Origin of the sequence: Corynebacterium sp. BF-R-2 (assembly GCF_024586525.1) — a bacterium.
In the GTDB taxonomy this organism is placed as follows: domain Bacteria; phylum Actinomycetota; class Actinomycetes; order Mycobacteriales; family Mycobacteriaceae; genus Corynebacterium; species Corynebacterium singulare.
Genome location: NZ_JAMFTP010000011.1, coordinates 57,672 through 114,534, shown reverse-complemented (window position 1 = coordinate 114,534; position 56,863 = coordinate 57,672). Strand labels below are relative to the sequence as shown.

Sequence of the window (56,863 nt, the reverse complement as noted above, 5' to 3'; positions counted from 1 at the left end):
GAGTCGATGCCGACATCAAGGGTCAGACCGAGCAGTGGAACAAGACCATCGGCAACGCGGTTGCCGACGCCCCTCAAGCCAGCATGATCTGGTCCCTCGGTGACCAGGTTGAGGGCTGGGGCGCGACGATCGCGCAGTACGACGGCTACTTCTCCTCACCGGAGATTCGAAACATTCCCACCAACGCACTGCCGGGCAATCACGAGACGTACCCGTCAGACCTGGCAATGAAGCACTACGATGAGCACTTCATCAACCCGAATCAGGAGCCAGACCTGCGGGATTTCTACTTTGAGCGCAACAACGTTCTCTTCCTTGGGCTCGACACCAACGCCAGCAGTGACGCGGACATTGAGCGCCATGCGGAGTTCATGCGTAAGACCATTGAAAACCGCGGAGCTTTCAATGACTGGATCATCGTGGGCATGCACCACGCCTTCTTCTCTCAAGGCACCCACTACACCGATGGCGATGTAACCAAGCTCCGTGAAAAGCTCGCTCCGGTCATGTCCGAACTGGACGTCGATGCCGTACTCAGCGGCCACGATCACATCTACACCCGTACCCATCTCATGAACGGCCTTGAGCCGGTGAAGGCTCCTGCGAAGCGTGGCGACGTCCTCGCCCCCAATGACGGTGAGGTCCTCTACATCACCACCACCTCGGCGGGCGGCGGCAAGTTCTATGACTTCCAGGGTGAGGACGGGAAGAAGTACCCCAATGCCCGCATGGAAAACATGGACCCTGCTCTGCCGCACGAGTCCACGGCGATCTGGCGCCAGGACTACGACGAGGACTACATGGTCGTCGATGTGACCGGTGATGAGCTCACCTTCCGCACCTACAACGCCAACAACCCGAACTTGGTGGACAAGGTCACGCTGAAGAACAACGACCACGCCATTGCGGACCCGCGCGAAGAGAAGCCGACGACCCCGGCACCGGCGACCACAACTGAGGTCGTCACCACGGAGGTACCGACCACCGTGACCACCACGGAAACCAAAGAGGTCCCCACCACGGTGACCACCACGCTCCCAGCGGAGAAGACCACCAAGACAGTGACCTCGATGGTGCCCACCACTGAGGAAAAGACCATCACCACCAAGGTGCCGACGACCATTACCACTACCAAAACTGCCGAGCCCTCCGAGCCTTCGGATCCCTCCAAGCCAGCCAAGCCAGGTGAGCCAGCCAAGCCGGATGAGAACTGTGACGAGGGCTCTGCGGGGGCGTCGGCAAGCTCGGCAGGCTCCTCCGATGGGTCCTCGGATGATTCGTGCTCGTCCTCTCGCGGCGGCATGATTGGCTTCCTGTTGGGGGCCATCAGCGCGCTGATTGTCGCCGGCGGTGTGGCGGCGCTGGACCCGAACAGCCCGGTCCGCAACAACATTCAGAGCATGCTCGACTCGCTTTACCGGATGTATACCCGGTTGTTCTAAGGCCCCCTAAAACACGCAAACGGAAACGGAATGCACGGGGGTTAATCCCCCTGTATTCCCCGTTCCCAAGCGCAGATCGCCTCCTGTGTGTAATTTAACTCACATGCACACAAAGTCACGTTTCATACCAAAACCATTGCTCACGGCGATTCTTTTCCTCGCAGCAGTCGCTCTCTCCGTCGTAAGCGTTCTCTTTCCCCTCACCGCCACCGCCGAAGATTCACGCTCAACCTCCACTAGTAGCTCCGTGCCGAGCTCCCCACTGCTTCTAGTGACATGGCCCCGACCATGGTGGTCTTCGATTCCTCCGGTTCCATGATCACCAACGATGCCGGCGGCCAGACCCGCATCGACGCCGCCAAAGATGCCGCCCGCACCTTCATCACCGAAGCCGGGGACGACGCCCCTCTGGGACTTGTCACCTACGGTGGGAACACCGGCGAGGCTCCTGAAGATGAAGCTGCCGGTTGCCAGGACATCACCGTGGTAACGCCACCCGAGGCCGGCAATTCTGAGAAGATGATTGGCCACATGGATGGCCTCCAACCGCGCGGCTTTACGCCCATCGGTGAATCTCTGCGCAAGGCCGCGGCTGAGCTTCCAAAGGAAGGCCAGCGCAGCATCATCTTGGTCTCGGATGGCGTTGCGACATGTACCCCGCCACCGGTCTGCGATGTGGCGAAGGAACTCAAGGAACAGGGTATCGACCTGGTCATCAACACCGTCGGCTTCAACGTTGAGCCCGAGGCTCAGCAGGAACTGCAGTGCATTGCCGACGCCACCGGCGGCACCTATGCCGACGCCTCCGACGCCGATAGCTTGGCCAAGGAGCTTAGCCGCGCAGCACCGCGCACCTTCAACGCCTACGAGTCAGACTTAGAGGAGATCGAAGGCGGCGAAACCGAAGGTTCCCCGGCCACGGTAGACCGTGACGTAGAGGCCTTCTCCACCACTCTTCTTCCGACGGAGGGCAAAGGGCACTCAGCTGAATCCACTACCTTCTTCACTACCCCATTGCTGAAGGCGAGCGCGTGGTGATTGGGCCTGACCCCTTTTTGGTGGACACCTTTCATTCCAGCCCAGTCGGGCTGGGAAGAAAGGTAATCTACCACCATGTCCAGGTACTCCGAACAGTTCAAACGCGATGCTGTGGCCCTCTATGAAAACAATGAGGACCTCTCGCTGAACGCAGCATCAGCAGAGCTCGGTATCAACCGTGCCTCGCTGCATTCTTGGGTCACCAAGTACGGCACCGGAAAGCGTGCCCGCATTAGAGCCGTGCATGATAAAGCCCAAGCGGCGACTGATTCTGAGCGAATCCGCCAGCTGGAAAAAGAAAACGCGAAGCTGCGCGAAGAACGCGATATTCTACGTAAAGCTGCTAAATATTTTGCCGAAGAGACACGCTGGTGATCCGCTTCCAGTTTGTCTATGACCACCGAACCGAATACTCGGTCAAGCGGATGTGCCACGTTTTAAAGCTCAATCGCTCCTCGTTCTATAAATGGGTCCAAACCCGTGAAAAGCGCAGGTTAAAGATGTGTTCCGATGCCCTTATTGGTGCGAGAATTACAACCATCTTCGATGATGAGCACGGGCTTTATGGTGCTAAACGCATCGCTGCAAGCCTCAACGACGATACGGACTTTCCTCCGATCAACCACAAGAAGGTCGCACGCATCATGAAATCCATGGGACTTAAAGGCTTTACCAAGCGCCGCCGATGTGTCACTACCAGGCGCAAGCCTGGCCACCGTGTCATGCCGGACTTAGTAGGCCGTACATTCACAGCCAACGAGCCGAACCGCGTTTATCTTGGCGAATTTACCTACCCGCCCTGTAAGGGTGGCAAGAACATGTATTTGGCCACAGTCATTGACACGTATTCACGGAAACTTGCAGGTTATGCGATCGCAGACCACATGCGAGTGTCACTGGTCGTCGATGCACTAGCCCACGCGCACGGTGTGCGTGGCAGTCTTGACGGGGCTGTATTCCATTCCGATCACGGCAGTATGTACACCTCACAAGCCTTTAGGGACCACTGCACCCAGCTTGGTGTTCGCCAATCCATGGGAGCGGTGGGAACGAGTGCTGATAATGCCCTGGCAGAATCATTTAACGCCACCTTAAAGCGTGAAGTCCTGCGTGATCGGAAAGTCTTTGACAATCCCATCGTCTGCCGCCAAGAAGTCTTTCGATGGTGCATGCGCTACAACACGCGCAGACGGCATTCCTGGTGCAACCTTCTAGCCCCCGATGACTTCGAAGCACTCACATCAGCTACACTGACCCAAGCAGCATAGCTAACCCCCGACGTGTCCACTGTCCGGGGGTCAGGCCCGTCTCCACCTCGTACGCCTCAATCCCATCATCACGCGCAGCGAGCTCGTGGAGGCCACCGGACTGTCCCAGCCCACCATCACCCGCGCCACCGCCGCTCTCCTCAAGGCCGGCCTCATCCAAGAGCGCACGGACCTCACCCGCTCCCAAGGTCGCGGCCGCCCCACGGTTCCGCTCGAGGCCTCCGATAACGGCTGGCTCCTTTCCGGCATCGCGGTCGGCACCACCTCGACGTATATCGGCCTCTACGACACCCGCGGCCGCATTATCCGCGAAGACAACGTTCCCACCCCGGTCTCGAAGCTCAGCCCCGATGACTTCGTCGAGCACGTCATCGCTGGCGTCAACCGGCTCACCACCGGTGTCGACCGCACACTCGTTTCCGTCGGCGTGACCACCTCCGGCTCCGTCGACGAAGAAGGCAAGGTCCACGCGGCCAACCTCGGCTGGGACGGCATGGATATCGCAGGACGCCTCGACTTCCAGTTCGGCGTCCCCGTCACTGTCACCCCGGCCGTGCCCGCCATCCTCGCTTCGGAGACGCAGGCCGCTCCTCTCGGCGACGAAGCCCGCACGCTCGTCCTCTTCGCGGATGACTCGATTGGCGCCGCCCTGTCCGATGAGGACGGCGTTGCCTCCATCGAGCTCCCACAGTTCGACGGCGCCGACCCACGCGACACCCTCGTCAACGCCGCGCTTGCGCCCCGTCTCGCTGAGGCTGCCGATGCCCCCTCGGTCCTTGCCCAGCGCGCCTCCGACCTCGGCCGCCTTACGGCCCAGCTTATCGATGCCCACCGCCCCGACACCGTGGTCATCGCCGGCTCCGCCTTCTACGACGTGCCCACCGCGCCGAAGCTCTTTGCCTCGGCCGCACGCGGCGAGCTCGACCCCGATCTCGCGTCCGCGACGGAGCTGCGCATGATCCCCAACCACAAGGAGATCGTCCGCTCCATCGCCCGCGCCGTCGCGCTCGACCCGCTCCTGCGCACGCCGCTTGAGCTGAACACCGCGAAGGTGCGCGCCGCCTAGGCCAGCCCGCACTCCGCACGCAGTTCGGCAAGGTTGCCGTCGTAGAGATACCCGCGCAGCCCTGCCGCCCGTGCTGCGTCGACGTTGCCCTGGGTGTCATCAATAAAGAGTGTGTCTTTCGCACTCGCACCCAACGCGTCCATCGCCACGTCGAAGGCCCGCTTGTCGGGCTTGACCACGCCAATCTCGCCACTGAGCACCACGGCGGTGAATTCCTTGAGTCACGAGTCGTTGCGCTCGCGCACCATACGACCGAGTCCCACCGGAATATTGGACAGCACGCCCACCGCATTGCCCGCGCCAAGCAACTCCTGGGCGACCCCACGACGTCGAGGTCCGGCGCCGTACACGGCTCGAAGTCCTGAGCGACGGCCTCAGAGATATCGAAGTCCGGAAGGCCTAGGCGCACCTGCATCTGGCGCCACCAGCGTTCGTCGCTCACCACGCCCGCGTCATAGGCCGGGCGCAATTCGTTATACGCCGTCCAAAAAGCGGCCGGATCCTCGGCACCGACGAGACGTAGCAGCGCCTCCTTCGGCTCCGGTGGGCGATGACGGAGCAAGACTCCGTAGAAATCGAAAAGATACGTCGACATACATCCAGACTACGGAAAGCCGCGCAGACTCGTCCCAAAACGACAGAGTTCTAGAAACGGAACAAGCGTCCGGGCAGCCCCGTGGGCACGAGCAGCACCGCCACGGCACCCAGCGCCGCGCCTCCTGCATACAGCGGCACAATGGCGTCCGGAATGATGCCGAGCGGCGTGAAGATCACCAAGCCCACGGCGGCAAGCACGAGCGCGCCGCCGACTGACGCAATGGACTTCTGCGGCAGGCTCACCGCGATGAGCGCAGCAAAAAGAAAGAGACCCGCCCCCGCGAAGGGCCCCAGCATGAGTGCCGCACCAAGCAGAAAAGTGCCGAGCGCAACGTGCGTACTGCTCAACGCCATGCCGACGCCCAAGGCGACGGCGAGCGCGAGGAGCACGACCACGGTCCAGGTTTTCTGCTTCATAGACATATAAAACGCAGTCTCCCACCAACCATGGGGTTGGTGGGAGATATTAGGACAATCTTGATGGGTTTGTTACCGCATGGTCACTGTCCCTTGACCTTTGTGTATTAGCTAGGCCTTGATGGCCACGCGTGACTACTTTGCGCGGGAGCCCAGAGTGGCGTCGATGCGCAGGAGGCCGGAGCCATCGTTGCCCACGAGCTTGATCTGGTCAATAATCTCGGTGACGGTGTCCTCTTCCTCAATCTGCTCGTCGAGGAACCAGTTCACGATCTGGCGGGACTCAAGGTCCTTCACCTCATCAGCGGTACGAGCGATCTCGCGGATCTGCTCGGAGACCTTCTGCTCGTGTGCGTAGGCAGCCTCGAAAGCGTCGAGCGGGGTCGCGGCCTTCACAGACGGAACCGGGACATCGGTGAGCTCCACGCGGTAACCGCGTGCGAGGAGGTGGTTGGCAAACTTCTGAGCGTGCTCGCGCTCCTCCGCAGCCTGAGCGTAGAACCAGTCACGCATGCCCGGGAAGGAAAGATCATCCATCTCGTAGGCCAGCTGGGTGTAGATGAGGGCGGCGCCGTGCTCGTTAATAACCTGTGCGTTCAGCAGGCTCTGCAGCTTCTCGTTCATTGAATATCCTTGCCTTTCGGTACCTGTTCAATAGGTAAATTTCTGTCTTTTCCGACGGCTATCCAACGGGTTTCCGGCGGTATAGTCTCCCATAATACAGATATTCAAAAATGCCGCTAGCTAGGTTAGGGTTCCCAAACATGCAGGCCAAAGACAATTTTGGTCACGGTAACCTAAGTTACCGCAACCTGATCAACGCCCGAATCCACACAAACGGAAGCAATCGAACTAGAGTCGGATGCCCGCCCGCTTGAGCGCATCAAGCACCAAAGGCATCCCTGCCACCGCGGTACCCACGAGCGCCACAACGCCCGCAATCACCCCCACGAGGATGCCGATACCCTCGCTCGACGGTTCCTCCGAGCTCAGCGTTCCCAACTGCGCGGAAGCCCGGGCAAGTCCCGTCGACTTATGCCCCTCGACTACCCCGGCATCCTTGCCATCAGCGAAGTCCAGCACGAGATCAACGTCGCCGCCCTCAAGTATCTGACCTTCCTTATAGCGCAGTAGCGAGCCCTCCAGGCCTGCACCCGCGGTGGCCTGGCGATCCTGCGCGCTCACATCGGTCCCAACCGCGATGGGGGCATCGAGGGTGAACGTGACCAGCACGTCATCATCGCCATCCCTGTCGACCTGCGCGCCCTTATCGCCCGGATCCCCGGACAAAACGTAGTCTCCAACGAGCTCGACCTTCGTGCCTTGCACCTGCAGCTTGAGATCTGAGTAGGTGAGATCGAGGCCGGCCGAGCCGCCCGCGCCCAGGCCTTTGTAGGCCACGATATGCGCCGAACCGTCAAGGACGATGGTGCCGTTGCCGTCCGCATCTAACGTCGTCTCAGCGACGTTGACCGGAAAGAGCAGCTGATTGTCCTTATACGTCGCCCCATCCGTGGTCGTCCAACGGCCAGCTGCCATTGGGCCAGCAAGATGCTCCATAAATGAGGTCTTGATGGGCCAGGCGAATGTACCCGCCGTCAGGTCCTGCGTTGCAGCAGTAGCCGGAACAGCCATTGCAGAGACGATAAGAGCAGATGCGAGAGAAGCAGAAGAGATTTTCTTCACGCGACAGACCTCCAGGTCACTTTAGAAATACAGATAAAACAAGAAGGGGGAAGAGAGGAAATAGTGAACCCGGCGCTACGCTGCGCCCGGATACAGCTTCGCTAGCTCGGCGAAGACTGCCGAGTTACACGCGAAGGCGGCCTGTGCCTCGGCGATGAGAGCGGCACGCTGGGCATCAGAAAGCGCGAGCTCGTCGAGCGCCTTGCGGTACGCGCTGCGGTAGGGCGGAATCTTGCCAATCGCCGCGAAGTTATAGAAATTGAGCGCATCCGGGTCGATACCGTAGAGAGCCCCCAGGCGCGCGGCAATAACCTGCCCACCCGAGATATCGCCAAGGTAGCGCACGTAGTGGTGAGCAACGACCCGGGGCTCCGATCCCGGCGTATCGAGCGATTCCAGGCGCGCGACGTAGCGTGCGGTGGCGGGAAGGATACGCACCTCGTCGCGCCACTGCGGGCCGTACATTTCCGCGAGGTCGAGTTCCAGCGCATCGCGGCGTTCCAACCGGGGGTCGGCCACCGCTCCGGCGATGCGAGTATCCGCTACCGTGCGGACCGCGCGCTCAAGCGCCTCATAGATAAACCACAACTGCCCAGTAAAGGTGGCGAGTGCCTCTGCGCTGAGCTCACCCGCCATCAAGCGGGTCATAAAATCTGAGCCCTCTGCGCTGGCGTGCGCTCGCGCGGTTTCCTCACGCAGCATCTGCGAAAGCGGCGTCGTGGTCATGGCAACGGTCATGGCCAAATTCCTCCTGATTAAGTAACGCTTGCCTAACCTTAATGTGGATAGTCTAAACAAGGCAAGCCTTACATATCAAGACCTATGCCATACTTCATGCCCACAGTGACGCATATTCGACCGAAAGTATGACTAATCGTCGCACCCCCATGCTCAGCGCACATCTCTCCCCCAGGTTTTAGTCCCCCAAATTGCCCGAGAGCCGGTCGAGGCGCTGCTGACTGACCGGATCAAGACCCCGAATATCCACGGTCACGCCGCGCTGCGCGTATTTCTCACGCACCGCATCCAGCGTCGCCACAGTCGAGGCATCCCATACCTGCGCAGCCGACATGTCGATATCGACCTCAGAGACTCCCAGCGTGTAGTCAAAGGAATAGACAAGGTCGTTGGACGAAGCAAAGAAAAGCTGGCCGGTGACGCGGTACGCGGCGCGGGTGGCATCGGAAGCAACGAGCTCGACCTGGGTGAGGTGCGCGACGCGACGCGCGAACGCAATCATGGCCGTGAGCACGCCGGCGATGACGCCGACCGCCAGGTTGTGAGTAACCAATGTCCCCACAACCGTCACGAGCATGACCAGCGTTTCCGACAGCGGCATGCGGTGGATGGTGCGCACCGAGTGCCAATCCACCGTGTCCGCGGCGACGAGGATCATGACGGCGACAAGCGCAGTCATGGGAATCGCACCCACGGTATCGCCCAACACAAGGATGAGAATGAGGAGGAAGATGCCAGCGAGCAGGCTCGACAGGCGCGTGCGAGCACCAGAAGCTTTGACGCCAATCATCGTCTGGCCAATCATCGCACACACGCCCATGCCGCCGATGCTCGCCGCAAGGACGTTGCCAATACCCTGACCGAGGGACTCGCGCGTTTTATCCGAGTGGCTGTCCGTAATGTCGTCGACAAGTTTGGCTGTGAGCAGCGACTCCATGAGGCCGACGAGGGCCACGCCTACCGCGTACGGGCCGATGAGCGTGAGCGTGTCGAGCGTGAGCGGCACGTCAGGGAAAACGAAGCCCGGCAGGCTCGTGGGTAGCTCGCCTTGGTCCGCGACGTCCGGAATGTCCCAGCGGAAGACGACGACGAGCACTGTGATGACGAGGATCGTGATGAGCGGGGCGGGGACGACCTCCGTGAGCCTCGGCCACAGAAGCATGATGACCACACCGAGCGCCACGAGGGGATAGACAATCCACGGGACGTGCATGAGGTGCGGCAGCTGCGCGGTAAACATCATGATGCCCAACGCGTTGACGAAGCCAGTCATAACGGAGCGCGGGATAAAACGCATGAGCTTGGCGACCCCGAGGAAAGCGAGAACGATCTGCAGGACTCCCGCCAGCAGCACCGCCGCGAGGACGTACTGCAGACCGTGGGAGGCAGACAAGGGAGCAATGACCAACGCGACCGAGCCGGCCGCGGCGGAGATCATGGCAGGACGACCACCAGTAAAGGAGATGGAGATTGCCATGATGACGGACGCGAAGAGTCCAACGCGTGGATCCAGCCCCGCCAGGATCGAAAAGCTTAAGACCTCGGGGATAAGCGCGAGGGCGACGGCGAGGCCGCCGAAGACTTCCATGCGCAGGCGCGCGGGGGAAGAAAAGACGTAGCGAAAGCTCGCGAGCACGCCGGTAGGCGCAGGAATTTGGGCTCGTCCCCCAACTACCACTTCCAGAGATAAACGAAGGCCCGTCAGCTGCGCGCTGACGGGCCTTCTCCCCATGACTAATCTTTCGGCACTTACCGTGAGAAGGAAGTGGAGCGCGACCTTCCTAGTAAGCAACCGCCCGTGATTAGGCAAGGCTTAGTTTATAAACCTTTAGTTGGATGGTCAAGGGGGAACGAGAACTTTCTCCCGCGATCCCGCGAAATATCACCGTTACCACTAATAATTCCGAAAAATTAATGTATCGCGGCACGAAATAGGATGAGAGTTATGGCAACAGATTCGTTCAAAGAACCGCTCAAAGAACTCGAAACCCTCATCTCCGAGGGACTCGGGCGGTTCTGGCGTTCAGACCCGACTCCCCCTTCCGTCAGCTACGACGCCACCGAAGGCCTGCCGGAGACACCGGCGGCGGAACAAGTTTCAGACTCTCCGCGCCACGGCATTACCACCCCTGCGCCCGCTAACGCCTTGCGCGAGGAAGTGGCCGACGAAATCGCCGAGCTATTGCGTGCCGAGCGCCGCAGCTTCTTCGACCTCGACTTTCGCCATCCACGCGGGTCCGCAGGCGACGACCACGAGGCAGAGACCGCGGCACGCCTGGCATCGCTACCGCTCGGCGCACGCCTGAAGCCACGCGGCGTTTTCGAAGACGACTGGGCAGCGCGCCCGGATGAAGACCACCCATGGCCCATCATTCTCATCCACGGGACGACGGATACGAAAGGCGTATGGCAGCTGCTCGGCTCCGAGCTGCGCGAGGACGGCTGGACCGTGTTCGCACCGGACTATGGCGCCCGCGCCACCGGCCCCATCGCCGCCTCCGCCGATCAGGTCGGCGCGTATATCGACGCGGTCCAAGCCGTCACCGGCGCGGAACAGGTCGTGCTCATCGGACACTCTCAAGTCGGTATCGTCGCCCGCTACTGGATGCATAACCACGATGCGGTGGACCGCGTGCGCCACATCATCTGCCTGTCGGCGCCCAACCACGGCACCACCCAAGGTGGAATCGTCAGCTCGTTGATTTCCAGCCGCCGCCAAGAACACGTCATGCGCTCCATCATCGACGCTTACTTCGGCCCAGCCGGCATGGAACAAATCGTGGGCAGCGCGACGCTGGAGGAGCTCAACCGCAACGGTGACCTGGCCCCCGGTGTGAGCTACACGTGCGTGGCCACTAAGCAAGACTCCATCGTCGTGCCGCCGGAAACCTGTTTCTTGGATCCCGGCGACACTCCCGACGGAACGGTGCGCAATGTCTATGTGCAAGACGTCGACAAACGCGCCGTCGTCTCACACATGGATATGCCCATGGACAAGCGCGTGCGCGCCATCGTGCGCACGGTGCTCAAACAGCTCTCCCCCACCCTGGACAATCCTCACGACGCCCAAAGCCACGCCCTTGCCAACGCGGGTCACGCCGACTCGGAATAGACCCGTGCAGGTTCGCTAACGCAGGCGCGCCAGCAGGGGATTAAGAACGCCGGACTGCACGATGGCGCCGCCGATGACCGCAAACATGCCGCCCAGAGCGGTCAGCGCCAACACGATATTCCACACGTTGGAAAAAGAAGAGCCTTCTTCGCCCTTGTTATCCGTGCCGCCTTGGTTCTGATCCCGCCCCTTTTCCGGCTTCTTCTCTGGGTCCTTCTCAGGAGTCTTTCCTTGGTCTCCTGCCTGGTCCTTGCCCTGCTCGTCGCGGCCCGGCTCGTCCTGCTCCCCTGGGGTGGTCTCGGTGCCCTCATCGGCAGGACCCACACACTCGGACGCGGTCTTCAAGGTCACCTGTGCATCATCAAGTTCCGGCTTGTAGCTCTCGTTGTACATGCCCATGAAGATCACGTCGATACCCTCGATGTGCTGGATCTTCGACTCGCGATCGTAGTAGGTACCCGCCTTCGGCTTGTACGTCACGTCGGTCGCATTCAGCGTGAGCATATCGCCGTCCTTCGACCATGCGGCATTGCCCTCAGCGAAGGTATCCGTGCCCGACTTCTTGTTTTCTTCCGTGCGGTCCTCCGGGGTGTATTCCGTCATGCCCTTGCCCGGCACGTAGTAGCCCTCGTAGGACGTGCCCGCCTTTGCCTGCCCTGCCTCCGTGAGGACATAAGGCGAGAGCATCTTGGTGTACAGCGCACCGTGGTGGCCCTCAAACTCCAGCGTCGAATCCTTGGTTCGAATATCGGCTTTCGTGACGGTGCCGTCTTCGCCCAGGCTCACCGAGGACGCAGAAGGATCCACCTCGAAGTGGAACTGAAAGTCTGCTCCGCCTTTGTTACCCTCGTCCTGCGTTACCGCGCCGGACGTGGTCCACCCACCCCTCGCGATGGGGCCGGTGATGTAGTTGCGGAAAGATTCCTTGATGCCCCAATTCACAGTTCCGGAGACAATGCGGGTCTCCAGGGTCTGGCCAGGGGCGCAGGTGGGGGCATCGGCAGCAAAGGCTGCCGGAACGGTCAGCGCCGAGGCGGTCAGCGCCAGCGCGAGAGAAGAAGAGACAATACGCATGAGTTAAGACTCCTTAAGTAGATCGACAAAAGACTGCTCGGGATCGGCGACCTGACATCGCGCGGGATGGACTGAGATGTGGCCGTCTGCCTTGCTCACCTGGATGGGCCAGCGATAGACCTGCGACAAAATCTCGTCGGTGTAGACCTCGCGCACCGGGCCGGCGGCGGCAACTGCCCCGTCTGCTAGGCACACGATGTGATCGCAATAGGCCGCAGCGGCGCCCAAATCGTGGAGTACCACCAGCACCGCCACTCCAGCCTGCGCCGCGATCGAGCGCACCAATCCCAAGACTTGTTCTTGGTGGCGGATGTCCAGCGCCGCAGTCGGCTCATCGAGAAGAATCACCGGGGTCTGCTGCGCCAGTACACGGGCCAACGCCACACGCGCACGCTCCCCGCCAGAGAGCGTGGCAATATCGCGGCCGGCCAAGTGCGTCGCATCCACCGCCGCAAGCGCTGCGTCGATGATCGCGGCGTCCTCGGCCTGCCTGGCGGTGCCCTCCCAAGGGCGCCGGCCCATGGCCACTACATCACGCACGAGAAACTGGAAGGACACAGTAACGTCCTGCAGCATCACCGCACGCGCACGGGCCAACGCCCCTGGGGAGGACACCGCCGGATCCTGCCCCACGAGGGAAACGGAACCGGTGTAATCAATATCGCCGGCGATGGCCGCCAGCAGCGTGGACTTGCCCGCACCATTCGGGCCGATGAGGCCGGTGACCTCCCCTGGGCGGGCGACAAAGGAGACATCGGAAAGCAGGTTCCGCTCGCCGATCGAAACGGAAAGATTCGCAACGTTAATCATCAATGCATTCCCTTCTTCATCATCCGGCGCAACAGCACGAAGAAGGTGGGGCCACCCACGAGCGCGGTAAAGATACCGATGGGAAGGTCGGCGAAAGGAATGAGCGTGCGCGCAGCGACGTCGGCAAAGCCAATGAGTACGGCGCCCGCCACCGCAGAGGCCGGCAGCAAGACCCTGTTTTCTGGGCCGATGATCGTACGCAGCAGGTGCGGCACGATAAGGCCGACGAACCCAATAAGTCCGGCGAAAGCAACTGCGCCGGCGGTAAGGATCGCCGAGGCAGCGATGGCGATAATGCGCAGTCGCTTGACGTCGACGCCAGTGTGTTCCGCGGCGCGCTCGCCCAGCGCGAGCACATCTAGCTGGCGGCCAAGACGCAGCGCAATGGCCATCCCGAGGAGGGCGATGGGGAGGCCCACCCACACGTGTTTCCACTGGGAACCGTTGAGCGAACCCATTTGCCAAAAGATGATTTGCTCGCGGTTCGCGGTAGGCGCCAGGTACATCATGAAGGAGATGATGGCGTTGCACACCGCGTTGATAGCAATGCCGGTCAGGATCAGATTGACCACCGCCACACGCCCTCGTGAGCGCGCCAACTGGTAGATCAGCGCGGTAACCAGCAGCGCCGTAGCAAACGCCGCGAGCGGCACCGTGAAGGTACCCAGGACGGAGATATTAAAGACGATTACCACGGCCGCGCCTACACCGGCACCGGAGGTCACGCCCACGATGGAGGGCTCAGCCAGCGGGTTGGCGAACACGGCCTGCATGAGCGTGCCCGCCACTCCCAAGCACGCGCCGACCAAGAAACCGAGCAGAATGCGCGGCAGGCGGATCTGCCACACGACGTTGGCCGTCAAGCCACCGCCAGGGCCCGCGGCCATAATCTGCACCAAGTCACCCAGCGCGACGTAGTACTGCCCCAGCGCAAGCGACAGGATGAAGGCGACACCAAGCAGCACCCCAAGCGATACGAATACACCAACCCGCAGGCGGGAGCGCCGAGCGAAAACCTCCGTGGGGGCCGCCGGTTTAAGCATTGTCTGGGTCATAGATTGCCTGCGCAAGTTTGAGAAGGGTCTGTCCGGTCAAGGGCCCGAAGGCGAGCGATTGCCCGTCTGGGATGGTCACGATCCGCTGCTTTTGGCCCGCGGTGGTTTGTGCAATGCCGGGGCGCTCGAGGAGGCCTTCGACGCCGCCGGTCGACTCCAGGCCGCCCGTCATCATGATGATGACCTCAGGGTTAATCTTTGCCAAAGATTCGGCGTTGGCAGGTTCGGCGTAAGAGAGGTGGTATTCGGTGCCGAGGTCTACGCCGCCCACACCCTCAATGAGGTCCTTGGCACCCGTGCCTTCTCCCATGATGAAGAAGATGCCGCCGTTGCCGCGCGCGTAGAGGAACGCCATGCGCATTGGCTCCTCCGGCACGATGTCTGCGATGGCCGCCTTATCTTTTTCGATTTCTTCGACGGAGCGGTTGGCCAGCGTTTCGCCTTCGTCTGGCAGACCCACGACCGCGGCCAGGTTTGTGATGTCCTCGGCCACCGAGTCAATGGTGCGTTTCGGCTCCATGACCACGGTGGTCACCCCTGCGGCGCGAATCTGGTCGATGGCGTCGCGTGGGCCGATCGAATGATCGACGATGACCAGCGTGGGCCGGAGTTCGAGCACGGCTTCCACGTTGATGTTGTGTCCGCCCTGGGTCACGACGGGGCGATCGGCGATAGCGTTTTCCGTCGACGACACCGTGCGACCCACGATATTGTCCGTAAGCCCTAGGCCCTCGAGGGTTTTCGTATACGTACCGTAGAGATCCAATGCCACGATTCGGGACACATCCGTAACGGAGACGTCGTAGCCGTCAGCATCCGTGAGCTCTACCGGCAGCGCGGGAGTAGGCGACTCCGCCACCGCGACGACATCCTCGAAGTCCGTCACATTCGACACACCCGTAAACGAGCGCGGGTCTTTGGCCGACTGCGCGTCTGGGAGGGCGTCGCGCAGCTGCGCGTCTTGGGATTCATAGGCGCCTTGGACGCCGCACCCTGTGAGGGCGAAGACACACGCCAACGCCACCAAAAGTCGTTTCATGCGAAACGTATCCTTTCTCAAGTCTTGGGTAACAAGGGGTGCGCTACGCCGGGTTGCGCAGGACGACGGAGCCCATGGAACCGCCGGCGATGGCGAGGCCTGCGATAAGCAGCAGGAGCCACGTGCTCGCCTCCGGCGAGGAGCCCGCGGCCGCGGCCTTCTTGATCTGGAAGTTGCCGCTGCCGTCTTCATAACCAGACGTGCTCGTGCCGGCCGCGGCCTGCGGGCCGTCTCCCGCAGAGCTTTCCGATGCCGCCCGCTTTGCCGCCGCAGCGCTCTGACCGCCGGAGGTCGTCGCCGCACCAGTGTGTGCCGTAGTTCCGCTCGCCCCGGCGCAGTCCCCGGATCCGCCAAGTTGTGCATGCAACGAAAGCGGATCAAGGGTCGTGCCCGGCTCATAGAAATTCGCGAACGCATCATTGCCCGCTGCGGTCAGCGTGACGGTGGCTTCGCCGTCGACGGCGGAGTCACTCACGTCGAGCAGGCTAAACGACACGTCTCCGAGCACCGTGCGTCCAAAGTCCTTGCGCTCGCCCTCCATGTTGGAGGAACGCACGTCGGCGATGAGTTGACCGCTCGTCCCGTTGAACCGGACTTCCAGGTTCGCGATATTGAGATCGAGGACTCCGTTGTGGCCGGTAAAATGCATAGCGCCGCCGTAGCGGATGGAACCTGACTGCGCCGCAGTATCCACATCTCCGCCGGTGCCCGTGAACTGGAAACGCGAGTTGTCGTACCCTACGCCGTCGAGCGTCCAGGCGCCCTTGGCGATGGAGCCGGTGATATACGACTGGAAGGACTTCTTGACACCCCACTCGGCGGTCGCAGCCTGCACGCCCGTGGCTACGCAGGTTTCTGACTGCCCATCACTAGCCGCGGACCCGGGGTCCTGTGGCCGCGCGGTTCTTGTGGTTCCAGTAGCACCAGTAGTGCCGGAAGTACCCGAAGTACTGCCCGAAGTACTACCCGAAGTGCTCGAAGTACTACCCGAAGCACCCGAAGGGCTCGCGGTGCCCGAAGTGTTGGCTCCCGACGCGCCTGAACCACTCGTGGTGCTAGTGGTAGTGCTGGTGGTCGTGCCCGTGGCGGCTTCCGTGCGAGAACGGAAGGATTCTAGCTGGTCTAGGAAGGACTCCGTGTTGCCCATGAAGGTGGTCAGGCCATTCATGGTGTCGTTCGTTTCCTTCAGAATCGCCATGGCTTCTGCATTGCGACCAGTAAACGTGCCCGAGATTGTCCCCAAGGACTTCGAACCGCTGCCTGAACCGCCAGAGGACCCGCCGCAGCTGCCATCCGTGGCCACGGTCCCTGACGAGGGGTCCATCGACTGTCCCGACTCATAGGCAATGAAGAGTTTGTGTCCTTCGTCGGTGAGCGTGACGTCGCCGGAAAGGTCGAGCGTGTGCGCGGACGCGTCGACGGGTTGATCTAGATCGATCCCCGCGATGACCACGTTATCGCCGGTAATCTGCGGGCCGCGTGCGGACTTATCCACCATGTCAGATTCATAAGAGACGTAATCCACCACGATCGCCGCCCGGTTGCCGGAGGCCTGAATCTGCCAGTCTGTCAGCGTCATATCCAACAGATCGTCGCCGCCGTAGTTGTGTCCAGTGAAGTGGATGACGCCGCCGAAGGGGACGGTGACGGTATCGCCGTTTACGGAAGCCTTGCCCGGAGTGAAGGTAAAAGCACCGTCTGCGCCGGTTTCGGAACCGGTAAAACCAATGCCGTCCGTTTCCCACTGGCCCTTGGCGACTTGGCCTTGGATATAGCTTCGGTAGGACTGCTTAATGCCCCAATTCCAGGAGCAAGTGCCGGCAGCCGAGGCGACAGGAGCGTTGAGCGCGACCGAAGGGAGTGCGATGAGAGTACTGGCAGCAAGAGTGCCCAATATTCGACGGAGAATCACGGAGAGAGTCCTCATGAAGTATTGATGCGATGAACAAAAAGAATCAGAAGTTAGGCTACACATACCTAAGCAGTTTTGTATAGGCTATACTAACCTAGATTAGGTAAGCAACCCCCAACAAAGGACACCCTCATTCGGTCATGACATCGTCGTCTACCAGCGCCTTCAAAAATCTGTATCCCGACGTAGACCCCACGCGTGGGCTACCTCTCAGCGTCTCCGAGCGCCTTGCGCTGTCTCTCGCGCTCGCGATTGCAGCTTATGGAGCCGTCACCGCAGACATGCTCGTTGCAGGCGCCGGCGTGGCCTTCACCCTCATCGCCTCGGTGCTGCAACAGCACAAGACCGCGCGTCGGATTCGCTCCGAAGCGCGCACTCGCTTCCCCGGCGAAGACTGGGCCGAATACCGCGCCACGCGGCGGCTCAACCTCGGCGTCCTAGTCCCCTTGTGGGTCTGCATCATCATCGCCTTGTGCGCGGCCGGATACTGGTTCGTGCCGCTCGAATATGCAACTCCCGCCGCCATCGTCATCGCGGTTCTCGTTGCCCTGCTCGCCTGGTTCATGCCAGGCATCAGCCCCCTGTGGCGAGGCAAGCAGACCGATCCCCCGGCACCAGAGAAAAACACCGACACCGCAGTCATGTACTTCGAGAAGCTTTAGGCCTGCCGTACCCCAGCCTTACACATCAAGCAGATCCAGTAGCTCATCAAAAGCCGGCGCTACCTGCGTGCGCCACAGCGTCGTCGCCTTCGGGTCGCCGCGTCCGGGGCCGCCGTTCACCACAGAGACCTCTTTGCCCTGCTTGAGCGCGTCGAGCATGAAGCGATAGCCACTCATCACGGCGAGCGACGAACCGGCGACAAGCAGCGAGCGCGAGTCCGCAAGCAGCGCACGCGCGGCGTCCCGCCGCTCCACCGGAACCGGCTCGCCGAAGTAGACGACGTCCGGCTTGAGCAGCTCCGAACCGCAGCGGACGCACGGCGCCATCACGAACTCGTCGACCGCCTGCTGCGACAGCGCGACGTCGCCGTCCGGGTTAACTTCATCCGCGCGCACGACCCAGCGCTCCAGATAGCCCGGATTCGCGGCTCGTTGTTGAAGTCTGCCCAGTGGAAGAAGTAGTCCGGGTTGAACTTGCCTGCGCCCGGGTTGGCGAAGTAGATCGTCTCTTCTGGGGTCATGGCGACGAAGATTTGCACCAGTGAGAAGATTCCCTGGTAGACGCCCTCGTGGGCGTACTTGGCTATCTGGTTCGCACCTTGGGAGACCGGCACGCCGGAGCGCTTCAGCTCGATGTGGAAGACCGGCATACCGTTAATGAGCAGCATCAAGTCGCCACGTCGGGTGGGCAGCAGCTCATTGGCGGTCTGGAAGCGCGGCTGGACGGCAATCTGGTAGCGCGACTGGCCACCGGCAATCTCTAGGCGATCGTAGATTTTCAGGCTAACCTCAGAGCCGAAGTTGGCGGCCTGCGGTGCATCTCGGGTAATGGTCACGGTGCTACCGTTGATGAACTCGTTGAGCGCCAGCGGCGTACGCAGGTTGTTGACCTGCTCGATGATTTGCGCCATCTCGCCCTCGGTGAGCGGCACGTCGCCAAGCAGGTTACGGCCCCGGTTGTTGGCGTAAAGAATGTTCGCCCAGTTGTCGATGAGCTGCTGCTCTGTCGGGAAGCGCAGCAACTCCTTGCTCCAGCCGTGGCGGGTTAGCAGGTCGATGAGTACCGCCTCGAACTCAGCCTCAGAACGAAATGGTGTGGTCATAGCTGCTCCTTAGATGAACATCCGTTGCAGCAGCGCCGCCTTGGCCTGCTTAAGGGACTCGATGTACTTGGCCTCGGTAGCAATGAGCGTGTCCAGCCGTGTGAACACTGCACCGATGGCCTGTTGTTCTTCAAGGGTGGGTGGAATGGTAGCCGCCGCCTCTGCCAAGTGACGGGCGTTCAGTGACGGCAAAGCACCGCTCTGAGTGAATCGGGTCAGGTCCACCGTCTTGAGGTAGGTATCGGCAAACTGAACATCCCAAGATTTGGTGTCCAAGGAAAACGCCATGAGATTGTTGTCGAGGAGGAATGTATCGGTAGCGAGTCTTTTGCGCCCTAGGAAGACAGCAGCACCAACCTTGGCGAACAGAATCGCAGGTACAGCTGTTACAGGCACCCAGTGATTACGAACAATCTGTTCCTCCGTCACATAGTGGTTGGCGGAGCGCAGTTGCAGCTCATTCCCTGGTGCGGAGAGGTCCGATACCTTGTAGAAAGGTAGGCCTGCTTCCCCGCCTTGTTCACGTTCCGGGAATCCGACGCCTGACTTGAACGAGCCGAGTTCACCCAGTGTTGTCGTCTTCCACTCACCGTCGAAGCCCTCCAGCCGCAACTCCGGCACCGTCTGCCCCTCCTCCTGCGGGAACATCCGTTGCATGAGAGCAGTTTTGGCCTGCTGCAGGGCCTGGTGCTTCTTGGTGTGCTGGTTGATGGCATCGTCGAGGTTGGTGAAGATAGCGCCGATGGCCTACTGTTCTTCGAGAGCGGGCGGGAAATAAACAGCCTGATTGAACAGCTCAGTCTTCGTGATACCTTTGATGGTGCTACCCTGCAGCTGGTCAGCGAGTCCCTCCATACGCCGCTTAACAGTAAGAGCGATGTATTCAGGGTCACCGGAAAGGTCTGATAGCGATACAAAGTCCTGGCTGGTGGCGTAAGGGAACGGCATAAAAGAGACCTTGCCAACGCCAACACGAGTGACGACTGCAACAGAGTCGGCAGGAATCTGCATAGCAGCAGAGCGTGAAATAGCTTCCTCGGTGATGTGCTTACGAGGGGCGACCGGGGCGACCCCCTGCTCCGCAACATCAGAGGATTGAATCCAAGGGATGTCCCCGGACCAGTAGCCCGGTTCATCGCTAGATGGCGTACCGCCACCGTAAGTCCTTTCGCTGAGGTCTCCAATGGCTTTCAATTCCCACTCACCATCGAAGCCCTCCAGGCGCAGTGCGGGCACGTTGTGACTATGCATCGCGACCACCGCCCAGCAGCTCCTGGAGTGCAGCCACGGCCTGCATGTCGGCGGCGTTGCCGGTAAGCCCGCTCAGTAGGCCAGCGAGTTCTTGCTCCGTCTCGCGAATCTTCACGTCGAGGTCGGTCAGCGCGACGGCGTACTTGTCGTGCAGCGCCTGGACGCGGCCGGCCAGGCCTGCAAGCACGTGACCAGGGATTTCGCGCAGGTCATCCATAAGTGAAGTAATCCACTTGGCGGTGAGCACCTCATCGACCTGCGCTTCGGTAAGCGCTTCAATGGTCGCGTAGGTGTCTTTCTCCAACTGCTCTTGCGCAGCCTTGAGGTTCTTCTTGAGCTTGTCCCGCTGGGCGATAAGTGCCTTGGCGCTGAGCATGGCAGCCTCAGTGCTGTCCTCCGGCCAGGTCTCGCCCTTGGCCAGCTTCGGCAGGTCCTTGATGGCCTTGTTCAGCTCGGTCTTCTTGAAGGCGTCCTGCTTGTCGTTAAGTATCTCGGTCAGGTCGGTCTTGTCGACTTCGCTTAAGCCCTCGACAAGCTGTGTTAGCTCAGATACAGCTGTGTCCACGTCGCGACTTAGCTGCGTTACCTGGTCCTTCTGTTGCGCCAGGTAGAAGGTCTGCACCAACTCGTTGGGAGCAACGCGCCCGTCCCATCCGATTTGGACATAGACCTTTTTCTTTTCCTTGGTCTTCCACTCCATCACGGGGTGGTTGACCCGCAGGGCATCGAAGCCTTCGGTCTGGATGACTTCTAGGTCACCGGCGGTTTTGACCCAGCTGTCATGCAGTACCTGGTAGCCCTCGTAGGCATCAACCAACGGTACAGGGTCGAGTCGGTCGAACAGGTCTGCCTTAAGCTGGTCCTCGGTGGTGGTAATGGGCACGGTGGCCGCGCCGTCCACCAGCAGCGCGTGCAGCTTCTCCGGGAGGTCGGATAGTGCAGCGTCAACCTGGTTACGCAGTGCCTGGGCTGCAGGGTGCTTGTCGATGGTCTCGCGCAGGTTGGCGGTCTTCAGCTCCGCGTAGCCTTCTACCTTCTCGGTGAACAGCGCCTCACGCAGTCCCGGTAGGGCGGTCCAGTAGTGCTCCAAGGCGGCAATCTCACTGGTGGGGATGCCGCCGTGCATGGTGGCGTACAGGTCTACAGACTCTGGCGGCAGGGTGGCGGACACGTAGCGCGGGATGTTGAGGTTGTGGTCGTTGGCACGAATCTCGTCGCGGGTCACGACCTTAGCGAAGTGTGGCACGTCAACGCGGTTGCGGACGGCATCGACGATGCGCTGGATGTCGCGGGCACGCAGGTGGTTGTACTTACCCTGCTTGATGAAGCCCTGCGAGGCGTCGATGAACAGCACGTCATCGCGGTCACGTTCTTGCTTGAGCACCATGATGATGGTCGCGATACCGGTGCCGTAGAAGATGTTGGAAGGCAGGCCGATAATGGCATCGATGTGGTTGGCCTCGATGAGATTGCGGCGGATGTCGGCCTCCGAGCTGCCACGGAACAGCACGCCGTGCGGCAGGACGATGGTGAGGATACCGTCGGGTTTGACGTGGAACAGCTCATGCAGCAAGAAGGCGTAGTCGGCCTTGGTCTTCGGAGCTAGACCAAACCGTGCGAATCGCGGGTCAGCCTCGTTGCCTTCGGGTTCCCACTTCTGGGAGTAGGGCGGGTCGGAGACTACGGCGTCCACATAGAGCGGCTGGTAGGTCTGTACCGGGTCGAACTCGTCGAACATCGGCCAGTCATGGGCCAAGCTGTCACCGTTGCGGGCGACGATGTTGTCCGCCTTCACGCCGCGCATGACCAGGTTCATGCGGGTGAGGTTGTAGGTGTTCTCGCGCAGCTCCTGGGCGAAGTACTTAATACGGTCTGGGTCCCCCATGCGCTTGGCGACGGCATGGCCGATGTTAAGCAGCAGGGAGCCAGAGCCGGAGGTCGGGTCGTAAATCTGAATCTCGTCGCGGTCCTTGAGGTGGTCAGCGACGATGTTGCTCATGATGAGCGAGACCTCATGCGGGGTGTAGAACTCGCCTGCCTTCTTGCCCGCGTTAGCCGCGAACTTCTCGATGAGGTACTCGTAGATGTATCCCAGCACGTCATAGCCCTGCTTGCCATCAGTGGGGATGTCATCGATAAGGTCCAGTAGCTTCTTGATGGCTGAGGTACGGGCAGCGTCGGTTGTGCCCAGCTTCGACAGGCTGGTGTCCAGGGTGTTAAGGATGCCCTCGAAGACGTGCTTGTGCTCCGGGGCGATGTTGCGCTTGAAGGTAGCCAGGCCGTCGCGCACGTGAGCGATGGAAAAGTCGTTACCCATGTCCCGCCACGTCGAGTACAGGTTCTCGTAAGTGAGGAAGTAGCCCAAGTTGTTACGCACCAGGGCCACGGTGTCAGTGTCGGTCTCAACGAGCGCATCGGGCAGGTCTTCCGGTTCAGCGTCGTTATTGAGCATGAACTGCTCTACTTGGTCGGACAGGAACTTATAGAAGATGAAGCCGAGAATGTAGTCCTTGTAATCCTGCGCTTCGATCTTTGAGCGTACCGACGATACCGTACAGCGAGAAGATTTTACTTTCTAAGTGCATGGCTTGGGGGGAGCGGCGAAGTCCTACGTGGTGCAGGATTCAAAGCCCCAAATGGCGATTCCAGCACAAAACAGAAAAGGCCCCTACCGGTGTTTCCACTGGTAGGGGCGGGAAGTTGGTAGCGGGGGCAGGATTCGAACCTACGACCTCTGGGTTATGAGCCCAGCGAGCTACCGAGCTGCTCCACCCCGCGTCGAGATGTACTTCCGAACATCAAGCGCTTCAGCACACTGTGGTTAATCACTAGGATTTTTACCCCGTGTGCCGGCGACTCATGTAACTATACAGACGCCATGGCGCCTACCCAAATCCCCTGGGCAGGCGCCATTTCTCTGGACTACGTGGAGCTACTACTGAGACTGCAGCGAGCGGTACTCCTCCACTGCCTTGTCCAGCTCGTCCAAGGCCTTGCCGTACTCCTCAAAGGAACCGTTCTTAGCCTTGTCCACGCCATCGAGAGCCTTGTTGATGGCGTCGATAGCCTCGCCTTCACTCGATGCCTTCGGAGCGGAGGCCGGTGCGGAAGCGTCGGAGTCCTTGGAGTCAGCCGCGTCCTTCTTGTCACCGCCAGTGTTTCCAGCCTGGTCACCGTCCTTGCCGGTATCGCCTTCGATCTCCGTGATGTCCTGGGCGGCCTTCGGATCGATGCCGACCTGTTCCAGGGCCTCACCAATCGTCGGGGCGTAGCCTACTCGGCCCTTGTAGGACACAAGCACGCGCAGCAGCTTCGGGAAGGCCGACTCTTGGCCCTTTCGCTGAGAGTAGATGGGCTCGAGGTAAAGGATTTCACCGTCGCCCACCGGCAGCGCCAACAAGTTACCGTTCTTCAGGTCATTCGAGCCCTGCCACAGCGTGCGGTCACGCGCGACCTGGTCGGAGGACATCATGGCATCCTGGGCCTGCTTCGGACCCTGAGTCTGGGTATTCGTCGGCAGCACGCGCACGGTGATATCGCCGTAAGTCTCCGGGTCGGAGGACACGGCCATGTGTGCGGACAGGAACTGACGGTTCAGGCCACGGTAGGAGGTGATGAGCTGGAAGCTCGGCTTATTGGTCTCCGGGTCAGAGGCCAGCACATAGTACGGCGGTTGGTTCAGGCCTTGCGACTCTCCGGCGGTCGGATCCTCCGGGACAGACCAGAAGGCATCGTTGTTGAAGAACACTCCTGGGTCATCAACGTGGTACTTGGCCAGAAGGTTGCGCTGGACCTTAAACATGTCCTCCGGGTAGCGCAAGTGCTGACGCAGCTCGTCGGAGATCTCCGACTCCGGCTTCACCACGCCCGGGAAGACGCCTTCCCACGCCTTGAGGACAGGGTCTTCGGTGTCGAACTCATAGAGATCAACGGTGCCATCATAGGCGTCGACAGTAGCCTTCACCGAGTTACGGATGTAGCCCACCTGGTCGTTGACCAGACGCTGCGTCGTGCCGTTCGGGTTCTGCGCATCCTGCGTAGTCTCCGTCAGGGAGGTTCGCTGCGAGTACGGCAGCGAGTCCAGGGTGGTGTAGCCATCGACAACCCACTTGATGCGGCCATCAATGACCGCCGGGTAGGTGGAAGAATCCGTGGTCAGCCACGGAGCAACCTTCTCCACGCGCTCACGCGGATCGCGGTCATAAAGCAACTTGGACTCCGAACCAACACGGTCCGACAGCAGGAAGTTCAGCTCCTGGTACTTCAGGGCAAAGGCTGTGCGGTCCACAAGGTTTCCGATGTCCACGCCACCTTTCCCCTCGTAGGTGTAGGTGGAGGTATCGGTGTCGTACTCCACCGACTGCTCACCAGTCTTGCCCACGATGGCGTAATCCATGCCATCGCGTGCGCTAGCGATTACCGGGCCAAAGTAAATGCGCGGCTCGTCCACTTTAATGCCCAAGGATTCCTCGGCGTTCTTGGTCTCTCCTTCGCCCTCGGCATCCTTGCCAGACTGCGTCTGCAGATCAGCCACGGTGAAGATGGGGAAGCCACCGCGGGCAGAACCTGCATCACGGGCGACCTCATCAACCGTATTGGCCTGAGCGGCGATGAAGCCATTGCCGTGGGTATACACGGTGTGACGGTTGATCCAGTTCTGCTGGTTCTCCTGCAGCTCGTTGGGATCCAACTCGCGGGCAGCGACAACAAAATCACGGATCTCGCCGTCGATCTCGTAGCGGTCCATCGCCAGCGTCTCCGGGAAACCGTAGAAGTTCTTGAGCTGCTGCATCTGGGTAAAGGTTGGCGCCAGAATATCCGGGTCCAGCAGGCGCAGGTTGGAGATTGTCGAATCATCGGAGGCAACCTTGTCATCGGCAACGTCACCGGCGCCCCAGTTTTCCTCGTACGTCACCTTGTCTTCGGTCAGACCATAAGCAAAACGCGTGGACTCGATGTTGCGGGAAATGGACTCGGCTTCCTTGGCCTGACGGTTCGGGTTCACGGAGAAGCGCTCCATGATGAGCGGCCAGCCCTGGCCAATGACCAGTGCCGAGAGCACCATGAGCACCACAGCAAGACCCGGGATGCGCAGGTCCTTAATCACCACTGCGGAGAAAATGGCCACGGCGACGAATACGCCGATGATCATGAGGATAATCTTCGCCGGTAGGTAGGCGTTGATGTCGGTGTAAGAACCACCGGTGAACAGCGAGTGCTTCGTGTAGAGCAACTGATAGCGCTCCAGCCAGTAGCTGGCCACCTGCAGCAGCATCCAGATACCAGCCGTCACGGCCAGCTGGGTGCGCGCGGACTTCGACAACGAGCCGCGCACACCGGCCGCGCGGTTACCAATGCGGATGCCACCGAGAATGTAGTGTCCCACCAGCGCGATGAGGAAGCACACGGCAAACAGCAACGAAAGAGCATTGACCAGCATCGACCACACCGGCAGGCGGAAAGCATAGAAACCCAGATCGTGGTTGAACTGCGGGTCACTCACGCCGAAATCATGCGAGTTGAGGAAAAGCATGACTGGGCGCCAGTTAGCCTGGCCCAGCAGGCCGGAAACAATACCAACAAGCACAGGGATGGCCTTGAGGAAGACCCCCATAGTGCTTTCAATGGACTTGCGGTACTGGTAGACGGGCGAATTGAGGTCCGCCATGTCCATGGATGCCCCGCGCCCGCGCCAGACCAGAAGGCCAGCAACGTAAGTGATGGCGGCGGCGACCAGACCAAAAATAAGGAAGAGCACGAAGCGCGTGATCAGGGTCTTGGTGAAGACCCCGCGGTACTCAATTGCGCCGAACCACTTCCAGTCTGTGTAGAAGCCCACGAACATGGGGCCGATGAACAAGAGGATAGCGATGACGGCGACTACCCAGGACAGCACCCTGGGTGGACGTTTCATCGGGGCGGTGGGTCGGTTGAGTCCGGAAGCCAACTCCAGCTCCAATCAAGTGTCGTGCGAATATAGAGGTATCAAGCTTCTAGTCTAGAGAAGCACTACCACCGTCAACGAACAAGGACGCTTATGAGTTCCCAACCCAACTCCCAGCCAGCTGCTAACCGCGCGCTCAACAAGGCCATGCGCGAGGCCGTGGATTTCATTCACGCCGAAGGCTGGGACGCCCCTCCTACGCTGTTTGCCCTTGTCCCCACCGACTTGGTGGCAGCGCAGCTGGGGGATGTCGACGAGGATTCCCCTCTCACACTCGTGGTCCAGGATCTCCCCGAAGGTATCGAGCCGGGTTCGGAGCACCTAGCCGAGTACGTTGCACGTTTGGCATGGCCGCGTGAGGTCGCCGGAGTCATCTTGGCACAGGAGATCACGTTCAAAGACACCGCAGACGCCGCGCTTGCCGACGCCCACCCCGCTCGCCTTTTCTCCGGTGTCCTCCGCGAAGGCGTGGGAGAGGATGGGACGGAAGGTGCAGAGCTCACTTTGCTCCAGCTGCGCCCCACTGAGGAGGAGCTAGAGGCCGCTGGCCCATTCGCGGAGGATGATATCCAGTTGCGTGGCGGGCCCAACGTCGCCCCCGGAGTCATCGCCGCCCTGCGCTATGGCCTCGAGCAGGATCCAGACGACGTCCTTTAATCGACTAAACTGGGCAGATAGTATTACCAACGTGTACCGCAGTACCGCAATTTAGAGGAGTATCTCGTGCGCTTGACCACCCGCCTCACCGCCGCTGCCTCAGTCGTGCTCGCCACCGGCTCACTCCTTGCCGCATGCGGCCACAAGGAAACCCCTGAGCCAGCACCGGCCTCTACAGCTGCCGCCACCGAGGAGAAGGGCCCAGAGTCTCCCACCTCTGCATCGAAGCAGGCCACTGAAACAAGCTCGGTTGTCTCGACGAGCTCCGCTGAAGAATCCGAGTCCGCGGACGCATCTGCCGGTAAGAGTGGTTCACGCAGCTCTGCCTCCACCGCTGACGGGGAGGATGGCGAGGGCTCTGACTCTGCCGAGCCAAGCTCGGCATCGGGAGGGACATTCGACGCTTCCGTAAACGAGGCCTACGAGATTTTCGGTGGCCTCGTTCCGGAAGAGATTTTCGAGCAGTTCGATCGCTGCGATCCCAATGGTGTGACGGACTCCTTCAACTGTTCTGGCGCTGAGGTGGGCCAGTTCCAGTTCTTCAAATCCAAGGCCAAAGCCTCCCAGACCACCCAGGTGCTCACGGAGCTTCGCAGTTCTCGCGTCATCGAGGACAGCGGCAACCGCGTAGTGGGCTGGTCCATGCTGGGTAACACCGCAATCCTGACCGTCGTCGATAACGACGAAGGCCTCATCATGCAGCAGATGATCTCCACCGACCAGGATGATCCGGAAGAGCGGCTCAAGGAGCTGGGGCTGGTCTAGCTAGCCGCGGTGCGGCGGGGTCCCGCAGGTCTCGACTTCTGCCCCATCGGCGAAGTTTCGCATTGCCGTTATTGCGTCATCGAGGGTGTGCACCTTTGCCACCACCATGTCACCGGTGTCTCGGCTGGTGGCTTCCGCACAATTCTCCGCTGGGGACAGGAAAAGCTCCGCGCCCGCATCCCGGGAAGCGCGAACTTTGTGGGCGATGCCTCCGATGGGCCCCACCTGTCCGTCCTCACCGATGGTGCCAGTACCAGCCACGGTCACACCACCCGTGAGATCCTCAGTGGACAGTTTGTCAATGACCGCGAGCGTGAACATCATGCCTGCTGACGGGCCTCCGATGTCCTGCAGATTGTAATCCACACTAATGTCCTCAGTCGGCACCGACATCATAAGAATGCCCAGCAGCGGGGTGTCCTCATCCTCCGGATGCGCACCGAGGGTCACTGTCACCGTACTGTCCTTGCCCTCGCGAACGATGTCCAGTGTCACCTCATCGCCTGGAGCGAGCTCACGAACCTTCTCCTGAACCTCGCCGGGTTCACTGACGGGTTCTGCGTTAACGGCGGTGATGATATCGCCTTCATGGAGCGTGTCGGCCGCGGGGGCGTCACCAAGCACCTGCGCTACCTCAATACGCACCGGCTTATTGAGGTAATCCATGGCAGCCACCGTGGCGGCAGACTCCGACTGCGTAAAAGCCTGCTGGTTAGCCTCCTGGACTTCCTCATCCGTCTTACCTTGGGGAATGATGTTCTCGATCGGCACGAGGGTGTCATCAGTAAACATCCACCGGCCAAGCGCCTGCGCCATCGTCATGTTGGTACGCACCGACACCGTAGTCATATTGAGCTGACCAGAAGGTTCAAAGGTTTCGGGCGCCTTAACCTCAACGACCTGCATGCCCTCGACCTCACCCAAGGTATCCACGACGGGCCCCGGACCTTCAGAAGCATAGGGAACAGTCAGCGTGATGTCCGTGCCCGGGATGCGGTCGATGCTCAGCAAGGCTCCCGTCAGCGCCACCGGGATCGCTCCCCAGGTCAGGGTACGAAGGCGGCGGGTTCGGGGGTTCTGCTGTCGATTCACGGAGAAACAGCCTACAACGTTTGTCGGCCTGTTCGCTCTCAGCGTTGCCGTGAACCTAGAATCCTTAGCTCAGAAACCGGTAGATTGGGGCGCATGAACAACGGATTCGGTTTCTCTTTTCCCAACAACGATGATGACGACGACAAGGATCGTCGCGACCAGAACCCGTTTGGCGCCTTCGGCTTCAGCGCGGGTGGCGCTGGCGGTGGCGGTGGCCTAGGCGATCTCCTCAACCAGTTTGGCCAGATGCTCTCGGGCATGGGTTCTTCCATGAGCTCACCGGAAGGCTCCGGACCGGTCAACTATGACTTGGCCAAGCGCATCGCCCAGCAACAGATCTCCGGAGACAAGGAAGTCAACGAGAAGGACCGCACTGCGGTTCAGGAGTCCGTGCGCTTGGCGGAGCTGTGGCTTGATGATGCCACCCTGCTCCCCACCGCCTCCGGTTCTGTTACGGCGTGGAATTCCACAGAGTGGCTGGAGCACACCCTGCCCATGTGGCAGCGCATGGTGACCCCGGTGGCTGAGCACATGAACAATGCGCAGCTCGAGTCCCTGCCAGAGGAGGCCCGCGAGATGATGGGGCCGATGACCTCGATGATGAACTCGATGTCCAGCATGAATTTCGGCATGAAGCTCGGCCACGCGCTCGGTGATTTGGCCTCCCAGGCGCTCACCGGTTCCGATTTCGGACTGCCGGTCTCCCCTGCTGGCACCACAGCGTTGCTGCCTCACAACATCCAGGCCATCGCCCGAAACCTCAACGTTCCGGGCCAAGAGGTGCTGGTCTACATCGGCGCCCGTGAGGCCGCCCGCCAGCGCCTGTTCAAGCACGTCCCGTGGCTGGTAGAACGCCTTGTATCCTCCGTGGAGGAATACGCCATGGGCCTCGTCATCGACACCTCCCACATTGAGGAGGCCACCCGCGAGCTCAACCTCGAGTCCGGTGACCCGCAGGCAATCCAGGATGCGATGGGCAAACTACAGGGCATGGACCTCTCCCCCCGCATTACCTCCCGTAATGCGGGCGCAGCTTCCCGCCTAGAGACCTTGCTCGCGCTCGTTGAGGGCTGGGTCGAGCATGTTGTCACCGAAGCCTTAGGCGAGCGCATTCCATCGACGAAGGCTATGAATGAGGCGTGGTCGCACCGCCGCTCCACCGGTGGCTCTGCCGAGAAGGCTTTCTCCCAGGTCGTCGGCATTGAGCTCAACGCCCCGAAGGTGGAGGCTGCCGCTGAGCTCTGGCGCCGCGCCACCGTGGCCGTCGGTGTGGACAAGCGTGATTCCGCGTGGGATCACCCAGACCTGCTTCCTACGGCCGAACACATCGAGAACCCTGCCTCCTTCATCGACGGTTTGCTCGATGACAGCACTGACGAGGGCTTCGAAGAGGAGTTCTCCAAGCTGGAGGAAATGCTCAAGCAGCAGTCCAGTGGCCAAACTGATGCCGCGGAAGAAGACGGCACTCCCGACCAAGACTCCGCGTCTAACGAGGACGTCCACGATTCGGACGACGGCACGGGTAAGGATGAGGGCGAAGGCAAAGAATCCCGCGAAAACTAGTGCGCGCGGCAGGACTACTGTGCTGCGCGGTTAGCGGAAGCGCTGATAGGCCTCCAAATAGCCTTTGGCCCGTTCCGCTTTCGGTGCCCGGTCAGCCCACTCCCAAAACTCCGGGCCATGCCCGGAAATGAAGGTATGGGTTAACTCGTGAATGATCACGGCGTCAAGAACGTACTCAGGGACGTCCTGCAGACGGTCAGAAATGCGGATATCTCCCGTTGAGGTAGTACAGCTGCCCCAACGGGATTTTTGGTTGCTCACCCAACGAATAGACCCCAGCTTCGCGCGGCCTTCCAGGTAGCGCGTGTTGAGAGAGTGGGCGCGGGTGGTGAGGGAGGCGTCGGAAAGCTGCGTCGATGTGTGCTTTTTCTGCACCTTCGCCACGATGTCCGCCACGGCCTTCTCCTCCTCCGCGGAGGACATCCACGCGGGAATGCGTACCTCCAGAATGCCGTCGACAGTGCGGGCTTGAACGGTACGCCGGCGCCGGGCGGAACGGATGACACGCACTTCGGGATTACTCGACATGACAGGGCATTCTACCTGTGGTGCAATGGAAGCCAACCGCGGCTGGGAGGGATGCCGCGACACGGGGAGGAACACATGGCGGCACAGGCCTACACATTGGCGCCCGACGTGGCGGTACTGGAACGCGAGCCAGGCATCTTACAGTGCGGTATGGATGCCACACGGGTCGGTGTGCTGGAAGCGCACCCACAGTTGGCAAGTCTGCTCAACCGCCTTCGCACGCCGCTGACAAGGCAAACCATTGAAAAATCAATTGAAAACACCGGGCTAACCCCAGCGGCCGCACGCAGTGTGGTGGATGATCTCATCAGCTACAACGTCCTGTGGCCGGAACCCGCACCGCAACGCGTGGCGGTGCTGGGAACGTCGGTGTTGGCCGATGAGCTTCGAGATGCCCTCCTCACCGACCATTTCCAACCTCGCTCACCACTGCACACAGAACCGCCCGCGAAGTATATCGAAGGAGTCTCCGGGCATCTGCCCATCGTGGCGGTCGACATGCTCAGTGGAGCGGTGGAATGGGCGCATGCTCTCCACAAAAGTCCGGCGACGTGGCTTCCGGTTTCCATGCTGGACGCTCGGGGCATCATCGGGCCAGTGCGTGTCAAAGGCACAGGACCTTGTCCGATGTGCGCACACCTGCACCGCATCGATGCCGATGAACAGTGGCACGAGGTAGCCCAACGCGCTAGTGAAGCATCACGGCCGGGAGACCCCGTGACACGCACCGCGGTGGTCATGCATGCAGTGGTCACAATCCGGCGGCTGATGGGACGTCCAGCTCCGCCTGGAGCGCCACGCACACGACCACTGGCGGGAGAGCTCAAGGAGGTTGACCTATACGGAGTTGAACAGCACCGCCTCGTACTGGAGCATCCACGCTGCCCTTATTGCAGGGGGTAATCTGTGCGGCCCTAGTGGGTAGAGGCAATGATCTGCAGGACTTCCGCCCCATAGCGCTCCAGTTTGGCAGGCCCCACGCCAGATACGTCGAGCAGCTCAGCTTCCGTGGAGGGCAGCGCCTCTGAGATGGCCTGCAGGGTGGCATCGGAAAAGACGACGTAGGCCGGAACTTTGGAATCCTTCGCCACTGAGGCACGCCAGGAACGCAATGCTGTGAATACGTCCTCATCTCCCTCGTACTCACACCATTCGTGCCGGCCGAGGACTTTTTCTGCCGGGCTGGTGAGTTCAGCAGAGCACACCCGACAGCGGCGTGGGCGGTAACGGCGGTTGCTGGATTGGCTTTCTTCGAGTCCAGGAACAAGGCCATCGAGAAAACGTGTGCGTTCACGCGAGGCCCGCGAGCCAGTTGTTTTTGCCAATGCCCACGACAAGGCTAGATGCTCCCTGGCACGGGTAATGCCCACGTAGAACAGGCGGCGTTCCTCTTCCACCTGCTCGTCACCTGCCTTGATGGCGTGGTTGATGGGCAGCAGCTTCTCGGTGAGCCCCACGAGGAACACCGCATCCCACTCCAAACCCTTGGCCGCGTGAATGGTGGCCAAGGTGACGCCCTCCATGGTGGGGTTGTGCTTGTTGTCCGAACGGCGGTGTAGCTCTCCCAGCACACCGTTGAGGTCAATGTCCTCGTGGTCTTCCACAATCTGAGCCATGAGATCCACGAGCGCGCTGAGGGACTGCCAACGCTCACGAGCCTGTGCACCCTGCGGCTCAGTAGCCGTTAACCCCAGCTCCACAAAGGCGGCACGGGCAATAGCCACCGGGTCCTCCGGAAGATCATCGCGGCGCGTAGCCGCAATGAGCACGCGGATGGCCTCCAGAATTTCTGGGCGGCGGAAGAAACCTTCGCCACCGCGAACTTGGTAGACAATTCCGGCATCCGCCAAGGCCTGCTCAAAGTGCTCCGATTGCGCGTTGATGCGGTAAAGAATGGCAATCTCTGAGGCCTTCACGCCCTGGTTCAGCAGGGTGAGCACCTGACCAGCGACCTCTTTGGCCTCGATCTCCTCGGATTCATAGGCCTTAAATGTGGGCTCTGGCCCCGGCTCACGCATGCCCTGCAGCTCCAGACGAGTGCCAGCGGCGCGTCCAGTAGCTTTACCAATGACCGCATTCGCCAGATCTGTGACCTGCGGGGTGGAACGGTAATCTCGCTGCAACTTAATCATCGTGGCCTGTGGATACGTGCGGGAAAAGTCCAGCAGGTATTCCGGGGAGGCTCCGTTAAAGGAGTAAATGGTCTGGTTGGCGTCACCCACCACAGTCAGGTCATCGCGCTCCCCTAGCCAGGCTTCAAGTACGCGCTGCTGCAGCGGTGTGACGTCCTGATACTCGTCCACGACGAAGGTGCGATATTGCTCACGGAATACTTCCGCCACGGACGGCACATTTTCAATGGCCCCGGCGATATGCATGAGCAAGTCATCGAAGTCCAAGTACATGAGGTCAGGGGTAGACTTCATATCCTCATAGCGGCGAAAAACTTCCGCCACGGCGTTCGGATCCCCAGGCGCTTCGCGGTCCGTGCTCTCGATGATGCCTGGGTAGCCCTCGGGGCTAATGAGTGAGGACTTAGCCCACTCAATTTCCCCAAGGAAGTCCCTAATGGTGTCCTTGGTGTTCTCTAGGCCCAATGACCGGACTGCGCGGCCAACGAGGCTGAATTTGTTATCGATGAGCTGCCATGGCAGGTCTCCAGCCACCTGCGGCCAGAAGAACTTCAGTTGGCGGCGAGCCGCCGCATGGAAGGTTTGGGCCTGCACTCCCCCGACGCCCATCTGGTGGAGGCGCTCGCGCATCTCACTCGCCGCACGTGTGGTGAATGTGACGGCGAGCACGCGCTGCGGGTTGACGAATCCTTGGTCCACCATGTGGGCGATGCGGTAGGTAATCGTGCGGGTTTTACCCGTGCCCGCGCCCGCGAGGATGCAGACCGGGCCGCGCGGTGCCGTCGCAGCGGCGCGCTGATCTTCATCGAGCAGGGACAGATCCGGTCTCATCACCGTGGAACCACTCCATAATCATCGTGTGTGCAATTGAGCCCGAACGGGCAATGGTCAAACTCGGCACATCGGCACGGGACACCCACCGAACCTCTGCGAGTTCTTCGTCAGTATCGCACACGGGTTGGACATCCTGTGCCACCGCGGAAAAGCCCACCATAAGGGACCCACTGGGCGGCCACGGTTGGGAACCCCAATACGTCACTGAATGGATACGGCGGCCGGTTTCTTCGAGGGCCTCCCGTGCCATCGCGTCCTCCAACGTCTCCCCCGGATCAACATAACCCGCGATGAGGGAAAAGAATCCCGGGCGGTGCCGGTTCCGGGCTAACAGGATGTGATCCAGCTCAGGATGATGAATGATACCGATAACCGCGGGATCTACTCGCGGAAAGACCATTCGCTCCCCTATGCGCCCCACGGCTCCAGGTGCTGGGTAGTCCAACTCCTGACCTGTGCGCGGATCGAAGCGTGCTTCGCGACGGTTACGGATAAGATGCAGCGCTTTAAGCACAGCGTGCTGACCAGTAAAGAACGTGGCATCCCGCAAATCACCAAGTTTCTCAGCGGCAGAAGTCTCAAGTACAAAGGCACGGACCTCGCCGACCTCCACAAGAATGTCACCTGCCGGTTCGGCAACAAGGACCGGCCGGCCCTCTGTATCAACAGGGATCCGGCCGGTTTCGGTGACAGGCAGGAACATTACTTGTCGTCGTCCTCGTCCTCATCGGAGTCTTCAATGGCCTGCTGCATCTCATGCTTGATGTAGAGCAGGCGGTCACCCGGTTTCAGGGCATACGCATCCGCGGTGTCCACGCGGTGCAGCTCATTGTTGCGGAGGACGGCTAGCACGATGTCTGCCAAGTGGCGTGGGTTAGAGCCGACTTCAAACTCACGTACCGCGCGCTCCGCGACGGAGAAGCCCTCATTCGGGGACAGAAGATCCTCCATCATCTCCACCACGGTTGGGGTAACGGTGGCCAAGCCGAGGAGGCGTCCAGCGGTCTCTGCAGAGGTCACCACTGAGTCAGCGCCTGACTGCAGAAGGAGGTGGCGGTTCTCGGATTCACGAACAGAAGCCACCACCTTGGCCTTAGGGTTGAGCTCGCGCACGGATAGCGTACACAGCACCGCAGTATCGTCGGTGGACGGCGTCACGACGACTGACGACGCATGTTGTGCACCGGCGATGCGCAGGACGTCCTGCTTCGATCCCGAACCGTAGATGGTGACGAGTCCATGGTGTTCTGCATTGGCAAGTGCAGCACGGTTCGTATCAACGACGACGATTTGCGAAGGCGGGACATCATCCGCAATGAGTGCGGCCACCGCACCAGCGCCCTTTGTGCCATAGCCGATAACGACAGTGTGGTTACGCAATTGTTTTCTCCAATTCTGGATTTCAAATGTGCGGCGCGCGCGATCCGTGAGCACTGACAACGTGGCGCCGACCAACAGCACAAGGAAGAGCAGTCGGGCAGGTGTAACGATGACGAGGTTCAGAAACCGTGCTTGTGGGGTAACCGGAACGATGTCACCATAACCCACGGTGGTGAGTGACACTGCCGAATAATACGCCGCATCGAGGAAGGACAGATCCTCGCTGTAGCCATCGCCGTCGAAGTAAACGACGATGGTGACGAAAACGAGCAATCCCATGGCCCACAAAACGCGGCGTGCGAGCTGCTTCCACGGGTTGGTGCTTTCCGTACGCGGGAGAGTGATGACGTCAATCAGCGCATGGTCAGGCTGCGACGTCAACTCGATCTGCGGTAAGAAACGCGACTTAAGACGTTTACCTATGCGTTTGGCCACGAGGTGCCAACCTCCCTTGGACGGAGCGAATGTACCGTGAGACTACCTTAGACTCAACCCCGGCGGGGTTGAAACTGCAGAGTCTAAAAGCTCTGCGAGACGAGCGCCTGTGGGCAAGTCCTCCGGCTCCAAAAGGAAGTTCTCATGGACGTAGAAAAATGCTGCTCGGACAGAATCAACACCGTGGATTCGGCGCCACGCTTCGGCATATACAGCGAGCTGAATCTGTGCTGACTTTAGCGCAGCTCCCTGCGGGCGTCTGCCCGTCTTCCAGTCCACAATGAGCCACGATCCGTCTGGCTGCTGAAATACGGCATCCATGCGGCCGCGCACTACGGAATCCCCGATGGTGATTTCAAACGGCGCCTCGACGTGTGCCGGGGTCCGCTGTGCCCAATCAGAGGCAAGGAAAGCCTCTTTGAGTGATTCCAAATCGTGGTCCGGTTCGTCATGGGAGCCAGGCAGCTCATCCTCCCCCAACAATGCCGGTGCTCCAAAGCGTTCCTCCAACCACGCATGGAAGGCAGTACCGCGCTTGGCATAGGAATTAGGTTTAAAGGGAATGGGGCGACGTTGGCGGCGGGCGAACTGGATGGGATCGGCTGACATGGCCACCATGTCAGATGCCGTCAGTTCGCTCGGCAGCTCCACATCAACGACGGGAGCCTGTAGGGCCTTATGCTCTTCAATAAGTGCGCTGGCTTCTTGCTCCCACAAATCAAAGGTCTCGCCAGCGCGCAACGGCGGAAGCTCCTCCAGTGCAGTGCGCACCGCTGCTGCCGCATCCACCGCCTCCGGTTGCGGGGTCAGCGACGGGAAGTGAGCTTTGAGCTCTGCGCCTTCTTCAGCTTCAACTGGGAGGTCTGGGACTTCCCAATGGATGATGAGCTCAGGATGCTTGGCGGCGAGCAGTTGCAGGTAGGAGTACGGCCCCTTCTTATTCTTTCCTTTTTGCTTAGTGGTACCTGATCCCGTCACCGTGAGCGTGGACTCTGTGCGCGTCATCGCTACATAGAAAAGGCGAGCTGCTTCCTCTGCTTGGAATTCTCGGTCAAGGTCCTTGAATGCCACACAGGCTTTGCCGAAATCCGACCGACTTGTAGCGTCTTCGGGAAGCTCGATGTAGTCATCATCGCCGGGAGCCTTCTCAATCTTGGTGAGGAATGTTTCAGCCTGAGCCTTATAGCTCGATGAGTCTGCGTGCGCTACGCACACGTGCTCCCACTCCAAGCCTTTGGCCTTGTGCACGGTCATGATCTGGACCCGGTTGCGCACTACTGGAACCTCACCCAAGGCGAGTCCATCCTCTTTCTCCTTGGCAAGCTCAAGATAGTCCAACAATGCAGCCAAGCTATCCCCGTGGAAACCGGCGACTAGGTCAGCGAAGGCATCGAGGTGCGTTGTTCCTCCGAGAGTGCCGGCAGCGAGAACCTCAGTACGCACACCAAAGACGAGCTCGATATCAGCGAAAATGTCATTCAGTGATTTACCCAACGAGTACGTGCGCAGGTAGCGCAATTTGGCCGCGACATCCTCCATCCGCTCGAGCCCTTCTGGACTGTAGCGGTCACGTTCACCAAGATCGGCGAGGGCATCTGCAAGGCCTAGCACTTGGTCAGGGCCTTCAGTTGTGATGGCATCTACCTGTGCGGTCAGGTACTCCACAGGGTCGCCATCCTCCCACCGCAAACGGCCTTCAGTGGCGCCAGCTAGGTTGCGCTGACGCGAGTGAAGGGCCTGGATATCAGCAATGCCCAATCCACACATCGGTCCTGTCAACACACGCAACGCTGCCGTTGTGTTCTGCGGACGAACCAGCAACGTAGCTACTGCAACGAGGTCCTGGATTTCAGGACGCCACAGCAGTCCTCCCACACCGAAGATTTCATTAGGCACACCTACCTCGTCGAGAGCCGCAGCGATCAATGGGGATTGCCGGTTAGTGCGTACCAAAACTGCAGCACTAAAATCCTCGCCCTCAGGCGTGGCCTCATACAATTCACGAAGGTGTTCCGCAATGAAGGCTCGCTCCTCTGCTTCCGTGGCGAAGTAGCCCAATTCAACGGTTCCTGCCGGGGCCGTTGGTTTCGCTGAGAGCTCATCAACGGGACGTTGCCCTGGGCTTCCAGAAAAGAGCTTCGCAGCAACATCGTTGGCCAGCTCTAGAACCGTGGAGGGGTTTCGCCACGACGTGGTGAGCTGGTCTTTCGGCGCATCGGATCCGTCTTGTTGTGGGAAGTCCGTCACGAACGCGGCAAGGTTTTCGGATGTAGCACCACGCCAGCCATAGATGGACTGCATGGGGTCACCAACGGCGGTCACCGACAATCCCTCACGCAGACCACCGAAGAGGGAGCGCAGCAAGATGCGTTGTGCGTGGGACGTGTCTTGGTACTCGTCGAGCATGACAACGCGATAGCGCGCGCTTTGCTGTTCTCCCAAGAGCGGAAAGTTCTTGGCCAAGGTAGCTGCGATGGACATCTGTTCGCCGAAGGTGATAACACCGCGCTCAGCCTGCTCCTTCTTGAGGGCTTCCACGAGAGGCAAGTACTCCACACGGAGGCGCTGCGTGTCAAGATAGCGCTGAACATCCTGGCTGAACTCGCCCTTGGTCCTTTTGTCTTTTGGAAGGTCCTCGGCAGTTTTGCGAAAAATCTCCGCATGCTCGCGCAACGTGTCTGGATCCGTGAGTTCACCGTCCATAGTCTGTGCGAGGTTCAACAAGGTGGCAGTCACGGAGGCAACTGAGTTATCGGTACTCAGGGAGCCGGAATAGTTACTCACTACCTCATGAGCAATGGCGTAGCGCTCAGCCTCCGTAATAATGCGTGCGCTCGGTTCCACCGGCATGAGAAGCCCATATTCACGAACGAGGTCACCTGCGTAAGAGTCGTAGGTAGACACCTTGGGCACAATGTTTTCGACGGACTCTGCAGCAGCGCTGCCGGGAGTAAGGATTCCCGACGAGCGCAAGGTCATAAGCTGACGCCGGATACGCTGCTCAAGCTGCTGCGCTGCCTTGCGGGTAAAAGTCAGGCCAAGGACCTGTTCGGGACGCACAAGGCCGTTAGCAACGAGGGAGACAACGCGAGAAGCCATCGTCTCGGTTTTGCCTGCGCCAGCACCAGCAACGACGAGTTTGGGCCCGAGCGGACTTTCGATGACGGCAGCCTGCTCTTCCGTAGGAGGGAATGGCTTGCCCAGGGCAGCCGCCAATTCTTCAGGACTGAAGTGGTTATTGGGATTCTGAGATTGATTAGGCATTGGTCACCAGACCTCCTTCGTTCATGATGGGACAGATGGAGCGGATAGCGCATCGATCGCAGCCGTCATTCTCACGGGCAGTGAGCCTGGGTCCGCGCAGCTCTGCGACGAGGGCCGGTAACTGTGCTGCGAATTCCTCGAGTTCCTCGGGCGGCTTCGCTGTTTGTTCACGTTCCGTCACGGAGGCAGCCGAGGAGCGAGGGAATATCAACCGGCTTGTAGCACGGGGGACACCGCCACCAGTGCGGATTTCCTTGACCCATTCCCCATCAGCTGTGTCCTCCCTGACCAATTCTCCGTGAGCAAGGGCCAGCTGGTAAGTCATCAGCTGCGTGTTGTCCCGAACGCTGTTTTGCGTTGCTACCTGCCCCCCAGTCTTGAGATCGACCACGGCGTACTCCTCACCGTCTTTCATGAGCCGGTCGATGTATCCACGTATGGTCACCCCAGCCGCGACGTCAACGGCCACGGGAACCTCGACTCCAACGGACTCCAATTTGTTGCTCAGAGTCCAGCTATAGGTGCGATCAATGAGCCGCTCAAAATCGGCAAGCTCGGCATCACGATGCCACAAAGGACCGTCAAGCAGGGACGCGAAGGCGTCGACCACGAGTTGCTTCGCAGCTCCAGGTTCAACTCCACGCCCCAGTGCTTCAAGGAAAGCATGGGCAAGGTTGCCGCGAATAAGATTGATATTCGTCGTCTCTTCTTCAGCAAGGCTTCCCAACACGGCGTTGAGAGGGCACGCCATGAGTGCCTCCACCCGAGACGGCGACACGCTTGTGGAGCCACGCAGCTGCTGCTCCGAGGCCACGGAACGTGCGGCCCACCACTGATCCGGGTGAGCGCCCGGGACACCAGCCTCAGCAAGTCGGGCTAGTTGGCGTACTGCCTGAGAACGTTCGGCCTCCCCTGACTCTGGGTCGGTGGCGCACCGGCGCAATTGTGCAACAAAGGATGGCACAGAAAGCACCGAGATTTCCAGAGGATCCAGTTCCTCATCGTTGTCGCCACCGCGACGCACCGTTACCGGACTTGGCTCCGGAAGCTCCAGGCCTAACTCGCGCGGCAGGGCCTGGCGCGACAGCCTCTGACCTGCTTCCCGGCGCGCCCGGGCTCCGGGAACATCCACGCCGCCAGCTGACAGGAACTCCACGATAAAGCGGGAAGGTTCTTCCACCTCATCACTTTCGGGGGAATCCACCGACACAATGAGCAGTCGATGCAGATGACGAGTCGTGGCCACGTGGAAAAGACGCCGCTCTTCTGCCAAGCGCCCGGAAACATGGCTGACCGGAGTACCCGGTGCGATGCCACGATCGAGCAGATCGATGAGGTCCTCCTGTCCGAACAGCGAACCAGTCTCTCCCACCGAGGGCCAGGTTCCTTCCTGTACGCCAGCGACAACGACGGTGTCCCATTCGCGTCCCACCGCGCCATGAGCAGTGAGAATCTCCACCGCATCTGGCAGCGCAGAACGGCGGTCACGCACACCGGTGGGCAGCTCTTGTTCCGTAATGTGGAGAATGAAAGACTCCAACGAGGCTGAGGGGCGGCGTTCGGCGTAGTCACCCGCAGCATCAAAGAGCGCCATCATGGCATCAAGGTCACGGTCTGCTTGCGAGCCGGCCGCACCACCGCGTAATGCTGCGGCTTGCAGGCGGGTATCAAGGCCGGTAGCTTGCCACACTTCCCACAGGACTTCTTCCACAGCGGCCCCGGTGCGCAGGGCTTCACGCCCGGCAGAGAGGACGCCACGAATACGCACCAAGATGGCTTCTTCGCGCTCGGTAAGGAGGTTATTGAAATCCGGCAGCTCACCCTCGAGCAGCTCGCGCAGCGTATCCATGCCGCGCTGCTCCGGCTTCCAACGGCGCAAGCCGCGAATAAGACGACGCAACGTGACCGGATCGGCACCGCCTACTGGCCCGGTGATGAGTTCCTCAAGGTCTGCTGGGTCAAGCTCGGACTCTAGCGCACGCAGCGCCAGCATGACGGCCTTCACCAAACGCTGTTCTGCCAGCACAACATCCGTAGGGTTGATGTGCACAGGAACGCCCGCCGCTAACAGGGTGCGGCGAACCGGTCCGATGTCTCCCGTCGAGCGCACGATGACTGCAATATCGCGCCAGCCCACGTTGTCTTCTAGATGACGGCGGCGGACCGTATTGGCCACAACGTCGCGCAACGTGCGGCGAGAATCCACGACGCTGACACAGGCCGGGGCGGGCTTGCGTTGCGGAGCTTCGAGGCGCAGTTCGTTGCCCGCCTCCCACGTGGTCAAGAACTCCGAGTTGGCGCCGCGAAAAGCAAACACGGCCTGATCGGGGTCACCGCCAATGACGGCGAGGCGGGCAGTTTTTGCTAGTTCCGCAATGAGCTGTCCGGAGGTGGGGTCCAACAGCTGAGCATCATCCACCACAATGGTGTGCCATGGATGCTCCTGGAGCAGCTCTGGGCGCAAAAGTACCTGACTGACAAGCTCCGCCGCGGAGTACGAGTGCGAACCTGCAAGCGCCTGGATGCGCTCGTATTCGCGGAGAAAATCTCCGGCTGCGGACCACATGGGGCGCTCGTACTGAGCACCGAGTTCCTCTAGATCGCTGGGGCCCAACCCGCGTTCGATGGCGCGCAACAGGAGGTCACGCAATTGACGAGCAAAGCCTACGTAGTCCAAAGCTGGGCGGATGTCTGCCGGCCAAGCGCCACGGCCTTCAGCCGCGTGGCCCGCAAGCAGCTCACGGATGACCGCATCCTGTTCGGCACCGGTAATTAGCCGTAGCTCCTCATCACTTCCACGGCGCAGGAGTGCGAAAGCCAAGGAGTGCACGGAGCGCACCATGGAAGCTTGTGCGGCATAGTCATCAAGATGTTCGGCTAGCTCACGGCGAAGTAAGGAACCAGACTCTTTCGATGGTGCGACAACGAGGATGCCGGAAGCATCGGCGCCGCTGGTGAGTTGTTCCACGACAACGTCGATAAGCAAGCTCGACACGCCCGACCCCGCTGTGCCTAGTACTCGCCAGGTTCCCTCCTTCGGTAGCGGAACATCCCATGTACGCCGGGAAACACGACGAGTGCGGGGAACGAGGCGGACATCCGGCGATGGAGGAAGCGTGACGCCGGCGCGGGTGGCGGACTGACTGCTGTAATTCACGCCTTATAGTCTGTCAGATACCGCGGACACGAGGGCCTCTTCCACCTTCTCAATATTCGAACGCACCGTCGACTTCGAGGAAGGATGCAGGGTGTTGACGTAGCGACGGTACGCCACGGCACGCAGCAACAGCTGGCGCAGGCCCGGCACTGCAGCAAAGCGGCTACAGATATCCGCGTCGACGGCGTCCGCGATAAGTCCATCCACCATGACCAACGCTGCAGACCAACCCTGCGGGCGAGGAGCCGCCGAAGGCACGATATCGGTCACCGCAGGGGGATGTGCCCCAGAGAAAATCGTCGTCCCCACGACATCGACATGTGCGGTCATTAGCGGAAGCTGGGCAAGCTCGGCGTCCGAATAAGCCTCACCTGTCTCCTCCCACGCTGCACGCTCTGCCCGGGCGAAGATGTCGTCGCGCTGGCCGAAGGTAGGAAGCGGTGCGGTAGCCAGGACGGCTTCTAAACGCAGTGCCACGTGCACTGTCTCATCAATACGCCCGCGCAGCTGACCGGGGACAAATTGCGTGGCCTTCCAGCCAGCAGCAGTGTAGCGGCCATCTGTAGTGAGTACAGGACGGGCGATACGCATACCGGGAACACTAAGCTTGTCACGGACTTTGGCAGACCAGCCGGACCAGTCGCGCGCTTCAGCAAACACGACATCGCCAACGAGGATGCCGTTATCCCAGGCAGGCCCCAGCACCTCACCGCCCGCTCGACGGGAGCGGACCTCAGCGTTGAACGTGGCCAGGACAGGTTCGGGCGGCAGCGGCATGGTTCTTCAGTCCTTCTTGTTGGGCTATTCCGGCTTGCTGTGGTCGTGGTTAGCCGGATTCGGATAGGGCCACGGGTTTGACTCGCAGGTCACGTCCTCATCCGGGTACACCTCGTTCGGATCCTTCATGAAGAGCTCAGCGTTATTCAGGCTGAGCGTTTGCTGCATCATGACCGGAGCTAGCTTGCCCTTACCGCCGCACGGCTGGTGAGCAGCGTAGCCAATGGCATGGCCGAATTCGTGGTTAATGAGGTACTGCCGGTAATTACCTAGGTCGCCCTCGAAGGGCCCAGCACCGCGCACCCAGCGCGATTCATTGAGGTAAACCGCCGATTCTCCGGTAATCGTTGTGTGACATGAGGTCTCAGTGTGCAGCTGCGCGCCACACATCTTTGCCGTTGTGCCCAACGAGGTTAAGCGGATATGGGTATCGGGATTATCGTCCGCTTTAACGTGGATGAACTCATACTCACCAGCGGCGGTCCAACCGCGGGGGTCGGACAAGGTGGCGTCGACAAGCGCTACCACTGCGCTATCACCACCGTAGGCAGACGTGTCCACACCGTTCTCAATTTCAACCGAAAACCGAACGGTGTTCTTGCCGCCTTTGCCAACGTGCATCGTGGACGGGCCAGCGTCACGGTAGGTTTCTTCTCCCTGTTCCGTAAACTTACCACCAGCGGGAAGGCCATCCTTTGCCGCTGCAACAGCGCTGGCATTGGCAGGATCCGGCCCCCGGCGCGCAGAGGTCGTTTCAACAACGCTTGTCGTTGTGTCGGCCTCCCCTGCCGTCGGCTCCAGTGGGTCGTCCGACGGAGATCGGAGGATATCAACCATAATCCACACCGTGATGACCACCATGACGGGGATCGCCACCACGCGCCACCAGCCGTAGTCACGGGCAAATCGCGTCAGCGCTGAGGTGCGCTGGACGGGCTGCTGGGGGCGCTGATCAGTGTGCGCGGGATTGTCCATGGCCATTTAGGCTACCCGCTGTTGCGGCTGGTGCGTACTTAACCCGCGAAGCCCACGGTGTGAGCTCGTGCGGTGCCGATTTCTACGTACACCACGCGGTCGGTGCGAACGATGAACTTGCGGCCCTTCGCATCCTCCAGTTCCAGCGTGGAGTTTTCCGCCAGGGCGCCATTGATGGTCTTAGCCAGCTCGTCCTGCGATCCTTCAGCGTGAATAACCAGCTCGCGGGCAGTATCAGCGAATCCAAACTTAATATCCATACTGTGTGTACTCCTTTGATCGTTCGCACATCTCTCGCTGGATAGCGCGAGCAGGCACCCGCGCTCCAGCGCTCTAATGGCCCCACTATAGCCACGTCCTCTACTATCAAGGTGTGCATGCCCCGAAAACCTCGAACGCTTCCCGCGATCAGCGCGGGAGTACCAGTGAATCCCCCACCTTTGCCGAGCTCGGCGTCGCTGCCGAGATCTGCGATGCTTTGGCCACACGTGGGATCACGCACACCTTCGCAATCCAGGAGCTCACGCTACCTATCGCTCTCAGCGGTCAAGACCTCATTGGCCAGGCCCGCACCGGTATGGGCAAGACCTATGGCTTCGGGGTCCCTCTGCTGGACCGGGTTTTCGATGACGCCGACATTCCCGAACTGGATGGGACTCCCCGCGCGCTCGTCATCGCACCGACGCGTGAGCTGGCTATTCAGGTTAGCGGGGATCTCAGCGTCGCTGCAGAGAACCTACCGCTCAGCGTCATCACCTTGTGCGGAGGCCGCCCGTACGAAGAACAGATTAAGCAGATAAATGCCGGCGCCGACGTCGTTGTGGGCACTCCGGGGCGCCTGCTCGACCTGTGTCAGAAGAAGCATCTGTCCTTCGACAAGGTCAGCGTCCTCGTTCTCGATGAGGCTGACGAGATGCTGGACTTGGGATTCCTGCCGGACATCGAGAAGATTCTCACTCTTCTCCACGGCAACCCGCACCAAACCATGCTGTTCTCCGCCACCATGCCTGGGCCCATCGTTACCTTGGCCCGCACGTTCCTTAACAAACCAGTCCACATTCGGGCTGAGTCCGGCGATGACCAGCAGACCCACTCCTCCACTCGCAAGGTCACTTTCCAAGCTCACCGCATGGACAAGGTCGCCGTGCTGAGTCGAATCTTGCAGGCCGAGGGACGCGGACGAACAATCATCTTCACCCGCACTAAGCGCGCAGCCGCGGTGGTAGCAGATGAGCTAGCGCAGCGAGGCTTTAGCGTGGGCGCGGTCCATGGCGATATGGACCAGACTGCACGTGAACGCTCCCTGTCCGCTTTCCGCGAGGGAACCGTGGAGATTCTCGTCGCCACGGACGTCGCTGCACGCGGTATCGATGTCGATGATGTCACGCACGTCATCAATCATCAGGTCCCCGATGACCCCATGACGTTTGTTCACCGCATTGGTCGCACCGGCCGTGCGGGGCATACCGGGACCGCTGTAACACTGGTGGGCTACGATGAACTGAGCAAATGGCGCATCATCAATGATGAACTCGATTTGGGTCAGCCGGAGCCGCCCCAGTGGTTCAGTACATCCCCGGAACTCGCTGAGGCTCTCGCTATTCCGGCAGATGCCGAGGACACTGTCGGCCCAGCAACCAAGGTGTTAGGGGCGCCGCGCAGGTCACCCTCACCGCGCCGCTCTGCCACTGATTCCGCGCGTGCTTCTCGCCGCACCCGCTCCCGCAAACGCAATTCCCGTCAAGGAGGACGCCGATGATCCCAGAGGCGCAGGACGATAACCTCGTGCAGCCACAGGATGATAACTCCGGGCAGACGCAGGACACGCCCTCAACTATGCCCCCAAGGAAGGCCCCGATTCTGCGCTCAACCAAGTCAGATTGGACGGCCGTCGGCATCATCAGTGCGGTGTGCGCCATTGCCATCGGCGGTGCAGTGATCGCTGCCCCCATTCACAAAGCGGAGCTCACCCCGGCCGTTAACGTCTCTACCGACGCGGAGCCGGAGCTTCTCGACGCCATCCCAGACTCCCTCACCGAGTCTTTCTCCATGCCCAACACCCTGATGCCAGGCCAGTCTCGGGCAGTGTCCTCGAAGGGACTCCTGATTAGCCACGAAGGTGACACTCTTTCCGCCACCGATTCCGCTGGCAATACAGTCTGGTCTTACGAGCGCCGCGATGCTGATCTTTGCTCACTGGGCACGGCGTGGAACAAGGTTGTGGCGACCTATCGGACAGGCGTGGGCTGTGGTGATGTCGTGGCCCTGCACGCCGCCAACGGCGAGTACGCGGATACGCGCAGCGCGCGCAGCGCCGATGAGGTCGTCCCCATTACGTCCAATGACCGCGTGGGAACCGTGTCCACTGGTCGCGTCGAATTGTGGCGTTCAGATCTCGTGCGCACCGTTGAATACGGTGATGTCGATGCCAAACAGGAGCCAAATATGCAGCCCCACGAGGACTGCTCCATTACATCAGCACTGACACGTACTGAGTCTTTAGCTGTTACCGAGTCCTGCCCCGATTCCCCAGATTCCACGTGGTTGCGCATTCAAGAAGCCACCCCGGAAGATTCCCGAAAGCCAGAAATTACCAAGGACATCGAGATTTCTGACCCTGGCGCACGTCTTGTCGCCTTTGGCCAAGAAGCCGCCGCCGTGTACCTCCCCGCCGACACGCCGCGCATTATCTCCTACAACTTCGACGGCGAAGTCGTGTCCACCACGGAGGTTGAACCCTCCACCGCGATTACGGACTCTGCCTCGCCGTTTGCGCCGGCGATTGCAGATCTCCCCCACCACATGTCCTGGTTCGATGGCGAGCGTCTCTACCTCTTCACCCCTACCGCGCTGGAGGTTGATCACGTTCTCGACAATGCTCTTGGAACGGGCATTACCCTGGGTGAGCGCCTGTTAGTCCCCACCGAGGAGGGCATTGACGTAGTGAACTGGTCCAGCGGTAGAACTGAGCGAACTATCCCCGTTGACCGCGACGGCTACACGGGGCCAATCTCGCTCACGCTCGCGGGAAAGGCCATTATCGAACAGCGCGGCGATACCGCTGTGGGCCTTGTAGCGTCGTAGCTTCGGCACAGGCAGGCAGAGGTGGGCAGAAAGCGCTCTAAAAGTTGCGCTCTGCCCAGTGAGCTGTTTCTGGCACCGCCATGAGCAGGTAGAGCACAATGGCCGCGCTGGCCAAGGTGACGGCACCCAAAAGCGGTGATCCTCCACTAAACATTTGGAAGGCGATGGCCGCCAGGATGAATTCCACGAGCACGATGGCCCCGCGTCCCCAGCGTTTGCCCTTCACAAAGGCCCATGAGCCAACGATGACGAAGCCAAACACGATAAAGAGGAAGATGGCTGTCCCCAGTCCCACAAACCCCGTCGCACCAGAGTCAGACACCATCGAGGAATTCTCCGCACCGGTTACCTCGCGGACAATAAGGAAGATGCCGAAAATGATGACCACGATGGATTGCACTATCGCGATGCCTGCCGAGAACACAACGGAGCGCGGCGCGCCTGCAGTATGCCCGCTTTTCCCTTGAGCCTTCCCCTGCGGCTGCGCCTCCGTCCGAGACTTCTTCGAGCTACCAGTATTTTTCTTCTTCTTAGTCACGTTGTGTAAGTCTACTTCGCTTACTCCACCCCAGGGTTCACCGAACCAGTGGGCAATGTCGGGGGCAGTCCTTCAGGAATGGATTTGACGCGATCCAGGTCACCACACTCACCACACAGAAGGAGTTGTTGCTGGTAGATAGATTATTGGCAGGCTTCTTTCAGCAAGCCGACGGAGGCGTAAGCGCGACAAGCGTTCTATTTTTTAGTGACTTTGGCCACTTTTTAGCCTTTACCCCTAGCGCACTTTGAGTAAACATGTCATTATTCTCAGGTAGCAAAAACAACGAGCCGTTAAACCGGTTCGTAACTCGGAGCAAAATCCGAGTAAACAGAAAGTGAACCAAGGCGGCGTCGACGCTGGCCCTAACTCGAGACAGGGCCCCACTGACCGCAGACCAGTCCACTTCCACCCCACTAACACTCGGGACAGTTTACGGCTGTGAGCTGTTCTTAGTGCGCCCACTGCTGTCACAATTTTGTTAGGAGATTTCAATCATGGATTGGCGCCACGAAGCCGTTTGCCGCGACGAGGACCCGGAGCTGTTCTTCCCGGTCGGTAACTCCGGCCCTGCACTTACCCAGATCGCTAAGGCCAAGCTGGTCTGCAACCGCTGCCCGGTTGCGTCCTCGTGCCTCAAGTGGGCCCTCGAGTCCGGTCAGGATGCCGGCGTGTGGGGCGGCCTCTCTGAGGAGGAGCGCCGCGCAATCAAGCGTCGCAACCGCAGCCGCGCCCGTGCCCGCGTGTCTGCCTAACCAGACCCCGATTAGCACTCCGGCATACCCTGCCGCTACAGTTGAATAAGTTCATTTACCCTTAAAAGAAGGAGTACGCGATGAGCAAGCGTGGCCGTAAGCGCAAGGATCGCCGTAAGAAGTCCGCTAACCGCGGCAAGCGTCCTAACGCATAACGTCAGCATTGAAGGCCCGTTCCCCACTACCGTGCACACACGGCGGGAACGGGCCTTTGCTGGATCCTGCGCACCTAACGCCAAGTGATCTCAGTGCGCGTGATCTGCACCGAAATCCGCTGGCGCAAGGACTGCGGTGCTTCTTGTCCACCACAGCACTTACGCACGAGGGCTCTCACTACCTCTTCGCTGTCGAGGCGTTCCTGGCAGGCATCGCACTGAGCAATGTGCTCGCGAATGGCCAGTGCCCGTGCATAACTCGTCGATTCGTCGAGCAGCTCCCGAAAGAGTGCGTTGACCTCCGGAGAGTTGCACGCACCGCAGTTGCGTCCGGTTGCGCGTTCCATTACTTCTCCTCCGTATCTGACATCATTTCTGGGTGGTCACGGCCAATACCTTTTTCTCGTGCCACGTCCTTCAACGCCGCCCTTAGCAATTTTCTTCCACGGTGCAGCCGGCTCATCACGGTTCCTAACGGAGTTCCCATGACCTCGGCGATTTCCTTGTAGGCCAAGCCCTCCACATCCGCGTAGTACACGACCATGCGATAGTCCTCCGGGAGGTCATTCATCGCCTCGGAAATCTGCGAGTCAGGCATCTGCTTCAATGCCGCCACCTCGGCTGATTCCAAGCCGGTCGCATCGTGTCCTGACGTGGTGTAGAGCTGAAAATCACTGAGCTCATCCGCAGAAGACTCAGTAGGCCGGCGCTGGGCCTTGCGGTAAGAGTTGATGTACGTATTCGTCATGATGCGGTAGAGCCAGGCCTTGAGATTGGTGCCCTGTTTGAAGGAACTAAAGTTCTTGTACGCCTTCAAATAGGTCTCTTGGATCAAGTCCTCCGCGTCCTGGGGATTGCGGGTCAGGCGCATTGCACCACCGTAGAGCTGGTCCAGCAATGGCAGGGCTTGCTCCTCAAACAGCCGCTGCTGTTCTCGCTGCTCCTCGGCAGTCTCGGTCGCACTCGTTGTGTCTGTGGCCATGGATTCCATCCTAGCGCTGACAGGCTAGGGTGGTTTTCATGGCTAAGAAGACCCCGCACGCAGCTACCCCCGCCCTCAAGATTCTTGAAGAAGCCGGAATCGAGCACCGCGTCACCACGTTTGATGGTGGCAGCGATCACTTCGGGGAAGCAGCCGTAGCGGCTCTCGACGTCGAGCCTGAGCGCATCTTCAAAACCCTCGTTATCGATCTCACCGCAGGAAAAGGTCCTAAGCGCCGCCTTGCCGTATGCGTGTTGCCCGTGAGCCACCAGCTCAGCCTCAAGAAAGCTGCTGCTGCCTTCGGCGCCTCCAAGGCATCCATGGCCGAACCTGCCGATGCGTCGAAATCATCTGGCTACATCCCCGGCGGCATCTCCCCGCTCGGCCACAAGCATGTACTCCCCACCGCCATCGATGAAACTGCGTTGCTGTGGGACACCATCTTTGTCTCCGGCGGCAAGCGCGGGCTCGATATCGAGATGAACGCTGAGGATTTCTCCCCCGTCCTCGAGGTCACCTTCACCGATCTTCTCGCCGAATAGGTCCCCAGCTCCACGCAGTAATCACACATGCGTGAGCACCACTGCGCTTGAATCAGAAGAGGGTGCTGGACGGCTGTTCGTCGATAAGCTCGGCGTAATCGTTGCGGACGTTACCCACCGCAGGGTCTGCCGGGCGAGCATTGAAGCCGTGCACAGAGCTCGGCTCCAACAAAGCCTCCCCCGCCAACCATGGCGCAATCTCATCCTGTGTCAGAAATTTAGGCAACCGGCCATGCAGCCATGCCATCTCCTCAGTAGCTTCCGTGGTCACCATCGTGGCGGACAATCTATCCATTCCCGTGGCCCACAGGCCCGCTGCCCACAACAGCCCATGTGGACCAGTGACGTAATAGGGCTGTTTCTTGGCTTTTGGTTCGTCTCCAGCCTTCCATTCGTAGTAGCCATCAAGAGGAATCACACAGCGCTGGGCTTTAAAGGCATCACGGAAAGAGGGCTTTGTCGCCACGGTCTCAGCACGCGCGTTGAACAGCGGCGGACCATCCATGTCCTTCTTCCAATGCGGTAGGAGGCCCCAGCGCGCCGGATCGACCCGCGCCGTGTTGTCCTCCACCCGCACGATGGCCACGGGCTGCGTCGGCGCGATGTTGTAGCGCGCTGGCGGCAGGCCTTCGGGGGCATGGACCTCAGTAATGGATTCCCACTCCCCGACCTCCTCAAGGAGGGACTCAGTGAACAGTACAAATCTTCCGCACATGCCCTTTATTATGGACTACATGTCTGCTTTCTGGAGTGCACCCCAACCCACCGGCCCTTTGTCGTGGACTCAGGAGATCCCGGGCTCGAAGTCGATGACCAATCGCGCCCTCGTCCTCGCTGCCTTGGCTGACTCCGCGTCAATCATTTACAACCCGCTGGTCTCGCGCGATACCGAACTCATGAAAGACGGGTTGCACGCCATGGGAGCGGGATTCGTCCCGTGGGGTCCCCATCTTCGCGTTTACCCAGCTGAAACGCTTCGCGGCGCAGAGATTGACTGTGGCCTCGCAGGTACCGTCATGCGTTTTCTACCACCGGTAGCAGCGCTGGCGGATGGTCCGGTGCTCCTGGACGGTGACCCCTACGCCCGCAAGCGCCCTATGTCCACCATGACTGCCGCATTGAGAGAACTTGGTGTGGACGTGGACGGCGATAGCCTGCCGCTGCGCATCACACCGCGGGGAATCCCGGACACATACGAGGTCACGATCGACGCCTCCTCGTCCTCCCAGTTCATCTCCGGCCTTCTCCTGGCTGCGGCGCGCTACCGCAATGGTCTCGTCGTGCGTCACCAGGGAGAACCTGTGCCTTCCCAGCCGCATATTGCGATGACCATTTCTATGCTGCGAGAGGCCCGTGTTGAAGCTTTCGCGGCAGACAACACGTGGGTCGTGCATCCGGGACCGATTCAGGGCCGCGAGTGGCACATTGAGCCGGACCTGTCCAACGCCACTCCTTTCCTCGCCGCTGCGGCCGTCGCGGGCGGCAGCGTGAGTATTCCTCACTGGCCCGAAGAGACGTGCCAACCGGGCGATGCATTCCGCAGCATCCTCGAGCAGATGGGCGCCACCGTGGAATATGTGCCGCAGAGACCACGGAAGGACCCGCACCTTACGGTCACCGGCCCGGCGGAGGGATTGTCTGGGCTGCGCGGCATTGACCTAGACATGTCAGCTATAGGTGAGCTCGCCCCCACCGTTGCTGCTTTGTGCGCGCTGGCCTCAACGCCGTCGACGCTCACGGGCATTGCTCACCTGCGTGGTCACGAGACGGACCGACTGGCAGCGCTCGCTGCGGAGATCAACGGTCTGGGAGGCAACGTCACTGAGCTTGACGACGGCCTCCGCATCACCCCCGCCCCACTCCACGGCGGTCAGTGGCATGCTTATGCGGATCATCGCATGGCCACCGCCGGCGCCATCATTGGCCTGGCCGTCGAGGGCGTGGACATCGATGACATCGAATGCACCTCAAAGACCTTGCCTGGCTTCGCCGACATGTGGGAGGCCATGGTTCATGGCTAGACGAGCACGCAGTTATGACGAATCCGATGTCCGCATCCGCCCTGGCAAGGGCTCACGTCCGCGCACGAAGGACCGTCCGAAACACAAGGACGCCAAGTTCGGCATGGTCATCACCAAGGACCGCGGGCGCTGGGGAGTGGCGCTGGATGATAATGGCCCCGTAGTTACTGCTATGCGCGCCCGGGAAATGGGCCGCACCCCGGTGGAGGTCGGCGACCGCGTTGGTGTCGTGGGCGACACCTCGGGCAAGAAAGATACGCTGGCGCGCATCGTCAAACTCGAAGACCGCACCTCCGTCCTGCGCCGCACTGCCGACGATACGGACCCTTATGAACGCATCGTCGTGGCGAATGCCGACCGTCTCCTCATCGTCACCGCCGTGGCGGATCCTCCGCCGCGCTCTGGGTTTGTTGAGCGCGCGCTCATTGCCGCCTTTGCCGGCAATATTCGGCCCGTGCTCTGCCTGACCAAAACTGATCTCACCGATCCCACGCCGTTTGCCAAGGAATTCGAAGATCTGAATGTCACGGTGGTCGAGGCCGGCGTGGACGATGACCTCACGGAGGTCTGCGCGGCTATCGACGGCCACGTTACCGCCCTCATCGGCCATTCCGGCGTAGGTAAGTCCACCTTGGTCAACCGCCTCGTTCCGGACGCTCACCGGGAAACCGGTGAGGTTTCTGCCGTGGGCAAGGGCCGTCACACCTCGACGCAGTCGGTAGCTTTGCGCCTTCCTGCCACTGGTGACACTCCACGGGGCGGATGGATCATCGATACCCCTGGCATCCGCTCTTTCGGGCTAGCCCACATCGATGCGGAGAACGTCATCGACGTCTTCGAGGATCTTGCCGAGGCCATCGAGGACTGCCCCCGCGGCTGTACCCATGCTGGTCCCCCAGCTGACCCTGAGTGCGGCTTGGATCTCAACATCGACGATGGCACCGCCTCTGCCCGCCGCCGCGATGCTGTCCGCAGCCTGCTTGCAGCCCTGCGCACCAACGTGGACTGGGCGTAACGCACAAGGCCCGAGGCTCCTCTTTCCGTACTGGGGAGGTGCCTCGGGCCGGACATCTCAACGCCACACGCTAGGGGCTAAACGCTGAGGGCGTAACGCTAAGAATTATGTGCTTAAGCCGGGATCATGTTCGCAAGCTGCGGCGGCAGAATCGTCTTGAGGAACGGGCCGGCCGCACGGAGAGCCATCAGAATGATGGTCAGGCCACCGGTCACACCGAAGAGGATAGCTCCGCCGGTATCAATATTGGACGAGGTGTTGTCGCTGTCCGAGTCCTTCTTCTTGTTGAACTCCTTGTTATTTGCGCACGCGTTGAGCGCCTTCACGTACTCCGGAGCGATGTCGCGGAAGGTCTCAACGACCTTGACGTTGTTCTTGGCGCGCTTGGCAGATTCTTCATCGCCGATTTCTGCTTCAGTCTCATACGCAGCCAAGTCGCGGTACAGCTCATCCGATTGTGTCTCAACAGCGCGAGCGCGTGCTGCGGCATCCTTCGGCAGAATCTCGTAGTCATCCTTCAGGAGGCCCGAGTCAACGTCATTGTCCTTGGACTCAGCATTGGACAGGTCGCTCGACTCCTTATCACTCAAGGTGATGGTGCACTTCGCGTTCTTGATAGAGGTGGTCACCGCACCTGCGGTCGGGGCAACAACGCCGCCAGCAATGAGCGCGACGGACAGCGTAGAGGTAGCTACGACGCGGCGCAGACGAGAGGATGACATGATAGGGAGCCTTTCGATCGAGCTGAGATTTTACTCAAGCAGACTATCAGTAATTAGCCCAGCTTGGGCAGATATTCCCCAAACTGCTGGTAAGCAGCCATCCCCAGGCTGATGATGCCGAACAGAATCGTGATAATGACGCCCACTGGCCCAGCGGAGGATCCCTCGAGGATGCGCAGCCACGGTGTTGTGGGCTGCTCAGCAATGTTCGGATCCGGCTCAGTCAGCTCGTCAGCGTCAATCAGCTTGTCAGCGTTAGTCGTGGTCTCTGCGGTAGCTCCTGCAGTGGTGGCAACAGCTTCTGCAGTGGTGTCAACTGCGGTTTCGACGGGAGTGGGAGCCTCCTGGGCGCTGGCAGTCGGAACAGCGACAGCAGCGACAGACAGGGCAGCAGCGGTGACGAGGGTGGTCAGGCGGGATGCCTTCATGGTGGTGGTACTCCTTAAAGCACTCGAACAAGAGAGCCCTGCTGGGAGGCATGGCTCAGGGAAAAATAGGTGAGGACAGGGCCGGTCCTACAGCAGCTCAACGAGGAAGGGCAGCTCCGTCGGGTCATAGAAAGCCATGAAATTATCCAGGGCATCACCAACGGCAAGCTCTGCGTCTTCGTCACCGAGGTCAGCGTTATCGATAGCTTCGATCGCTTTCGCTGTGGCTGCTTCAGATTCTTCGATGTCGACGTGGATAGCCTGCAGGTTGTCCTTGGTAATGACGGCCGGATTCAGCGCGACAACCGGCTCACCCATGTCAGGCTTCGGCGTCACCACGGATTCATCAACGTCCACGGAGATAACAACTCGGCGATGCGGGAATTTCTCCTCGTCTCCGATAGCTAAAAGACGCAGCGAGGCCATGGAAGCTTCTAGGAAGGCTGAGTATGCAATCTCTTCTTCGTCGCCACCCTCGGTGTAAAACTCGCGGAGCGCCGGGGTGACCATGAACCCCCACCCGCTGCGGGCAGCAAGCTGCCCGGTTTCTTCTAGCTCAGCGAGCATGGCAAAGGTGGCAGGCAGGAAGACACGCACGTCCGAGGACATTTAGAACTCACCCTCAATATCGAAGACAGCTTGAACCTCAACGCTGGTGCGGTCGAAGACCGTGTAGAGCATGCCCACCATGCCGTTCTCAACGGCAGCGCGCACGTTGACGATGGAATCATCCACCATGACGCAGTCATTAATTGGCAAATCGATGGCATCCGCCGCGGCCTGGAACGCAGCACGGTCCGGCTTCTCTGCACCGACTTCTCCGGAAAGGATGACCGCATCCACGATTCCACGGTATTCCCACTCGCGGATGTGCTCCGCGCCTGGGCCGCCCGGATCGTTGGAGAGAATAGCGGTGGCCACGCCATTGGCCTTGGCGGCAGCAAACAGCGCACGCCAGCGCTTGACGTCTTCCTCGGTGCCATCCAGCACACCTACAAAATCGACGATGAGTCCACGCATAGTCTCTATCTTCACCCTTCGCGTTGAGCTGTGTATATCGTCCGAAAGTATAGCGAACATACAGCTCCACTGCTCCCACCGCCTACTGCAACTCCCAGTGCGTCGTCACCCCTTCACTCACCGCATACATCAGTGGCCAGCCACCGCACCAGCATGGCACAATGAAGGGGCGTCCAGCTTGCTCCCCTTCTCTCCCTGCGCTGCTCACCGCTGGGAAGGTCAGAGAAACTGTGTATGTCCCCATCCCCGGCATGAGCCACCTACAGCTTTATGTCGCTCCTCAGCGTATCCGCTATGACCGCCAGCCAACTGCTGGTGATCTCGCCACACGCGAAGAGGTTCGTGGACTCGTCGTTATTGTGTTGGAGGTCGCCGCGTCACTGCGCCCGCTCAGTCACCTCAACAACAGCCGCTTCGCTCCGGAGATTTCAACTCATATCCGTGCGTGGAAAAAGGCGCTGCCCGCCGATGAAAGCCGAGGGCGCATAGCGCTCAGCAGTTTACATGCGCGCGAGAACGGAGAATACTTCGGCTCCGCCGTGATTGGTGGTCAGCAGCGCGCGTTTACAGGCGCTGCTGCGGGCAGGCAGCTGCAATCATTCCGGATGCTCTCCGTCGGCCCGCGAACCCAGCTCTGATGCGCTCTCCTCCCCACGCGGCACCAGCATAGGGCTCTATCCCCTAGAGACCCTAGGCCTTAGAACCAGGACCCCAGCTTGATGAGGATCGGCGTCCAGTCGATGCCGGCGAAGGCTGCGGATGCACTGATGAGCGCCAAGCTGATGCCACCGAACATGGTGGCCTGGGTGGCAGCACCCGTGGCCGGAGCTGCAGCGGAAGAGCCAGCCTCAACTGGCGCATCAGCGGCAGTGCCGCACTGAGAAGCGGCCGCCGCGGAGGAGCTCATACCCTCCAGAACGGAAGAGCCTTCGGCCTCGGCACTGCCCTCCGAGCCCAGAACGGAGGACAGATGGCACTGCTCCTCCGGAGCTGCCTCAAAGGCAGAAGCAACCGCGCCGCCGCCCAGAAGGGTGGCGGAGGCAAAGACGGACAAACCTACTCGCAGAGACAAGCGGCGCATGGTGAAACGAACCTCCGAGGCACGAAATGAATAAGATTCTGACAGTATATAACTAAGTGCTTCCAATGAAAAGGCGCCACGGGGAGGTAACCCCGCAGCGCCCTCACAGGGTACTGTATGCCCCTTCTTAAGCCTCGGCCTGACCAGCGTTTTCTGCGCTGGCTGCCTCGCCTGCTTCAGCAGCGTTGGCTTCTTCCTGAGCCTTGAACTGCTTGCGCAACATGAACAGCTGGCGCACGGTTTCTTCCTTCACGCCGTCGTTCATCGCATTGAACATGTCGCCGCCCTCCTTCTGGTACTCAACCAGTGGATCGCGCTGCGCCATGGCACGCAGACCAATGCCTTCCTTGAGGTAATCCATCTCGTAGAGGTGCTCACGCCACTTCTGATCGATGATCGGGAGGATGATCATGCGCTCAGTGTTACGCATCTGGCTCTCTCCACCGATGGCAGTGACGGCTTCTTCAAGCTTGTCGTACTCCGCGTTAGCGTCAGAAAGCAAGGCGTCACGCAGCTGCTCTGCAGACAGCTCGCCCGCGGAACCGTACTCGGTGCCCTCCACGAGGGACTCGTGCGTCATGGTCGGACCGTACAGGGATTCCAACGCATTCCACAGCTCATCCAGGTTCCAGTCCTCGACGTAGCCGGTTGCGGTGGCACCCGAGACGTAGGCGGACACGGTGTCATCGATCATGGTCCGGATGTTGTCCTTGATGTCACCAGCATCGAGGATGTCGTGACGGGTAG

Annotated in this window: 53 protein-coding genes, 1 tRNA gene and 2 pseudogenes (2 of these 56 only partly in view); 18 read left to right on the top strand and 38 right to left on the bottom strand. The window is 60.4% G+C overall.

Annotation, left to right across the window (positions count from 1 at the left end; translation table 11 throughout):
- The 4 genes from M5J09_RS09380 to M5J09_RS09365 all read left to right on the top strand — a co-directional run.
- A protein-coding gene (locus M5J09_RS09380; RefSeq protein WP_257157664.1) for a metallophosphoesterase family protein crosses the window boundary here: on the top strand, positions 1-1,442 show its 3' portion. The gene continues 433 nt to the left of window position 1, outside the view; 1,442 of the gene's 1,875 nt are visible here — the last part of the coding sequence; the start codon falls outside the window, past its left edge; the stop codon is at positions 1,440-1,442.
- 276 nt (positions 1,443-1,718) lie between these two features.
- The gene (locus tag M5J09_RS09375; protein WP_257157663.1) at positions 1,719-2,480 is read left to right on the top strand and encodes a VWA domain-containing protein; all 762 of its coding nucleotides are present in this window, start codon (positions 1,719-1,721) and stop codon (positions 2,478-2,480) included.
- Between the two features lie 75 nt (positions 2,481-2,555).
- Positions 2,556-3,748 (top strand): IS3 family transposase gene (locus tag M5J09_RS09370; protein WP_257157662.1). Its coding sequence is split into 2 segments (ribosomal slippage): positions 2,556-2,835 and positions 2,835-3,748, totalling 1,194 coding nucleotides; the frame shifts between segments, so codons are not numbered across the junction.
- A gap of 19 nt (positions 3,749-3,767) precedes the next feature.
- Positions 3,768-4,814, top strand: a complete 1,047-nt coding sequence (locus tag M5J09_RS09365; RefSeq protein ID WP_070532436.1) for an ROK family transcriptional regulator — start codon at positions 3,768-3,770, stop codon at positions 4,812-4,814.
- Here the strand turns inward: M5J09_RS09365 and M5J09_RS09360 are convergent.
- The 6 genes from M5J09_RS09360 to M5J09_RS09335 all read right to left on the bottom strand — a co-directional run bounded on the left by M5J09_RS09360 (position 4,811) and on the right by M5J09_RS09335 (position 9,840).
- On the bottom strand, positions 4,811-5,017 hold the full coding sequence (locus tag M5J09_RS09360) for an HAD-IA family hydrolase (protein WP_070524703.1): 207 nt from the start codon (positions 5,015-5,017) through the stop codon (positions 4,811-4,813). The genes M5J09_RS09365 and M5J09_RS09360 overlap by 4 nt on opposite strands.
- Before the next feature lie 442 nt (positions 5,018-5,459).
- Positions 5,460-5,834 (bottom strand): hypothetical protein, encoded by a 375-nt coding sequence (locus M5J09_RS09355; protein ID WP_070524705.1) that lies wholly within the window; start codon positions 5,832-5,834, stop codon positions 5,460-5,462.
- Positions 5,835-5,963: 129 nt separating this feature from the next.
- Complete coding sequence (locus M5J09_RS09350) at positions 5,964-6,452, bottom strand: ferritin (protein ID WP_070524707.1); 489 nt, start codon at positions 6,450-6,452, stop codon at positions 5,964-5,966.
- 228 nt (positions 6,453-6,680) lie between these two features.
- Positions 6,681-7,514, bottom strand: a complete 834-nt coding sequence (locus tag M5J09_RS09345; RefSeq protein ID WP_257157661.1) for an HtaA domain-containing protein — start codon at positions 7,512-7,514, stop codon at positions 6,681-6,683.
- A 75-nt stretch (positions 7,515-7,589) separates the two neighbouring features.
- The gene (locus M5J09_RS09340) at positions 7,590-8,252 is read right to left on the bottom strand and encodes a heme oxygenase (biliverdin-producing) (protein ID WP_180963879.1); all 663 of its coding nucleotides are present in this window, start codon (positions 8,250-8,252) and stop codon (positions 7,590-7,592) included.
- Positions 8,253-8,430: 178 nt separating this feature from the next.
- Positions 8,431-9,840: a SulP family inorganic anion transporter gene (locus M5J09_RS09335; protein ID WP_070524759.1), complete on the bottom strand. Its 1,410-nt coding sequence runs from the start codon at positions 9,838-9,840 to the stop codon at positions 8,431-8,433.
- A gap of 348 nt (positions 9,841-10,188) precedes the next feature.
- Between M5J09_RS09335 and M5J09_RS09330 the strand changes: the two genes are divergently transcribed.
- Entirely contained in the window at positions 10,189-11,364 is a 1,176-nt protein-coding gene (locus M5J09_RS09330) for a triacylglycerol lipase (RefSeq protein ID WP_070524711.1), read from the top strand.
- Between the two features lie 15 nt (positions 11,365-11,379).
- Here the strand turns inward: M5J09_RS09330 and M5J09_RS09325 are convergent, their stop codons facing one another.
- From M5J09_RS09325 to M5J09_RS09305, 5 genes are read right to left on the bottom strand one after another with little or no spacing between them, the layout of a single operon-like run.
- Positions 11,380-12,438 (bottom strand): HtaA domain-containing protein, encoded by a 1,059-nt coding sequence (locus tag M5J09_RS09325; RefSeq protein WP_070524713.1) that lies wholly within the window; start codon positions 12,436-12,438, stop codon positions 11,380-11,382.
- Positions 12,439-12,441: 3 nt separating this feature from the next.
- Complete coding sequence (locus tag M5J09_RS09320; protein WP_070564966.1) at positions 12,442-13,248, bottom strand: heme ABC transporter ATP-binding protein; 807 nt, start codon at positions 13,246-13,248, stop codon at positions 12,442-12,444.
- A complete protein-coding gene (locus tag M5J09_RS09315) occupies positions 13,248-14,303 on the bottom strand; it encodes an iron ABC transporter permease (RefSeq protein WP_070524716.1) in 1,056 nt (351 codons plus the stop codon). Before M5J09_RS09315 ends, M5J09_RS09320 begins: the two co-directional genes overlap by 1 nt.
- Complete coding sequence (locus tag M5J09_RS09310; protein WP_070532438.1) at positions 14,284-15,342, bottom strand: hemin ABC transporter substrate-binding protein; 1,059 nt, start codon at positions 15,340-15,342, stop codon at positions 14,284-14,286. The genes M5J09_RS09315 and M5J09_RS09310 overlap by 20 nt, the downstream gene beginning before the upstream one ends.
- 43 nt (positions 15,343-15,385) lie before the next feature.
- On the bottom strand, positions 15,386-17,269 hold the full coding sequence (locus M5J09_RS09305; protein ID WP_070524721.1) for an HtaA domain-containing protein: 1,884 nt from the start codon (positions 17,267-17,269) through the stop codon (positions 15,386-15,388).
- 125 nt (positions 17,270-17,394) lie between these two features.
- Here M5J09_RS09305 and M5J09_RS09300 point away from each other — a divergent pair, with 125 nt between their 5' ends.
- A complete protein-coding gene (locus tag M5J09_RS09300) occupies positions 17,395-17,916 on the top strand; it encodes a hypothetical protein (protein ID WP_070524723.1) in 522 nt (173 codons plus the stop codon).
- 18 nt (positions 17,917-17,934) lie between these two features.
- Here the strand turns inward: M5J09_RS09300 and M5J09_RS09295 are convergent.
- The 7 genes and pseudogenes from M5J09_RS09295 to M5J09_RS09265 form a co-directional block, all read right to left on the bottom strand.
- A pseudogene (locus M5J09_RS09295) lies at positions 17,935-18,345 on the bottom strand (Sir2 family NAD-dependent protein deacetylase); the annotation flags it as partial.
- Positions 18,243-19,019 (bottom strand): type I restriction endonuclease, encoded by a 777-nt coding sequence (locus tag M5J09_RS09290; RefSeq protein ID WP_070524725.1) that lies wholly within the window; start codon positions 19,017-19,019, stop codon positions 18,243-18,245. The pseudogene M5J09_RS09295 and the gene M5J09_RS09290, both read right to left, overlap by 103 nt.
- A gap of 9 nt (positions 19,020-19,028) precedes the next feature.
- Complete coding sequence (locus M5J09_RS09285; RefSeq protein WP_227485839.1) at positions 19,029-19,676, bottom strand: restriction endonuclease subunit S; 648 nt, start codon at positions 19,674-19,676, stop codon at positions 19,029-19,031.
- A 90-nt stretch (positions 19,677-19,766) separates the two neighbouring features.
- On the bottom strand, positions 19,767-20,270 hold the full coding sequence (locus M5J09_RS09280) for a restriction endonuclease subunit S (RefSeq protein WP_227486283.1): 504 nt from the start codon (positions 20,268-20,270) through the stop codon (positions 19,767-19,769).
- Positions 20,263-22,803, bottom strand: a pseudogene (locus M5J09_RS09275) (type I restriction-modification system subunit M); the annotation flags it as partial. The pseudogene M5J09_RS09275 and the gene M5J09_RS09280, both read right to left, overlap by 8 nt.
- Positions 22,804-22,971: 168 nt before the next feature.
- A tRNA-Met gene (locus tag M5J09_RS09270) sits at positions 22,972-23,048 on the bottom strand.
- Positions 23,049-23,205: 157 nt separating this feature from the next.
- Positions 23,206-26,184, bottom strand: coding sequence for a UPF0182 family protein (locus M5J09_RS09265; protein WP_257157660.1), 2,979 nt, complete (start codon positions 26,182-26,184; stop codon positions 23,206-23,208).
- A gap of 123 nt (positions 26,185-26,307) precedes the next feature.
- Here M5J09_RS09265 and M5J09_RS09260 point away from each other — a divergent pair, with 123 nt between their 5' ends.
- Both M5J09_RS09260 and M5J09_RS09255 read left to right on the top strand, forming a co-directional pair.
- The gene (locus M5J09_RS09260) at positions 26,308-26,871 is read left to right on the top strand and encodes a PPA1309 family protein (RefSeq protein ID WP_070536181.1); all 564 of its coding nucleotides are present in this window, start codon (positions 26,308-26,310) and stop codon (positions 26,869-26,871) included.
- A gap of 66 nt (positions 26,872-26,937) precedes the next feature.
- Positions 26,938-27,636 (top strand): beta-N-acetylglucosaminidase, encoded by a 699-nt coding sequence (locus M5J09_RS09255; protein ID WP_239180508.1) that lies wholly within the window; start codon positions 26,938-26,940, stop codon positions 27,634-27,636.
- On the opposite strand, the gene M5J09_RS09250 is transcribed toward M5J09_RS09255, so the two are convergent.
- On the bottom strand, positions 27,637-28,728 hold the full coding sequence (locus M5J09_RS09250; protein WP_257157659.1) for a PDZ domain-containing protein: 1,092 nt from the start codon (positions 28,726-28,728) through the stop codon (positions 27,637-27,639).
- Between the two features lie 93 nt (positions 28,729-28,821).
- Here M5J09_RS09250 and M5J09_RS09245 point away from each other — a divergent pair, with 93 nt between their 5' ends.
- Positions 28,822-30,291 (top strand): zinc-dependent metalloprotease, encoded by a 1,470-nt coding sequence (locus M5J09_RS09245; protein ID WP_257157658.1) that lies wholly within the window; start codon positions 28,822-28,824, stop codon positions 30,289-30,291.
- Between the two features lie 30 nt (positions 30,292-30,321).
- On the opposite strand, the gene M5J09_RS09240 is transcribed toward M5J09_RS09245, so the two are convergent.
- Positions 30,322-30,819 carry a M48 family metallopeptidase gene (locus M5J09_RS09240; protein ID WP_042529850.1) on the bottom strand — a complete coding sequence of 166 codons (498 nt, stop codon included), beginning with the start codon at positions 30,817-30,819 and terminating at the stop codon, positions 30,322-30,324.
- Between the two features lie 75 nt (positions 30,820-30,894).
- Between M5J09_RS09240 and M5J09_RS09235 the strand changes: the two genes are divergently transcribed.
- Entirely contained in the window at positions 30,895-31,722 is an 828-nt protein-coding gene (locus tag M5J09_RS09235) for a TOMM precursor leader peptide-binding protein (RefSeq protein ID WP_257157657.1), read from the top strand.
- An 11-nt stretch (positions 31,723-31,733) separates the two neighbouring features.
- Here the strand turns inward: M5J09_RS09235 and M5J09_RS09230 are convergent, their stop codons facing one another.
- The 8 genes from M5J09_RS09230 to M5J09_RS09195 are packed head-to-tail and all read right to left on the bottom strand — an operon-like array spanning position 31,734 to position 44,033.
- Positions 31,734-33,785, bottom strand: a complete 2,052-nt coding sequence (locus M5J09_RS09230) for an ATP-dependent DNA helicase UvrD2 (protein WP_308937012.1) — start codon at positions 33,783-33,785, stop codon at positions 31,734-31,736.
- Complete coding sequence (locus M5J09_RS09225) at positions 33,754-34,488, bottom strand: NAD(+) diphosphatase (RefSeq protein ID WP_257157656.1); 735 nt, start codon at positions 34,486-34,488, stop codon at positions 33,754-33,756. The genes M5J09_RS09230 and M5J09_RS09225 overlap by 32 nt, the downstream gene beginning before the upstream one ends.
- On the bottom strand, positions 34,488-35,600 hold the full coding sequence (locus tag M5J09_RS09220) for a TrkA family potassium uptake protein (protein ID WP_042529843.1): 1,113 nt from the start codon (positions 35,598-35,600) through the stop codon (positions 34,488-34,490). The genes M5J09_RS09225 and M5J09_RS09220 overlap by 1 nt, the downstream gene beginning before the upstream one ends.
- A 42-nt stretch (positions 35,601-35,642) precedes the next feature.
- Positions 35,643-38,864, bottom strand: a complete 3,222-nt coding sequence (locus M5J09_RS09215) for an ATP-dependent helicase (RefSeq protein WP_257157655.1) — start codon at positions 38,862-38,864, stop codon at positions 35,643-35,645.
- On the bottom strand, positions 38,857-42,021 hold the full coding sequence (locus M5J09_RS09210; protein ID WP_257157654.1) for an ATP-dependent DNA helicase: 3,165 nt from the start codon (positions 42,019-42,021) through the stop codon (positions 38,857-38,859). The genes M5J09_RS09215 and M5J09_RS09210 overlap by 8 nt, the downstream gene beginning before the upstream one ends.
- Before the next feature lie 3 nt (positions 42,022-42,024).
- Entirely contained in the window at positions 42,025-42,798 is a 774-nt protein-coding gene (locus M5J09_RS09205; RefSeq protein ID WP_042529837.1) for a hypothetical protein, read from the bottom strand.
- A gap of 24 nt (positions 42,799-42,822) precedes the next feature.
- Complete coding sequence (locus M5J09_RS09200; protein ID WP_257157653.1) at positions 42,823-43,773, bottom strand: DUF3152 domain-containing protein; 951 nt, start codon at positions 43,771-43,773, stop codon at positions 42,823-42,825.
- 38 nt (positions 43,774-43,811) lie between these two features.
- Complete coding sequence (locus M5J09_RS09195) at positions 43,812-44,033, bottom strand: DUF3107 domain-containing protein (RefSeq protein WP_257157652.1); 222 nt, start codon at positions 44,031-44,033, stop codon at positions 43,812-43,814.
- A 113-nt stretch (positions 44,034-44,146) separates the two neighbouring features.
- On the opposite strand from M5J09_RS09195, the gene M5J09_RS09190 reads away from it, so the two are divergent.
- Together M5J09_RS09190 and M5J09_RS09185 are read left to right on the top strand one after the other, a co-directional pair.
- On the top strand, positions 44,147-45,532 hold the full coding sequence (locus M5J09_RS09190; RefSeq protein ID WP_257157651.1) for a DEAD/DEAH box helicase: 1,386 nt from the start codon (positions 44,147-44,149) through the stop codon (positions 45,530-45,532).
- Positions 45,533-45,609: 77 nt separating this feature from the next.
- On the top strand, positions 45,610-46,857 hold the full coding sequence (locus tag M5J09_RS09185; RefSeq protein WP_257157685.1) for a hypothetical protein: 1,248 nt from the start codon (positions 45,610-45,612) through the stop codon (positions 46,855-46,857).
- Between the two features lie 37 nt (positions 46,858-46,894).
- On the opposite strand, the gene M5J09_RS09180 is transcribed toward M5J09_RS09185, so the two are convergent.
- A complete protein-coding gene (locus tag M5J09_RS09180; RefSeq protein ID WP_042529829.1) occupies positions 46,895-47,395 on the bottom strand; it encodes a hypothetical protein in 501 nt (166 codons plus the stop codon).
- A 497-nt stretch (positions 47,396-47,892) separates the two neighbouring features.
- Here M5J09_RS09180 and M5J09_RS09175 point away from each other — a divergent pair, with 497 nt between their 5' ends.
- Positions 47,893-48,150 carry a WhiB family transcriptional regulator gene (locus tag M5J09_RS09175; protein WP_042529827.1) on the top strand — a complete coding sequence of 86 codons (258 nt, stop codon included), beginning with the start codon at positions 47,893-47,895 and terminating at the stop codon, positions 48,148-48,150.
- 80 nt (positions 48,151-48,230) lie between these two features.
- On the top strand, positions 48,231-48,305 hold the full coding sequence (locus M5J09_RS13325; protein ID WP_100227335.1) for a 50S ribosomal protein bL37: 75 nt from the start codon (positions 48,231-48,233) through the stop codon (positions 48,303-48,305).
- Between the two features lie 74 nt (positions 48,306-48,379).
- On the opposite strand, the gene rsrA is transcribed toward M5J09_RS13325, so the two are convergent.
- Positions 48,380-48,652: a mycothiol system anti-sigma-R factor gene (gene rsrA, locus M5J09_RS09170; protein ID WP_042529825.1), complete on the bottom strand. Its 273-nt coding sequence runs from the start codon at positions 48,650-48,652 to the stop codon at positions 48,380-48,382.
- Positions 48,652-49,287, bottom strand: coding sequence for a sigma-70 family RNA polymerase sigma factor (locus M5J09_RS09165; RefSeq protein ID WP_374982118.1), 636 nt, complete (start codon positions 49,285-49,287; stop codon positions 48,652-48,654). Before M5J09_RS09165 ends, rsrA begins: the two co-directional genes overlap by 1 nt.
- 38 nt (positions 49,288-49,325) lie before the next feature.
- Here M5J09_RS09165 and ybaK point away from each other — a divergent pair, with 38 nt between their 5' ends.
- Positions 49,326-49,829: a Cys-tRNA(Pro) deacylase gene (gene ybaK, locus M5J09_RS09160; RefSeq protein ID WP_144793596.1), complete on the top strand. Its 504-nt coding sequence runs from the start codon at positions 49,326-49,328 to the stop codon at positions 49,827-49,829.
- Between the two features lie 52 nt (positions 49,830-49,881).
- On the opposite strand, the gene M5J09_RS09155 is transcribed toward ybaK, so the two are convergent.
- Positions 49,882-50,544 carry an SOS response-associated peptidase gene (locus tag M5J09_RS09155; RefSeq protein ID WP_042529819.1) on the bottom strand — a complete coding sequence of 221 codons (663 nt, stop codon included), beginning with the start codon at positions 50,542-50,544 and terminating at the stop codon, positions 49,882-49,884.
- Between M5J09_RS09155 and aroA the strand changes: the two genes are divergently transcribed.
- Together aroA and rsgA are read left to right on the top strand one after the other, a co-directional pair.
- Positions 50,543-51,850 carry a 3-phosphoshikimate 1-carboxyvinyltransferase gene (gene aroA / locus M5J09_RS09150; protein WP_257157684.1) on the top strand — a complete coding sequence of 436 codons (1,308 nt, stop codon included), beginning with the start codon at positions 50,543-50,545 and terminating at the stop codon, positions 51,848-51,850. The genes M5J09_RS09155 and aroA overlap by 2 nt on opposite strands.
- Entirely contained in the window at positions 51,843-52,865 is a 1,023-nt protein-coding gene (rsgA, locus tag M5J09_RS09145; RefSeq protein WP_144793590.1) for a ribosome small subunit-dependent GTPase A, read from the top strand. The genes aroA and rsgA overlap by 8 nt, the downstream gene beginning before the upstream one ends.
- A 113-nt stretch (positions 52,866-52,978) precedes the next feature.
- Here the strand turns inward: rsgA and M5J09_RS09140 are convergent, their stop codons facing one another.
- The 4 genes from M5J09_RS09140 to M5J09_RS09125 all read right to left on the bottom strand — a co-directional run bounded on the left by M5J09_RS09140 (position 52,979) and on the right by M5J09_RS09125 (position 55,035).
- Positions 52,979-53,587, bottom strand: coding sequence for a hypothetical protein (locus M5J09_RS09140; protein ID WP_042529812.1), 609 nt, complete (start codon positions 53,585-53,587; stop codon positions 52,979-52,981).
- A gap of 53 nt (positions 53,588-53,640) precedes the next feature.
- A complete protein-coding gene (locus tag M5J09_RS09135; protein ID WP_257157649.1) occupies positions 53,641-54,015 on the bottom strand; it encodes a hypothetical protein in 375 nt (124 codons plus the stop codon).
- Between the two features lie 87 nt (positions 54,016-54,102).
- Positions 54,103-54,612: a DUF6912 family protein gene (locus M5J09_RS09130; protein ID WP_210385393.1), complete on the bottom strand. Its 510-nt coding sequence runs from the start codon at positions 54,610-54,612 to the stop codon at positions 54,103-54,105.
- Between the two features lie 12 nt (positions 54,613-54,624).
- Positions 54,625-55,035 carry an HAD-IA family hydrolase gene (locus tag M5J09_RS09125; RefSeq protein WP_042529806.1) on the bottom strand — a complete coding sequence of 137 codons (411 nt, stop codon included), beginning with the start codon at positions 55,033-55,035 and terminating at the stop codon, positions 54,625-54,627.
- Positions 55,036-55,286: 251 nt separating this feature from the next.
- On the opposite strand from M5J09_RS09125, the gene M5J09_RS09120 reads away from it, so the two are divergent.
- A complete protein-coding gene (locus tag M5J09_RS09120; protein WP_236684026.1) occupies positions 55,287-55,673 on the top strand; it encodes a hypothetical protein in 387 nt (128 codons plus the stop codon).
- Between the two features lie 59 nt (positions 55,674-55,732).
- Here M5J09_RS09120 and M5J09_RS09115 read toward each other — a convergent pair whose 3' ends face one another.
- A complete protein-coding gene (locus tag M5J09_RS09115; RefSeq protein ID WP_144793581.1) occupies positions 55,733-56,116 on the bottom strand; it encodes a hypothetical protein in 384 nt (127 codons plus the stop codon).
- A 127-nt stretch (positions 56,117-56,243) separates the two neighbouring features.
- Positions 56,244-56,863 carry the 3' end of a preprotein translocase subunit SecA gene (gene secA / locus M5J09_RS09110; RefSeq protein ID WP_257157648.1) on the bottom strand. It continues 1,966 nt past the right edge of the window, so only the last 620 of its 2,586 coding nucleotides appear in the window; its start codon lies off the right edge, out of view; the stop codon is at positions 56,244-56,246.

What these genes read in the sequence shown, in the direction of transcription:
- M5J09_RS09375 (WP_257157663.1), top strand. Translation starts at nt 1,719, where the DNA reads ATGGCCCCGACCATGGTGGTCTTCGATTCCTCCGGTTCCATGATCACC.
- M5J09_RS09355 (WP_070524705.1), bottom strand. Translation starts at nt 5,834, where the DNA reads ATGTCTATGAAGCAGAAAACCTGGACCGTGGTCGTGCTCCTCGCGCTC.
- M5J09_RS09350 (WP_070524707.1), bottom strand. Translation starts at nt 6,452, where the DNA reads ATGAACGAGAAGCTGCAGAGCCTGCTGAACGCACAGGTTATTAACGAG.
- M5J09_RS09340 (WP_180963879.1), bottom strand. Translation starts at nt 8,252, where the DNA reads ATGACCGTTGCCATGACCACGACGCCGCTTTCGCAGATGCTGCGTGAG.
- M5J09_RS09335 (WP_070524759.1), bottom strand. Translation starts at nt 9,840, where the DNA reads ATGGAAGTCTTCGGCGGCCTCGCCGTCGCCCTCGCGCTTATCCCCGAG.
- M5J09_RS09330 (WP_070524711.1), top strand. Translation starts at nt 10,189, where the DNA reads ATGAGAGTTATGGCAACAGATTCGTTCAAAGAACCGCTCAAAGAACTC.
- M5J09_RS09325 (WP_070524713.1), bottom strand. Translation starts at nt 12,438, where the DNA reads ATGCGTATTGTCTCTTCTTCTCTCGCGCTGGCGCTGACCGCCTCGGCG.
- M5J09_RS09320 (WP_070564966.1), bottom strand. Translation starts at nt 13,248, where the DNA reads ATGATTAACGTTGCGAATCTTTCCGTTTCGATCGGCGAGCGGAACCTG.
- M5J09_RS09315 (WP_070524716.1), bottom strand. Translation starts at nt 14,303, where the DNA reads ATGACCCAGACAATGCTTAAACCGGCGGCCCCCACGGAGGTTTTCGCT.
- M5J09_RS09310 (WP_070532438.1), bottom strand. Translation starts at nt 15,342, where the DNA reads ATGAAACGACTTTTGGTGGCGTTGGCGTGTGTCTTCGCCCTCACAGGG.
- M5J09_RS09305 (WP_070524721.1), bottom strand. Translation starts at nt 17,269, where the DNA reads ATGAGGACTCTCTCCGTGATTCTCCGTCGAATATTGGGCACTCTTGCT.
- M5J09_RS09300 (WP_070524723.1), top strand. Translation starts at nt 17,395, where the DNA reads ATGACATCGTCGTCTACCAGCGCCTTCAAAAATCTGTATCCCGACGTA.
- M5J09_RS09290 (WP_070524725.1), bottom strand. Translation starts at nt 19,019, where the DNA reads ATGACCACACCATTTCGTTCTGAGGCTGAGTTCGAGGCGGTACTCATC.
- M5J09_RS09285 (WP_227485839.1), bottom strand. Translation starts at nt 19,676, where the DNA reads ATGCAACGGATGTTCCCGCAGGAGGAGGGGCAGACGGTGCCGGAGTTG.
- M5J09_RS09280 (WP_227486283.1), bottom strand. Translation starts at nt 20,270, where the DNA reads ATGCATAGTCACAACGTGCCCGCACTGCGCCTGGAGGGCTTCGATGGT.
- M5J09_RS09265 (WP_257157660.1), bottom strand. Translation starts at nt 26,184, where the DNA reads ATGAAACGTCCACCCAGGGTGCTGTCCTGGGTAGTCGCCGTCATCGCT.
- M5J09_RS09260 (WP_070536181.1), top strand. Translation starts at nt 26,308, where the DNA reads ATGAGTTCCCAACCCAACTCCCAGCCAGCTGCTAACCGCGCGCTCAAC.
- M5J09_RS09245 (WP_257157658.1), top strand. Translation starts at nt 28,822, where the DNA reads ATGAACAACGGATTCGGTTTCTCTTTTCCCAACAACGATGATGACGAC.
- M5J09_RS09240 (WP_042529850.1), bottom strand. Translation starts at nt 30,819, where the DNA reads ATGTCGAGTAATCCCGAAGTGCGTGTCATCCGTTCCGCCCGGCGCCGG.
- M5J09_RS09235 (WP_257157657.1), top strand. Translation starts at nt 30,895, where the DNA reads ATGGCGGCACAGGCCTACACATTGGCGCCCGACGTGGCGGTACTGGAA.
- M5J09_RS09225 (WP_257157656.1), bottom strand. Translation starts at nt 34,488, where the DNA reads ATGTTCCTGCCTGTCACCGAAACCGGCCGGATCCCTGTTGATACAGAG.
- M5J09_RS09215 (WP_257157655.1), bottom strand. Translation starts at nt 38,864, where the DNA reads ATGCCTAATCAATCTCAGAATCCCAATAACCACTTCAGTCCTGAAGAA.
- M5J09_RS09205 (WP_042529837.1), bottom strand. Translation starts at nt 42,798, where the DNA reads ATGCCGCTGCCGCCCGAACCTGTCCTGGCCACGTTCAACGCTGAGGTC.
- M5J09_RS09200 (WP_257157653.1), bottom strand. Translation starts at nt 43,773, where the DNA reads ATGGACAATCCCGCGCACACTGATCAGCGCCCCCAGCAGCCCGTCCAG.
- M5J09_RS09195 (WP_257157652.1), bottom strand. Translation starts at nt 44,033, where the DNA reads ATGGATATTAAGTTTGGATTCGCTGATACTGCCCGCGAGCTGGTTATT.
- M5J09_RS09185 (WP_257157685.1), top strand. Translation starts at nt 45,610, where the DNA reads ATGCCCCCAAGGAAGGCCCCGATTCTGCGCTCAACCAAGTCAGATTGG.
- M5J09_RS09175 (WP_042529827.1), top strand. Translation starts at nt 47,893, where the DNA reads ATGGATTGGCGCCACGAAGCCGTTTGCCGCGACGAGGACCCGGAGCTG.
- rsrA (WP_042529825.1), bottom strand. Translation starts at nt 48,652, where the DNA reads ATGGAACGCGCAACCGGACGCAACTGCGGTGCGTGCAACTCTCCGGAG.
- M5J09_RS09165 (WP_374982118.1), bottom strand. Translation starts at nt 49,287, where the DNA reads ATGGCCACAGACACAACGAGTGCGACCGAGACTGCCGAGGAGCAGCGA.
- ybaK (WP_144793596.1), top strand. Translation starts at nt 49,326, where the DNA reads ATGGCTAAGAAGACCCCGCACGCAGCTACCCCCGCCCTCAAGATTCTT.
- aroA (WP_257157684.1), top strand. Translation starts at nt 50,543, where the DNA reads ATGCCCTTTATTATGGACTACATGTCTGCTTTCTGGAGTGCACCCCAA.
- M5J09_RS09155 (WP_042529819.1), bottom strand. Translation starts at nt 50,544, where the DNA reads ATGTGCGGAAGATTTGTACTGTTCACTGAGTCCCTCCTTGAGGAGGTC.
- rsgA (WP_144793590.1), top strand. Translation starts at nt 51,843, where the DNA reads ATGGCTAGACGAGCACGCAGTTATGACGAATCCGATGTCCGCATCCGC.
- M5J09_RS09140 (WP_042529812.1), bottom strand. Translation starts at nt 53,587, where the DNA reads ATGTCATCCTCTCGTCTGCGCCGCGTCGTAGCTACCTCTACGCTGTCC.
- M5J09_RS09135 (WP_257157649.1), bottom strand. Translation starts at nt 54,015, where the DNA reads ATGAAGGCATCCCGCCTGACCACCCTCGTCACCGCTGCTGCCCTGTCT.
- M5J09_RS09125 (WP_042529806.1), bottom strand. Translation starts at nt 55,035, where the DNA reads ATGCGTGGACTCATCGTCGATTTTGTAGGTGTGCTGGATGGCACCGAG.
- M5J09_RS09120 (WP_236684026.1), top strand. Translation starts at nt 55,287, where the DNA reads ATGAGCCACCTACAGCTTTATGTCGCTCCTCAGCGTATCCGCTATGAC.
- M5J09_RS09115 (WP_144793581.1), bottom strand. Translation starts at nt 56,116, where the DNA reads ATGCGCCGCTTGTCTCTGCGAGTAGGTTTGTCCGTCTTTGCCTCCGCC.